The sequence below is a fragment of the Paenibacillus sp. TSA_86.1 genome (assembly GCF_052691815.1).
Genome location: NZ_JBQZGE010000020.1, coordinates 1 through 57,671, shown reverse-complemented (window position 1 = coordinate 57,671; position 57,671 = coordinate 1). Strand labels below are relative to the sequence as shown.

42 protein-coding genes (1 of these 42 running past the window's edge) are annotated in these 57,671 nt (G+C 48.5%); 34 read left to right on the top strand and 8 right to left on the bottom strand.

The features are described from left to right. The 13 genes from ACUTVW_RS24775 to ACUTVW_RS24715 form a co-directional block, all read left to right on the top strand. On the top strand, positions 1-460 hold the 3' portion of the coding sequence (locus ACUTVW_RS24775; protein WP_445648227.1) for a M56 family metallopeptidase. 401 nt of this gene lie to the left of the window's left edge; 460 of the gene's 861 nt are visible here — the last part of the coding sequence; the start codon falls outside the window, past its left edge; its stop codon occupies positions 458-460. A 78-nt stretch (positions 461-538) separates the two neighbouring features. Then, positions 539-961: a DoxX family protein gene (locus ACUTVW_RS24770; protein ID WP_445648243.1), complete on the top strand. Its 423-nt coding sequence runs from the start codon at positions 539-541 to the stop codon at positions 959-961. A gap of 322 nt (positions 962-1,283) precedes the next feature. Next, on the top strand, positions 1,284-1,985 hold the full coding sequence (locus ACUTVW_RS24765; RefSeq protein WP_445648226.1) for a pirin family protein: 702 nt from the start codon (positions 1,284-1,286) through the stop codon (positions 1,983-1,985). Positions 1,986-2,034: 49 nt separating this feature from the next. Further along, a complete protein-coding gene (locus tag ACUTVW_RS24760) occupies positions 2,035-2,373 on the top strand; it encodes a hypothetical protein (protein ID WP_445648225.1) in 339 nt (112 codons plus the stop codon). A 180-nt stretch (positions 2,374-2,553) separates the two neighbouring features. Beyond that, positions 2,554-4,152 (top strand): spore germination protein, encoded by a 1,599-nt coding sequence (locus tag ACUTVW_RS24755; RefSeq protein WP_445648224.1) that lies wholly within the window; start codon positions 2,554-2,556, stop codon positions 4,150-4,152. Positions 4,153-4,156: 4 nt separating this feature from the next. Beyond that, complete coding sequence (locus ACUTVW_RS24750) at positions 4,157-5,356, top strand: Ger(x)C family spore germination protein (protein WP_445648223.1); 1,200 nt, start codon at positions 4,157-4,159, stop codon at positions 5,354-5,356. Beyond that, on the top strand, positions 5,349-5,570 hold the full coding sequence (locus ACUTVW_RS24745) for a hypothetical protein (protein WP_445648222.1): 222 nt from the start codon (positions 5,349-5,351) through the stop codon (positions 5,568-5,570). The genes ACUTVW_RS24750 and ACUTVW_RS24745 overlap by 8 nt, the downstream gene beginning before the upstream one ends. A gap of 55 nt (positions 5,571-5,625) precedes the next feature. Further along, entirely contained in the window at positions 5,626-6,894 is a 1,269-nt protein-coding gene (locus ACUTVW_RS24740) for a GerAB/ArcD/ProY family transporter (RefSeq protein WP_445648221.1), read from the top strand. Between the two features lie 131 nt (positions 6,895-7,025). Next, positions 7,026-7,859, top strand: a complete 834-nt coding sequence (locus ACUTVW_RS24735) for a uroporphyrinogen-III synthase (protein ID WP_445648220.1) — start codon at positions 7,026-7,028, stop codon at positions 7,857-7,859. A 516-nt stretch (positions 7,860-8,375) separates the two neighbouring features. Beyond that, entirely contained in the window at positions 8,376-9,014 is a 639-nt protein-coding gene (locus tag ACUTVW_RS24730; RefSeq protein WP_445648219.1) for a ThuA domain-containing protein, read from the top strand. Positions 9,015-9,087: 73 nt separating this feature from the next. Further along, complete coding sequence (locus tag ACUTVW_RS24725) at positions 9,088-9,471, top strand: phasin family protein (RefSeq protein WP_445648218.1); 384 nt, start codon at positions 9,088-9,090, stop codon at positions 9,469-9,471. Next, the gene (locus ACUTVW_RS24720; protein ID WP_445648217.1) at positions 9,472-11,142 is read left to right on the top strand and encodes an ABC1 kinase family protein; all 1,671 of its coding nucleotides are present in this window, start codon (positions 9,472-9,474) and stop codon (positions 11,140-11,142) included. Between the two features lie 745 nt (positions 11,143-11,887). Continuing rightward, a complete protein-coding gene (locus tag ACUTVW_RS24715) occupies positions 11,888-13,351 on the top strand; it encodes a SulP family inorganic anion transporter (protein WP_445648216.1) in 1,464 nt (487 codons plus the stop codon). A 458-nt stretch (positions 13,352-13,809) separates the two neighbouring features. Here the strand turns inward: ACUTVW_RS24715 and ACUTVW_RS24710 are convergent, their stop codons facing one another. Next, the gene (locus ACUTVW_RS24710) at positions 13,810-14,196 is read right to left on the bottom strand and encodes a hypothetical protein (RefSeq protein ID WP_445648215.1); all 387 of its coding nucleotides are present in this window, start codon (positions 14,194-14,196) and stop codon (positions 13,810-13,812) included. 763 nt (positions 14,197-14,959) lie between these two features. Here ACUTVW_RS24710 and ACUTVW_RS24705 point away from each other — a divergent pair. Then, positions 14,960-16,507: a DEAD/DEAH box helicase gene (locus ACUTVW_RS24705; protein ID WP_445648214.1), complete on the top strand. Its 1,548-nt coding sequence runs from the start codon at positions 14,960-14,962 to the stop codon at positions 16,505-16,507. A 933-nt stretch (positions 16,508-17,440) separates the two neighbouring features. On the opposite strand, the gene ACUTVW_RS24700 is transcribed toward ACUTVW_RS24705, so the two are convergent. Together ACUTVW_RS24700 and ACUTVW_RS24695 are read right to left on the bottom strand one after the other, a co-directional pair. Beyond that, a complete protein-coding gene (locus tag ACUTVW_RS24700; RefSeq protein WP_445648213.1) occupies positions 17,441-18,373 on the bottom strand; it encodes a hypothetical protein in 933 nt (310 codons plus the stop codon). Beyond that, entirely contained in the window at positions 18,370-18,519 is a 150-nt protein-coding gene (locus ACUTVW_RS24695) for a hypothetical protein (RefSeq protein WP_445648212.1), read from the bottom strand. The genes ACUTVW_RS24700 and ACUTVW_RS24695 overlap by 4 nt, the downstream gene beginning before the upstream one ends. Positions 18,520-18,783: 264 nt before the next feature. Between ACUTVW_RS24695 and ACUTVW_RS24690 the strand changes: the two genes are divergently transcribed. From ACUTVW_RS24690 to ACUTVW_RS24645, 10 genes are all read left to right on the top strand, one after another. Further along, positions 18,784-20,577, top strand: coding sequence for a vWA domain-containing protein (locus tag ACUTVW_RS24690; RefSeq protein ID WP_445648211.1), 1,794 nt, complete (start codon positions 18,784-18,786; stop codon positions 20,575-20,577). Positions 20,578-20,899: 322 nt separating this feature from the next. Beyond that, positions 20,900-24,289 carry a tubulin-like doman-containing protein gene (locus ACUTVW_RS24685; protein ID WP_445648210.1) on the top strand — a complete coding sequence of 1,130 codons (3,390 nt, stop codon included), beginning with the start codon at positions 20,900-20,902 and terminating at the stop codon, positions 24,287-24,289. A gap of 13 nt (positions 24,290-24,302) precedes the next feature. After that, positions 24,303-26,795 carry a transcription initiation factor TFIID gene (locus ACUTVW_RS24680; RefSeq protein ID WP_445648209.1) on the top strand — a complete coding sequence of 831 codons (2,493 nt, stop codon included), beginning with the start codon at positions 24,303-24,305 and terminating at the stop codon, positions 26,793-26,795. 209 nt (positions 26,796-27,004) lie between these two features. After that, entirely contained in the window at positions 27,005-28,288 is a 1,284-nt protein-coding gene (locus ACUTVW_RS24675; protein WP_445648208.1) for a vWA domain-containing protein, read from the top strand. Between the two features lie 21 nt (positions 28,289-28,309). Beyond that, entirely contained in the window at positions 28,310-29,002 is a 693-nt protein-coding gene (locus ACUTVW_RS24670; RefSeq protein ID WP_445648207.1) for a beta-mannanase, read from the top strand. Positions 29,003-29,055: 53 nt separating this feature from the next. After that, the gene (locus ACUTVW_RS24665; protein WP_445648206.1) at positions 29,056-30,315 is read left to right on the top strand and encodes a TRAFAC clade GTPase domain-containing protein; all 1,260 of its coding nucleotides are present in this window, start codon (positions 29,056-29,058) and stop codon (positions 30,313-30,315) included. After that, the gene (locus tag ACUTVW_RS24660) at positions 30,312-33,572 is read left to right on the top strand and encodes a GAP1-N2 domain-containing protein (RefSeq protein ID WP_445648205.1); all 3,261 of its coding nucleotides are present in this window, start codon (positions 30,312-30,314) and stop codon (positions 33,570-33,572) included. Before ACUTVW_RS24665 ends, ACUTVW_RS24660 begins: the two co-directional genes overlap by 4 nt. A gap of 495 nt (positions 33,573-34,067) precedes the next feature. After that, positions 34,068-34,952 (top strand): ABC transporter ATP-binding protein, encoded by an 885-nt coding sequence (locus ACUTVW_RS24655; protein ID WP_445648204.1) that lies wholly within the window; start codon positions 34,068-34,070, stop codon positions 34,950-34,952. Positions 34,953-35,053: 101 nt separating this feature from the next. Next, positions 35,054-35,872: a (2Fe-2S)-binding protein gene (locus ACUTVW_RS24650; RefSeq protein ID WP_445648203.1), complete on the top strand. Its 819-nt coding sequence runs from the start codon at positions 35,054-35,056 to the stop codon at positions 35,870-35,872. Between the two features lie 65 nt (positions 35,873-35,937). Next, on the top strand, positions 35,938-36,417 hold the full coding sequence (locus ACUTVW_RS24645) for a glutathione peroxidase (RefSeq protein ID WP_445648202.1): 480 nt from the start codon (positions 35,938-35,940) through the stop codon (positions 36,415-36,417). 142 nt (positions 36,418-36,559) lie between these two features. Here the strand turns inward: ACUTVW_RS24645 and pelA are convergent, their stop codons facing one another. Further along, positions 36,560-37,759: a pectate lyase gene (gene pelA, locus ACUTVW_RS24640; RefSeq protein ID WP_445648201.1), complete on the bottom strand. Its 1,200-nt coding sequence runs from the start codon at positions 37,757-37,759 to the stop codon at positions 36,560-36,562. Between the two features lie 255 nt (positions 37,760-38,014). Here pelA and ACUTVW_RS24635 point away from each other — a divergent pair, with 255 nt between their 5' ends. From ACUTVW_RS24635 to ACUTVW_RS24605, 7 genes are all read left to right on the top strand, one after another. After that, positions 38,015-38,146 (top strand): hypothetical protein, encoded by a 132-nt coding sequence (locus ACUTVW_RS24635; protein ID WP_445648200.1) that lies wholly within the window; start codon positions 38,015-38,017, stop codon positions 38,144-38,146. A gap of 133 nt (positions 38,147-38,279) precedes the next feature. Further along, the gene (locus ACUTVW_RS24630) at positions 38,280-39,641 is read left to right on the top strand and encodes an FAD-dependent oxidoreductase (RefSeq protein ID WP_445648199.1); all 1,362 of its coding nucleotides are present in this window, start codon (positions 38,280-38,282) and stop codon (positions 39,639-39,641) included. Between the two features lie 359 nt (positions 39,642-40,000). Further along, positions 40,001-40,867 carry a formate/nitrite transporter family protein gene (locus ACUTVW_RS24625; RefSeq protein WP_445648198.1) on the top strand — a complete coding sequence of 289 codons (867 nt, stop codon included), beginning with the start codon at positions 40,001-40,003 and terminating at the stop codon, positions 40,865-40,867. Positions 40,868-41,353: 486 nt separating this feature from the next. Further along, the gene (locus ACUTVW_RS24620) at positions 41,354-43,417 is read left to right on the top strand and encodes a molybdopterin-containing oxidoreductase family protein (RefSeq protein WP_445648197.1); all 2,064 of its coding nucleotides are present in this window, start codon (positions 41,354-41,356) and stop codon (positions 43,415-43,417) included. Between the two features lie 608 nt (positions 43,418-44,025). Beyond that, the gene (locus ACUTVW_RS24615) at positions 44,026-44,940 is read left to right on the top strand and encodes a class I SAM-dependent methyltransferase (protein WP_445648196.1); all 915 of its coding nucleotides are present in this window, start codon (positions 44,026-44,028) and stop codon (positions 44,938-44,940) included. 667 nt (positions 44,941-45,607) lie between these two features. Then, positions 45,608-46,597 carry a LacI family DNA-binding transcriptional regulator gene (locus ACUTVW_RS24610; RefSeq protein ID WP_445648195.1) on the top strand — a complete coding sequence of 330 codons (990 nt, stop codon included), beginning with the start codon at positions 45,608-45,610 and terminating at the stop codon, positions 46,595-46,597. A 301-nt stretch (positions 46,598-46,898) separates the two neighbouring features. Further along, positions 46,899-50,294, top strand: a complete 3,396-nt coding sequence (locus ACUTVW_RS24605; protein ID WP_445648194.1) for a GH36-type glycosyl hydrolase domain-containing protein — start codon at positions 46,899-46,901, stop codon at positions 50,292-50,294. A 100-nt stretch (positions 50,295-50,394) separates the two neighbouring features. Here the strand turns inward: ACUTVW_RS24605 and ACUTVW_RS24600 are convergent, their stop codons facing one another. Next, on the bottom strand, positions 50,395-51,468 hold the full coding sequence (locus ACUTVW_RS24600; RefSeq protein WP_445648193.1) for a methyltransferase domain-containing protein: 1,074 nt from the start codon (positions 51,466-51,468) through the stop codon (positions 50,395-50,397). 240 nt (positions 51,469-51,708) lie between these two features. Here ACUTVW_RS24600 and ACUTVW_RS24595 point away from each other — a divergent pair, with 240 nt between their 5' ends. After that, a complete protein-coding gene (locus ACUTVW_RS24595) occupies positions 51,709-52,206 on the top strand; it encodes a GNAT family N-acetyltransferase (protein ID WP_445648192.1) in 498 nt (165 codons plus the stop codon). A gap of 60 nt (positions 52,207-52,266) precedes the next feature. Continuing rightward, positions 52,267-53,055: an SDR family oxidoreductase gene (locus tag ACUTVW_RS24590; protein ID WP_445648191.1), complete on the top strand. Its 789-nt coding sequence runs from the start codon at positions 52,267-52,269 to the stop codon at positions 53,053-53,055. A gap of 155 nt (positions 53,056-53,210) precedes the next feature. Here ACUTVW_RS24590 and ACUTVW_RS24585 read toward each other — a convergent pair whose 3' ends face one another. The 3 genes from ACUTVW_RS24585 to ACUTVW_RS24575 all read right to left on the bottom strand — a co-directional run bounded on the left by ACUTVW_RS24585 (position 53,211) and on the right by ACUTVW_RS24575 (position 55,322). After that, complete coding sequence (locus tag ACUTVW_RS24585; RefSeq protein WP_445648190.1) at positions 53,211-54,188, bottom strand: hypothetical protein; 978 nt, start codon at positions 54,186-54,188, stop codon at positions 53,211-53,213. A gap of 293 nt (positions 54,189-54,481) precedes the next feature. Next, on the bottom strand, positions 54,482-55,030 hold the full coding sequence (locus ACUTVW_RS24580) for a GNAT family N-acetyltransferase (protein ID WP_445648189.1): 549 nt from the start codon (positions 55,028-55,030) through the stop codon (positions 54,482-54,484). Between the two features lie 34 nt (positions 55,031-55,064). Next, on the bottom strand, positions 55,065-55,322 hold the full coding sequence (locus ACUTVW_RS24575; protein WP_445648188.1) for a DUF2164 domain-containing protein: 258 nt from the start codon (positions 55,320-55,322) through the stop codon (positions 55,065-55,067). A 275-nt stretch (positions 55,323-55,597) separates the two neighbouring features. Here ACUTVW_RS24575 and ACUTVW_RS24570 point away from each other — a divergent pair, with 275 nt between their 5' ends. Continuing rightward, positions 55,598-57,370 carry a glutamine--tRNA ligase/YqeY domain fusion protein gene (locus ACUTVW_RS24570; RefSeq protein ID WP_445648187.1) on the top strand — a complete coding sequence of 591 codons (1,773 nt, stop codon included), beginning with the start codon at positions 55,598-55,600 and terminating at the stop codon, positions 57,368-57,370. Positions 57,371-57,671 lie beyond the last annotated feature (301 nt).

Genomic DNA, 57,671 nt, shown 5'->3' with positions numbered 1-57,671 from the left:
TGTGCTTTCCACGGGACTGCTGAGTATGCTGGATCACGATGAAGAGAAGGCTGTCGTATATCATGAGGTTCACCATCTGTGGCATCGTGATCCGCTGAAAACGACGTTGCTTTCGGTGTTCGCTGCCATGATGCCGTATATTCCTGTATTGAAACATACGTCGCAACAATATCGTATCGTGAGAGAGATTTTAGCGGATAATGAAGCGATTGAACGTACGGGTAACGCAGCAGGCATTGGCAGTGCGCTCTTGAAACTTCTCCGGGCATGTTCACCATCTGGAGAGGGAAGAACAATGACAATTCAGTCCTCATTTGCGGATACGTCGGTGAATGTGCGGATTTCCCGCCTTCTGGATCCAGAACGGGATGTTACGCTGCGTTTACCGCGTTATGCGATCCTGATCTCGACGATGGTGTTTCTACTGCTGTCCATTCTGTTTGTCTGGTCGATAGGATAGAGGGCAACCATGAACTCAAACTCAAATTCGGATTCAAATTCATAAGAAAAAAATATGAACGAAATGGGGAGATAAATGATGAATAACAAAACCATTGAAATTGGAATTTTTTTCTCAAGGATTATGATTGGTCTCATTTTTTTATTGCATGGCTGGAGTAAATTTGAGGGTGGAATCAGCGGTACAGTTGGTTTCTTCGAGAGCATCGGGATTCCCGGTTTTATGGCATCGGTTGTTGCTGTCATTGAACTGGCAGGTGGGGCAGCCATGATCTTGGGTCTGGGTACACGTGTGTTTGCCTTGTTGTTCGTCGCCGTTATGGTGGGTGCACTTTTCACAGCGAAGGCGGGTCAGCCGTTTTTGATGGGAACAGAGTTCGACTACATGTTGATGGCAGGATCATTGACTCTCCTCCTGACAGGCAGCCGCTTTCTGGCGCTGGATTATCTGTTTAACCGGCAAGGAGCTACACGTCAGAACAGCCAGAATGCGAGTGCTTGATCTGCATCACAGGATAATACGGTATACTCGGAAGATAAATTAAAAGCGTACTATAAACGAATCACAGGAAAGTGTAACAGAGAAGCGCTAGAGCGAAGGCATATGCCTGCGTCCAAGCTCTTTACTTGCCAGTCCGACGAGGTAATGATGGTTGCCGGATCGGACGGACGAGTAAGGAGCTTTTTGTTTTGGAGAAAGGATCTCACTTTTTTGGTTTGGACGTAACACCTTTACATTTGATATAATGAGAATAAGTATGCTACTAAGAAAAAATAAGAAGTGTTCATCACGTACAATAATAGATTTGAGGAGGTTGCGCGATATGATTAAAGTCATTCCATCCGAAGCGCGTTCCAGCTTTGACCGGGGCTGGCTACGCGGGAGTCACAGCTTTTCCTTTGGAGAATATCAGGATCCGGACAACACGGCTTTCGGGCCGATGAGGGTAGCTAATGATGATGTCATCGCACCAGGTCGCGGTTTTGGTGCACATCCACACAGTGATATGGAGATTGTATCCATTGTCTTGAATGGCAAACTGAGACATGAAGACAGTCTGGGCAATGTTGCCGTAACAGGTCTCGGCAGCATTCAACGTATGTCGGCAGGAAGCGGCGTTATTCATACAGAACATAATGCCTCAGATACCGAGGAGGTAAGACTTCTCCAGCTGTGGTTTATGCCACATACGAAAGGGCTGCAACCATCCTACGAAACCACTTCGTATGATACAGCTGCCTTGGAAGGCGCTCTTGTACCTGTAGCGTCATCCGAGGGTGGACCGCGGATAGCCACGGTTCATCAGGATATGACGATTTATCTTGGACGGTTGTCCAAGGGTAAAACGCTTGAGTTTGAACAGGGCGAAGGTCGCCGGATGTACCTTTTTTCTATTGAGGGCAAGCTTGGCCTGCAAAACGAACACATACTCCAGACAGGAGATACCGCACGTGTGGAGCAGACATCTTCCATGAAGCTGGAAGGACATGAAGATACCTTTTATATGTTGATTGATTTGCCTTAATCAAGATGGACTCAACTTCCACTCCAAGATCAAAGGAGGAACGATACGTATGGCGCAACAGGAATGGTTTATGGTAAAACACGGGGTGACCGGGCGTGGGCTGGCGAACAGCAAGACGGATGCTGAGTTGTCCTATCGCTTTCAGCAGGAAGGAACGGGATACCTGTTCACCGTAACGGGGCTCGATGAGCAGACTGCCTTGAAGATTATCGAATTGAGACAGGAATTAAATGTATTTCGATTCGTACAGCGTAAAGATCGGCCTCTGACGAAGAACTGGTATTATGTTGACGGGGACCGCGTTAAATATGACAATGAACGGCACACACTCACCATCTATGCCAAGTCGGAAATTCAATATATACCGGATGATTATTTTGCTGACTGAATAACAGGGGATAACCGCATGATCTGTGCGCACGTCCCATCATTGTGTAAGTTTCTTTTCCCAATTCCAATGGTTAAGTCTTCCTTCGCGGAAGGCTTATTTTTTTGTGAAAAAACCACATAATTCCCTCTCTTCTGGCACAAGCTACCTTGTATAAAAACAAGAATGGAGGGGCGGCATATGGCAAGTAAATCATCATCAGGCAGTGATAAGTCCAAGATTTCAACCCCAGCCTCTGACAGCAACACATATGTACCCTTGGGACTGCCGTCCCCGCCTATTCTGAAACAACCGATCAGTACAATGCATACCAATCAAATTCAGGCGTTAAAAGAAATTTTCTCGGACTGCTCGGATGTCGTGTTCCGCAATGTCATGATTACACCGGAAATACAGGGACTTCTTGTATACGTCGAGGGCATCGTGAATTCTGCAGACGTGCAGGAGCATATGCTTCGTCCGCTTATTCGTGGACTCGTCCAGCAACGAACGGATGAGCCGGATGTACCGATTGATGATACACGGATTGAGCTAACACAAGTGAAGCGAGTTCAGACATGGGCGGCTGCGGCGGAGGGCGTGCTTGCCTCATCGGCATTACTCGTTATGGACGGAGAACGTGAAGCGTGGCTGTTTAATGTCAAAGGTGGAGTAAGAAGGGGCGTAGAGGAACCGCAGACGGAGTCTGTCATTCGTGGCCCGAGAGAGGGGTTCACCGAGACTCTACGCATGAATACAGCTTTGTTGCGTTTCAAACTAAAGACTCCTGCACTCAAAATGGTGAGTATGACACTGGGGACGGACACCAAAACCGATGTGGTGTTGGTCTATCTTGAAGGGGTTGCTGATCCTCAATTAATTCAGGATGCCAAGAAACGTCTGGAGAAGATTGAAATCGACGGCATTCTGGAGAGTGGTTATATCGAGGAACTTATTGAGGACCATCCCTATTCTCCATTTCCACAGATGCATTACTCGGAGCGTCCAGATACAGTCGCAGCAAATCTGCTGGAAGGTCGATTTTCCATTATGGTGGATGGCACACCGTTTGCGTTGATTGCACCCGTGACCATGTGGCAGATGTTACAGGCCAGTGAGGATTATTATGAACGCTTCTTCATTAGTAATCTAGTTCGATGGATTCGCTTTTTGTTTGTAGCTATTGCCTTGTTTCTACCAGCACTATATATCGCGATTACGACCTTTCATCAGGACATGCTTCCAACCACACTGATTCTTAGCATTGCCGGTGCCAGGGAAGCCATTCCTTTCCCGGCACTCATTGAAGCGCTCATCATGGAACTATCCTTCGAAGCTTTGCGAGAGGCGGGGGTCAGGTTACCCAAAACGGTGGGGCAAGCCGTCAGTATCCTCGGTGCCCTTGTTATTGGTCAAGCTGCTGTGCAGGCAGGTATTGTATCTGCGCCAATGGTTATTATCGTATCCATGACGGGTATTGCATCCTTCACCATCCCGAGATTTAACTTTGCCATTACCGTTCGATTACTGCGATTTCCGATCATGCTTCTGGCAGGCATGCTGGGGTTATATGGCATCGTGATTGGTCTGGTGCTCATCTCCGTGCACCTTACACAGATGACCTCATTTGGTGTGCCGTATCTGTCCGGCTTGAGTCCATACCATAAAAGGGATACCAAAGATATTCTGGTTCGGGTGCCTTGGTGGAAAATGATCAATCGCCCTTCGACGGTTCACCAGGATCGTCAGCGTATGACCAGAGATATTAATGGTTCACCGGAAGCAGAGGAAGGATGGTGACTCCATGCAGTTTCTAATCAAATACAGGACTGTCATTGCACTGGTTCTCTGTACTTCCCTGCTTACGGGCTGCTGGGACCGCGAAGAGATCAATGATGTTGCCTTCGTAATTGGTATTGCTGTCGATAAAGAGGGTGAAAATTACCGATCCAGTCTGCAGATTGCTCTTCCAGGGCAGTCAGGTTCAGCGGGAAGTGAAGGAGGGGGCGGGGGAACAAGTGGTGATAAGTCATGGTTTCTGCTCTCCAACACGGCTCGAACGTTGCGCGGTACAACGCTTGAAGGTCAGAAGTCACTATCTCGTAAGATTTATTATGCACACCGACGAACCATTCTTATTGGAGAAGAACTTGCCAGGGAGGGCGTCGCCTCCATGCTGGATTTACTTACACGGTTTCCGCTCAATCGGCTCTCTGCCATGCCTGTGGTCACTCGGGGGGAGGCGTATAAAGTGATTGATACAGATGCTCCCATTGAGAAGTTTCCTTCCGAGATGGTACGTGAATTATGTTTCCTGAACATGCGAAACCCGCGTTCACTCAAAACGTTTATTGACTCCATTCTAAGCGAGGGAATTGATCCATTTCTGCCCATTGCTTCAGTTTCGGATAGCGTACCCAAAGATTGGAAGGATTCCATGACCAATATCAAACTGGATGGTCTGGCTATTTTCAAAAAAGACAAACTGGTTGGCATGATGGATAAGGCTCCGGCAGATGCTCTAATTCTTGCGATGGGTGAAGCAAATGCACCTGAAGTGATGATTAAAGCCCCGCGAGGCAAAGGGGATTTATTCATCAAACTGAATGAGAATAATGCTTCCCTTCATCCTCGTATAGAGAATGGCAAGGTGACAGTAACCATTGAACTTTACGCCAAAGGTGTAGTTGTAGACAACGAATCATACTATGGGGATCGGCAGGAAGAAGAGATCCTTAAAATAAATGAAGCCATCCATCAGAAGATCAAAGAGGATATTGAGGAAGGGGTACACCTGGTACAGAATAAATTCAAAGCGGACATTCTTGGCATAGGTCGATCTATTCATCAGCATCTGCCTAAGGAATGGAAGAAGATTAAGGATCGCTGGGATGTCCTCTACCCGGAGGTGAAGGTAACTGTGGATCCCCATGTCATTGTTGAGAATGTCGGCATTGTCAATAAACCAATCGGGGTTGTAGAGGAGGATATCTTACATGATTAAACCACTGTTGTTCACCTATCTGGCTATGGTTATTGGGGTGCTTGTCATGGATTTTCGCCATCTGAAACAGGCTGCGCCTATCAATCGCTGGTTGTCTTACGGCCTAATTGGAATTGGGATTGCCAGCTGGTTGTATGTAACGACGTTGAACAAAACGATTTATATAACCGTATGGATGAGTCATGTGATTCAACGACTGCTGCCATTACCCTGATGAAGTGAGATATGAGGGGGAGTAAGCAATACAGTGCAGGAAAGGAGGGGGCAAAATGATTCAGAAAGTAACCCACCGACAAATGGTTTTAATCATTATGTTGCTTAGTCTAACGGGCACGTTGCTTCAACCTCATGCTCAAGCCATCTTTTATGCGGAACAGCATGCTTATCTTAGCTATGTACCTGTCGTTCTGATTATGTTTGCATCCATGTACATGTTAAGCCGTGTCCAGCGGCGTTTCCCGGACAAGGATCTGTTTGAGTCCATGGTGGATCGCTTCCCTTTCCTCGGAAGGGTAGCCGGGTTTATGTACATAGCCTTTTTTTTCTTTGTATTTGCCAGAGATATCCGGCTGACCGGGGACTATGTAAGTATTACCTTGCTGGAAACAACACCCATATCCATTATTGCGTTCTCTCTGCTTGTCATGGCTGTGTTTATCGTTCGTGGTGGTCTGGGTTCCCTGATTGGGATGGTAGAGCTGTATGTGGCTCTTTTTCTGGTTAACTCCTTCATCGTTCCGTTTATGCTAATTCAACAGGTCAATCTCGATAATCTGAAACCCTATTTCGACATTGACCTTGCGGGAGTCGGTAAGGGAAGCTGGTATATCTTTTCGTTTTACGGAGAGATGATTGCATTACCGTTTGTGGTGAGAGGCAAAGATTTCAGGGTGAAGTCGGTTCTTTCAGGCACCATTGTGACGGCTTTAATGCTGATGCTGATTGTTATAGAGACGATCGTCTCCATTGGTGTACCCATTGCCTCAAGACTGGTATATCCATCGTATGAGCTGGCAAGGCAGCTACAGATCAGTGACTTCCTGGATCGGTTTGATCTGGCACTTGCGGCAGCAACCTTGCCATGTACGATTACGAAGATCGCATTCGACCTGTATTTGGTGTGCTGGGGATTGAAGCGCATGATACCCAAAGTGTCGGGTAAAGTGTTGACTGGTCCGATTGCGCTACTGGGTTTTGTAGGTGGATTCTGGTTTTTCCGCAATGCGGTTCAACTGAACCGGTTTACCCTTGAATGGACGTGGATCGCGATTGTTTTTGAGGTGTTATTCCCCATAGTGCTGTTCCTGTTCCTTCGTCCGCGCAAAAAGGAAAAACAGCATGCCCCGAATTCAGGCTCGGGTGAGCTGGCATCCAGAGGCAAACCAGAGGAAGAGGAACAGAAGCAGGAGCAGGCATCTAATGAATCAGGTCACTCTGAAGGGAACTCAGAAGAGAAGTCTTGTGAAAAGTCAGCGGATAAGTCTAAAGACAATAAAGGCAAAACATCACATGGTAGCGGCAATCTGCAGCCTTCCTGAACCAACCCATAAAAAATCGTTATAGATAGATAGCCTGGAAAGAGAGCAGGCATGTTTCCCTCCGCAGTAGTACCCTGTATACTGTAGTCAGACTGATGAACATTCGGCTGAACCAATGGGAGGGAACATGAATGGCTCAACATTTGGCAGGGGTACGCGTAGCCTTGACTGGACCGCGGAAGTCCAAAGAGATGTCTTTATTGGTGGAGAAAATGGGTGGAATCCCTCTTGTGCGTCCTGCACAAGGCACAGTATTTCTGGATGACCGTAACATTCGAGATGGACTGGTATCCTGGATTTCCAATCCGCCGGATTGGGCTGTTTTTACGACAGGCATGGGGCTGGACGCCTTATTCGACATGGCTGAGGATATGGATATGGCGGGACAGTTTCGAAGTGTATTATCCGAAGCGGGTATCGCAGCCCGAGGCTATAAAACAGTGAATGCACTCAAGAAGCTGAAGTTGATCCCTCTGGTACGAGATGATGATGGCAGTACAGATGGATTGATTCGTGAATTTGGCTCGCATGATCTGGCAGGCAAAAAGGTGATGTTACAGCTGCATGGAGAAACGGCTCCCAAGCTGGTTCGCTGGTTAGAAGAACAAGGATCTGTTGTACGACAGGTGTTGCCATATCGTCACGTACCGCCGGAAGAAGCAGAGCTGGAGCGGCTCCTGAATGAGATCACCCAGCATCAGCTGGATGCTGTAGCTTTTACAAGCGGGCCGCAGGTTCGATTTTTGACGGAATATGCAGCTTCCCAAAGCAAGCTGGAGCAGATGCTGACAGCCTTCAAGGAAGGGGTAGTCCCCGCTTCGGTCGGTAAGGTCACGGCGAATGCCATGCGTGAAGAAGGAATTGAAGCGCTGGTTGTGCCAGAGGACGAGAAGATGGGCGCGCTCATCGTTGAACTGGGTCGTTATTTTGCGGCCAATCCGGTAGGTGTCCGAGAAGAATCATAGAGCAACATTGGCAAGGCATGTTCGGAGAGTGGTTGTATTTTGGGATAAAATAGATTTCATATGAACGAATATGTGCAGTTCTGGTCCAGTTGATGGATCAGAACTTATTTCATTTTTATCCAGACTTAGGCACTGCAATAGCAATACAGCAAAGGATAGTGACGATTTTTGTTGCTTTGTGAAATCAGCTGGCGGTCATTCCTTCGACAATGAGCGGAAGGGCTCGAATTCGGTTGGATTGTCCTGAGACTTTGGTCGTGAAGTTGGGTATTGGACTGTACAATTAAAGGTTTTTAGTGAAGAATGTGGAATGTGTTAGACGGAGCATTTGGCGAGCAAGGAGACTGGGAAATAAATGTCGTATAGGGATGGTTGGATATGCCAAACCATAATGCGGCTATACTAGGAAGTAAAGCTTCATGGGTAGTCGATGATACAAAGTATGGTTAATTTATAGGATACGGAGCGTGCAAACGAATTTAACTCAACAGGATCACAAGAAAGGAGATGATTAGGATGGATCATCGCAAAAAAGCATTATTAATTGGAGATTATACTCATCCGGATTGGCATCCGCTGCAGGGGGTGGATGGCGAAATCAGCCGGATTTTTCAAGATACCATTACTGTTCAATGCAGCGAAAATCGCAATATGCTGCTTCATGAAAATATTTCCGGGTTTGATGTATGTATCTCATACATGGACGATTGGAGAGGTAAAGTCTCCCCACAGCAGACAGCAGGTTTGTTGTCTTATGTAAGTAACGGGGGTGGGCTGGTCATCTTACATAATGGCATCTCGCTTCAGAACCGAAATGAGATCAAACAGATGATCGGAGCCAAGTTTCTTCATCATCCGCCTTATGCGCCGCTGGAATTCACGGTGACGGAAGAGAGTCATCCCGTGACGGAGGGGATTACCGATTTTACAATGGAAGAAGAGCCCTATGAGTTCGAGTTCGGTTCATTTACCGAGACCAAAATTCTACTGCAGTACCGGTCCAAAGACGGACTGAAACCGGCGGCATGGGCACATAAATATGGACTGGGGCGAGTTGTATATTTGATGCCTGGGCATTCTGTTCCATCCTTTGCGAATGAAACGTATCGTCGATTGGTTTTGCAGGCAGGCAAATGGGCAGCACGGTACGTGTAATGTAGCTCTCCTTTTTGCATTTTCAGATTGACGAGGTGTAATATAGAGACAACCAAAGAGGAGGATGAATAAGATGAGCGATTTGTTCAAAAAGGCGTTCTCGTTAGGTCTGGGTCTTACGGTGGTCAGCAAAGAAAAGATTGAGAAAACCGTGGATGATTTGGTGAAACGTGGGGAGCTTGCGCCCGGGGAATCCAAAGCGTTGATTGAACGATTGATGGAGCGCGGCGATGAAGAACAGGGTCAGCTCAAACGTATCATTCAGGAGCAGGTCAAACGTGTGCTGCAGGAAGTTGGCGTGGCCTCTGAGAGTGATGTGGCTGCTCTGGAGCAACGTGTTGCGGTTCTGGAAAAAAAGCTGGCTGAGCTGAATCAGACACCACAGCTTCAACTCGATGAATCCCCGGCTCCGGTTGTTGAAGACGCTCCTCCTCTCAAAGGAAACGAGATCGAATAGATGGCTGTGCGAATTAAACATGTCGGCAGATACCGAGAGATTGCCATGGCGCTGGTGCGTCATGGCTTCGGTTATATGGTCGAGGAGCTGGGATTATTCCAGCTGCTGGCCTTGCCCAGACGGTGGATGTCGCGTGAAGCGCAGCCGACCAAAACGCTCAGTGAACGGATCAGGCTGGTGCTGCAGGAGCTGGGGCCGGCTTTTGTGAAGCTGGGGCAACTTGCAAGCACAAGGGCAGATCTTTTGCCTGAATCGGTCATTCGGGAACTGGTGAAACTGCAGGATCAGGTTCCACCCTTTTCGTCTGAGACGGCACGGGGTATTTTGGAACAGGAATTGGATATACCGCTGGAGGAGATCTTTTCCCGGTTCGAGGATACCCCGGTGGCTGCGGCCAGCATTGGTCAGGTGCATCTGGGCAAACTTCAGAGCGGAGAGGCGGTAGCGATCAAAATCCAGCGACCTGGCATATCCCGGATTGTGCAACGTGATCTGGACATTCTGCGTGAACTGACCGCCATGGCGGAGAAACGTTGGGACTGGGTGAAACAATACCAGATTCCGCAGATGGTGGAAGAGTATGCTCAGGCTCTGATGGCGGAACTGGATTATACGATCGAAGGCCGCAATACGGAAAAGATCGCACAGCAGTATCAACAGGACGACAAAGTGAAGATTCCGGTGATCTACTGGGATCAGACCTCATCGCGTGTGTTGACCATGGAGTATATCGAGGGCATCAAGCTGAACAATCGGGATGAACTGGTGAAACGTGGTCATGATCTGAATAATATTGCAGAGCGTCTGGTGGATGCATTGCTGAACCAGATTTTCATGCAAGGTTTCTTCCATGCCGACCCGCATCCAGGCAATCTCATGGTGCTTAAGGACGGGCGTCTCGCCTTCATCGACTTCGGTATGGTTGGCAGTCTGAGCGATGAGATGAGGCAGCAGCTGGCGTCACTTATTATCGGACTCATGCGGAAGGATACGGACAGTATGATTCGGGCGATTGAGAAGCTGGGCATGATGCCGGATGACATGGATGTGCGCGGACTGCATGTAGACTTGGACAAGCTTCGAACCAAGTATTACGATATTCCGTTCTCCAAAATCAGCGTGGGTCAGGCCATGAACGATCTGTTCGGCGTCGCGCAGAGGCATCGGGTTGTGATGCCAGCGGATATTCTGCTGATGGGCAAATCGCTGCTGACGATGGAGGGGGTCATCGAACATCTCGACCCTACCTTAAGTATCGTGGATATGGCGGAGCCGTTTGGACGGAAGCTGCTGAAGGAACGTTTTAGCGCGGGACGTATCAAAAATCGGTTGTTTCGCAGTGCGGCAGACATGGCGGAAAGTGTCATTGGGTTGCCAGGGCAGCTGCGGCAGTTATCCTCCATCATCAGTAAAGGCAAGTTGCGGCTGGAGATCAGCGTTCCCGAACTCGAGTCACTCATGCGTAGGCTGGATCAGATCAGTAACCGTTTATCGTTCAGCATCGTGCTGCTCGCCTTCTGTATCATCATGGTTGGACTTATTATCGGTTCTTCGATTAGTCACCAATCCACGATGCTGTGGGATATTCCGGTGATTGAGATTGGTTTTCTTGTGGCAATCCTGATGGTTGCGTTTCTGTTGTACTCGATATTTAAATCGGGCAGGTTTTAAGCCGGAAGTTTAAGATTTTATAATAATGAGGTTAGCAAACTAACGCTAAAAATTGATTACTTGGAAATAGGAATCACTCACCATACAATGGGAATGCCAAAGATAAGCCGCAAGACCTTTTATGAAAGGTCTTTGCGGTTTTTTTAATGAGTGGAGATAAACCGAGTTAAATCTAGAAGGATGAAGATAATAGGAGGTAAGCCCCGGTTTTTACGACATTACAGAGTTCGTACATATGTAAGTCTGTAACTATAATAATAGGTCAGTAGATTAACGGCCCCGGTTTTTCTGAGAGAGGAAAACTAACAACAGGCATTGCTTCGTCAATTCATCGAATGAAGTGGAGATTAGATGATGGACGAGATGCCGTAAGCAAGAAAGACAACTGCATAGGTAACGGAAATGGTCAGTACATGCTGGAACGGTAATGACATGATGATTGTGAAACGGTGTTTGCGGCTGGATCAAGGAAGCAGACCATCATGCACTTATGGACAAATTAGACTAGAACTAGACAGGTTAAGGGAACGGTATGCTTTTAGGCATTTCTATGAGCAGATGAAGAGTCAGGCGCACAATCATTTATTTCTACGAAGACTCATCCGTTATTTTGTGTTGTTTGTGGATTCCCCGTTGTCGCTGTTCTATGGGTTCGATGGTGATAAATCAGACTTGTACGGCTTCCGTTACTCTTCAGCAGGATCTTTAATTTGATGGACACATCTAGGAGGCAAAGCAAGAACATATGAATACGTTAAAACAACAGTGGTTTGGCAACATTCGCGGAGACGTGCTCGCGGGCATTACAGTAGCGCTGGCACTCATTCCGGAAGCCATTGCCTTCTCCATTATCGCCGGTGTTGATCCGATGGTCGGATTGTACGCGTCGATTACGATAGCGATCATTATTTCGATTGCGGGCGGCAGACCGGGCATGATCTCGGCAGCAACAGGAGCTATGGCGGTATTGATGGTTGGGCTTGTAAAGGATTACGGCGTGGAGTATCTTTTTGCGGCGACCATTTTGACTGGTGTTATTCAGTTTATTTTAGGCATATTTAAAGTGGGGCGATTTATTACGTTTGTGCCACATTCGGTGTTAACCGGATTCGTTAACGCACTGGCGATTCTGATCTTCATGGCGCAGCTCACCCATTTTACGGGAGCGAACTGGATCATGTATGCGATGGTGGCGGGGACGCTGGCAATCATCTATATTTTGCCACGTTTTTTCAAAGGGGCTCCGGCTCCGCTTGTAGCGATTATTATCATGACCATTATTACCGTGGTCTTTCATCTCGATGTGAAAACGGTAGGTCAGATGGGCAATCTGACGAGCACACTGCCGATGTTCCATTTGCCGAATATTGCGTGGACATGGGATACACTGATGATTCTGCTGCCTTATTCATTCACAATGGCGCTGGTCGGTTTGCTGGAATCCTTATTGACCGCGACGATTGTGGATGAGATGACCGAAACCAAAAGTAGCAAAAATCGCGAGGTGCGTGGTCAAGGCATTGCAAACTTCGTGAATGGTTTATTTGGCGGCATGGGCGGTTGTGCGATGATCGGACAGTCGGTGATTAATGTGAAGTCAGGCGGACGCGGAAGGCTGTCGACGTTTACGGCAGGGGCGTTCCTTGCTATTTTGCTGTTATTGCTCAGCGGTGTGGTGAAACAAGTTCCGATGGGGGCACTGGTAGGCGTTATGTTTATGGTGTGTATCGGTACGTTTGACTGGAGTTCTGTTAAAAATATAGCCCGCGTACCACGCGCAGAAGCTTTCGTTATGGTGGTTACGGTAGCGATCGTTGTCTACACGCATGACCTGTCGCTTGGGGTGATGGTTGGTGTCGTGCTCAGCGTGCTGCATTTTGGCTGGAAACAGACCAAAATTCGTGTACAGGCTAGCGAAGAGCAAGGACAGAAAGTGTATCGTGTGCACGGACCGTTCTTCTTCGGTTCTTCGTCCCATTTTGTAGATGAATTCGATGTGGAAGCAGATCCACAGGACATTACGATTGACTTTGGCGGCTCGCATATCTGGGACAACACGGCGGTTGTGGCGATTGGCAAAGTGAAATTCAAATATGCGAAGCTTGGTAAAACCGTGCATCTGCGTGGGTTGAACGAAGAAAGCTCCCGCCTACTGGAGCGCAGCGGATTCAAGGTTCCAGGTGCGGGTACTGGGGGACACGGAGCGTAGAGTAGCTGCTTAGGGGGATTGTTTTTCTATATGTAGTAGGGTTAAGTTGTAATGTAGGCGACTGAGTTTAAGCGATAGTTAGGTAACGGTAAGCCTTGAAACGGCTACGGTTGATAGGTAATGCTAGAAAGTATTGATGCGTAGCGGTCTCCTTGTGGTTTATGCGAGGGGAGCCGCTTTTTTTGTAGTCGTGAGCGCTAACGATCATGAGGAGCCTTATTTAGGCCTATTTGGGCCATTTGCATTTCTAACGATCACCAGAGACGCTATTTAGCTGATTTTACTCCTTTTTTTGGGGATTTCTGTGATTTTCAAGGAAATAAGCTTCCTGGTGATCGTTAGAATTCTGACAGTGCGTATTTCGAGCCAATAAGGTTTGTGGGGATCGTTAGAATTTATTGTTATGTTTATTGGTGGTCTTTAGTTGTTTGTTTTAGTTAGTAATCTTGTTATGTTAGCTAGTCTTCAAGGTTGGCAATACCGCCATTCAAATCGTATAAGATGTAAAAATGATTCCATTGGCGAATGGTCACAATCGCTTGCCTGTCCTCTTTTACGAAAAAATAACCCGAGCCTTCTTGTTGTTGGTATTTCCAACCTTCACGCTCCATCCTTGACTTTAAACGCTCCTGCGGATCGTTCTGGTCTTTGGTAAGGTAACGTTCCCTGCCTGGCGAAGGGGTTTCCATCTGAATAACGGAGTGACCACTACGCTCCAAATGTATGATTTGTCTAACGTTGCTGTAACCAACGTTGTTCAAGACAGATAGCAAAGTTATGATGATCAGCACGAGAATGCCAATCAGCCCCCAAATCATCATTCTTCGTATTCCTTTTACTTTCATCGCATGTTTCCCTCCTGTTCATCCAATCCTGGATCACGTAGCGTACATATTAGAATAGACGCCACCAGATTGAGGTTGGTTACCTACACAGCTAATTTAAAGGCTAACTTATAAGATATGTAACAAACTAATTTACAAAATATGAAAAAAATTTATAAAATCGAATAAAAAAGAATGTAAACAATGATAATCTTCTCATGTTTATCTTTCTATGAGTACATTTCTGAAATGTGTGGTAGGGATGTCAGGTTCGCACAGTGACTTATAAAATGTCTGATTTTTACGATACGTTTATGCTACAAGTTGGCGCGGTAGTTCGGTTTCGCTTTTGTTTTGCTGGATGAACGTGTAAACTACAGGGTATGGAGAAGAAGAGCAACGGAATGATTGCTTTTTAAAAATTCATTTCATAATCAGAGTTGAATTCAGGAAAACTAGTGTGGAGTTACGTGTGTGTGTGTTGCATGTACAGGTTGTGATCAGATTAGAGAATCAAGTGCAGACGTGATTGAAGCCGTGATGACTCAGCGCAGTATGATTCGAAATGCAAGCTCATATGCAGAACTTGGGGAATGCACACAGAATCCAATTCAGGTTCAGATGCAGAACTCAGGCACACGGACACCAATAGCAGGCTCGTATGTAGACTCAGACATGGCTATAGACTCAATGAAGTTCAGACGGAGATGCCTATGCATTTTCCAAAGGGCTAGGGTCTTCTATGAAATGGACTTATCTAAATGAATATACAGAGGTGTAACGATTGACAAATTTTGAACAACTAGGAATTCGTCCGGAGTGGTGCGAGGTACTGAAACATCAGGGAATCACGGTGGCGACTCCGGTACAGGAGCGTTCAATACCCGTACTGCTGGGTGGACGTGATATCATTGCCGAGGCACAGACGGGCACAGGGAAAACGCTAGCTTTTTTGCTGCCGATTATTCAGAAAATTAACGTATCTGACCTCTCTCCGCAGGCACTGATTATCGCGCCTACTCGTGAGCTGGCTTTGCAGATTACAGAAGAAGCGAAGAAACTGACCGCTAACGATGACAAGCTGCATGTGCTTGCTGTGTATGGTGGACAGGATGTCGAAAAGCAGCTGCGCAAGCTGCAAAATGGAACGCAGATCGTTGTAGGTACGCCAGGTCGTCTGCTGGATCACCTGCGCCGTGGTACATTGAAGCTCGATAATGTGAAAAAACTGGTGCTCGATGAAGCTGACCAAATGCTGCATATGGGCTTCCTGGATGATGTGGAGACGATTTTGCGCGAACTGCCGCACAAACGTCAAACAATGCTGTTTTCGGCAACGATGCCTAAAGGCATTCGTGTACTGGCGAAGAATTACATGAAAGATCCGGAGGATGTCAAAGTATCCTCCAAGTCGATGATTCCGATTCACCAGATTCGCCAGCAGGTATTGGAATGCACGGATCGTGGCAAGTTTGATGCGCTGCGTGGCATGATTGATACGTACCGCCCGTATTTGGCGATCATTTTCTGCCGGACGAAGCGCCGGGCTTCCAAGCTGAACGAAGATCTGATTGAAGCCGGGTATGAAAGTGACGAGCTTCACGGGGACTTGTCCCAAGCGAAGCGGGAGAAGGTCATGAAGGCATTCCGTGATGCGAAGTTGCAAATCCTTGTGGCTACGGATGTTGCTGCACGTGGTCTGGACGTTGAAGGGGTAACCCATGTATTCAACTACGATATGCCACATGATGCAGAAAGTTATATTCACCGGATCGGTCGTACAGGACGAGCAGGCGGAACGGGTCTTGCCGTAACGTTTGCAACTCAGCACGACAGACCGGAGCTTGCTCGAATCGAGGAAGGTACGAATCAGAAGCTGAACCGTATTCAGTGGACGAGTGAGGGTCCAGTCGCTTCCACGGGAGCTACTCGCCGTGTAATTAATAGCGAGGGAAATGATGAGCGTGGCGGCCGTACTGCCGGGACAGGCAGTGCCCGTCGCGGCTCAGGTCGTAACGACCGCCGAGAAGGTGGCGGTCGTGGATCTCGCGGCGGCACATCTGGAGGCCGCAGCGGTGGCCGTAGTGGCGGCCGTAGCGGCGATGAGCGCAGCGCGAGTCGTGGTTCGGCGCGCAGCAGCGACAGCAGTCGCGGTGCAGCAAGCCAGGGCCGCGGCAGCAGTAGCCGCGGCACGAGCCAAGGCAGCGGCTGGGCAGGCCGCAGCGCAGACAAGCGCACCGCTGGGCGCGGTGGCGCTGGTTCGGGCCGCTCGGACTCCGCAGGACGCGGTCCGAGCAGGGGCGACCGCCGCGATTCTCGTCGCGGACGGTAACACACTGGCGCAAGCGGCGATGCAGCCGCATCTTGCGCTAGAAGCATCATAGCCATGCGACCGGAGTAGCGGATGCCGCATGGCACACACCGAGAGGGTTCGGGTACGTCATCGTACCGAACACTCGAACCAAGGGTCGCGACGGAAACACGTCGCGACCCTTTTTTACAACCAACGGTACAGCCCTTATTTTACATGTATTTATCTACACGATGAACCTCACTCCAGCTCTCACTCGTTGTACAGTCACCACGCTATGATGGCTACACTCCTGCTAGCTTTGATGTGATATCACTTTGAGTTAGCTCATTTGTTATCTCAATGTTGTCCCATAAGTGCCGTCGACTGCCGTGCGATACTTCGTCTTCTATCACACTACATATTAGTTAGCTTTTAACCTCACCAAACTACCACTTTATCTCATCCCCGAGCGCTAACGATCACGAGAAGCCTTATTCGTGCTTTTTTGAAGAGTAAAGAATTCTAACGATCAGGAGAGACGCTATTTGAAGAAAAAGTCATTAATAAAGGGTGAATTGTGGTGATTTCAGCGAAATAAGGCTCCTGGAGATCGTTAGAATTGTTAGAGTGTTAATTTGGTCGAAATAAGCTCCACTGTGATCGTTAGATTCCGCATAGTATGAACCCATATGACAAAACACCTCATCCTAGACCTAAGGACGGGGTGTTTTCGGTTTAAAACTTATATGATTAAAAGATAGCACGCTATTTTGCTTACTAGATCACAACAATGCAGGGAAGCCTGGTGTACCGTTCGTCTATAGTTAGGGAGCTAATTTGCATTATTTCACTTATAGATTGTACAGCATGTACACAAGCAACGCAGCTGGTTCCAGCGCCTGTGCGCTGATGTTAATACAAACGGACAGGTCTTTCTCTCACTGACCTACGACTATCGTTGCCAATGCACGGTTATCCATGAACATCAGCGTACTGATCCCGGTACTTTTCGTTGTATACCCGGCCGACGGACTCCGCGAGTCCACCGCGTGCTTTGGTTGGATAACGCTCGATCGTGTGATAGAGCCGCATGAACCGGTCTTTGGGCATGAAACGTGCATAGCGGGTGATCAGACTGGGAAACAGTTCAATATATTTGCTTTTGCGTACGGCAGCGGCGGCCACGGCGGTCAGAATTTGAATACCATTATGCAGCTGTAAAATGTGAACCTCATACGTCGCGATATACCGAATCGCGTCTTCACGAACCAACTCCGGCTTCAGCCGGGCAACTTCGCCAATATACTCGGCGAGCAGCCGCTCGAAGTTATGGAGCAGGAGCGGTTTCAGCTGCAGATCCATATCACTGCGCAGCACGAAGGATTGCAGTAATGCGACCTGCTGCAAGCGAATCCGGTCGTTGTAGATCAGAGAGCCGATCTCGCGCAGCATTTCATAGGCAAGAGCTTCGTCTTCTTTTCGCGCTTCCGCAACGAGGGCCCAGTTTCGGTTGATGCTCTGGCGGATCACCTCTTCATCCAGTCGCAGTAAGCGTCTCATCTCGCGTCGCTGTTCAACCTCGAATGAACGCTGCTGCATGAAGATCAGGCCACCGAGCAGCAATAGCGACACGCTAGCCGCGATCATGGACTGATCGAGCGTTTCACCGAAATAAGTAGCTGCTGCGCCGATCAATAGAACGAAGAACACATCACGCACCATCCGGCGTTTCACGCGTGAATTTGCTTTCTCTTGCACAGAGACAAGTGTGCCGCGTCCGCAGGAGGTGCAGTGGTCTTCCCAAAGGCATGTATATTGCCCGCAGCGCTTGCAAATATGCAACTTTTCATAGGCATATGTCGTTCGGTTAAATGGCCGTATGGAAACAACTTTTTTGGTACTCATGCTCCATCACGTCCGCCATTGAGAATATTGTACAGGGTGCGATCGGTGTCTTCGAGGGAGACGGGTTTGCGGCGATGAACCTGTAACGTGATCACCCTGATGATGACAAAAAGAAACAATATGGCGAGGCATACGTATGTAACCATAATTCCGTCCCTTTCTATGGCTTGAGGATCAAGCACTGTTATATTGCAGTTTGCTGGCAATAACTATATCATATTTCCATAGTTGGAATTATTGTTCCAACCCAAAGCCCTAAAATCGTCGATTTTTGTCAGACATTACAAAACTGTAACTCAGAATAGGGGTGCTTTTCAGATTTTATTAGCAGACTGTTAAGATTTCCTTAAGGCTTGACGCCTATAATAAACTATTCGCATTTTAATCTCAAACGTGAAGGAGTACAGCCCATGCTGCGGATACGCAAAAAACGCTGGCTCAGCGGAACCATGGTTCTGCTGGCATTACTAACCCTTCTGCTGCCTTCGGCACTGCTTCCCCAAGCGGAAGCCGCTCAGGCACAGACGAGTGGAATTGACGCGGTGCTTGTAGCCGATGTCAGCAACTCGATGAATACAAGTGATCGTGACAAGATCAGTAATGAAGCGATGAAAATGTTTATAGATATGCTGCCAACCACCGGTGATAAAGTAGGTATTGTCGCCTACACCGATCAGGTTGAGCGAGAGAAGGCTATGCTTGAGATTCAGTCTGACGCAGATAAAAGCAATCTGAAAGACTTTATCGACCAGCTTGGCAGAGGCCCGTACACCGATATTTCCGTTGGTGTTGCGGAGGCTATGAATATTTTGAACCACGGGGCTGACGCATCACACTCGCCCATGATTGTATTGCTGGCGGATGGCAATAACGATTTTAACAAAAGCAAAGGACGCACTCAGGCCGAGTCGGATGCGGATCTGGCAAAAGCCGTTAAGGATGCGCAAGCGAAAGGTATCCCAGTCTACACTATCGGACTTAACGCAGATGGCAAGCTGAACAAAAATGCACTTGCAGATCTTGCCAAACAAACGGGAGGCAAGTCGTTCATTACCGATACACCGGATGATCTGCCACAGATTCTAAGTGATATTTTCGCGGATCATGCCAAGCTGAATGTGGTGAAGCTGCCTTCGATAACCGGAAACGGCAGTTATCAGGAAGTTACCGTGAGTGTGCCGAATGACAGCGTACTGGAAGCCAATATTTCCATCATGTCGTCGAAGCCGGTACAAATCCAGTTAACTGATCCTTCAGGAAAAAACGTAAATCTGAATTCGAAAGAGGCCAAGCTGTCCACATCCAAAAGTTATTCACTCGTGAAGCTGCTGAAACCTCAGGAGGGCGACTGGAAACTTCGGGTAAAAGGGGCTCCCAAAGACAGCATTGATATCAACCTGCTGTTTAACTATGATCTTCAACTCGTTGCGGGCGCAATTAAGACCAAGTCCTATACGAAAGGCGACAAGATTGACCTGTCAGCGAGACTGGAAAATGGCGGTCAGCCGCTGCAGGATAATGACCTGTATGCAGATATGAAGGCCACCCTGATCGTGAATGACAAGGACACAGGCAAAAAAGAAGAACAGCCGCTGAAAAATACGGGCTCCGGTTTTGCCGGAATCTTTGAAGTGCCGGACAATCACAACTATGAGCTGGTCATTCGTGCGGAAGAAGATAGCTTTTACCGTGAAAGTGCACCGATCATTATCAATGCAGGAGGCTCAGGCGGAAATCAGGCACAGCCGACAACACCAGCGAGTGCCAATGAGAAACCGTTCCCTTGGATGCCTGTCATCCTGGGTGTGATCGCCCTGATCGTGGTGGCGGCGTGCGGCTGGTTCCTGATGGGCTGGCTGAAACGTAAAAATCGCGGCTTTGTCGGTCAGATCATCGTGGAGATTCGGGATGAGAACACCGGAGACAAATCTTATCCGCAATACAAAAAGCTGGCATCCTTCCGGGGCAAGTTCCACCTGCATCAATTGCTGCAGCTTGACCCTGAACTGAAGGAAACGGAGAAATATATTTTTACCCCTGGCAATGGAGACCGATTAATCATCCGCAATACCGCAGGAGGCACGCTGGAGAAATCCGGCCGTGCGGTGGATGCAAGCTCTGGCGTTGAACTGAAGAACGGTGATCGACTGAGCATCCCGCTGCAACAGGCGGATAAAACGATACTGATTGAGTATTTGGTGTAACGTGATTGTTCGGTTTATTGGTTTAAATTGATAATTTGTTTGAAATGCATGATTTGATTTAAAGGAATACCAATATAAGTTGGGCTAATTGTTTACACGTGAACGGAGAGGACAGAGAAAACCTGAAGAAGCGCAAGCGCTCGCCTGAAAGCTTTCTGAAAGAAAGCTACTACGGAAGCATACGCTATTCCCGGATTTTCACCTTTATGAAAAATTGAATCAAAAAATACGGGAATAACAGCGACCCTTCAGGTTACTCTGTCATCGGAGTGGCAAGTGTAATGAGTTGTAGCCCAACTGGTTTACTAAGGGAGGATATTGAATGAAACCGATTGTTAGAGAGCATATTCAGCAACTGGATGTATCACTGGGCGGAGGCATCGTCAGTGAGAAAATCAGGGTCGATACGATTGATAACCCGATTCTGATTATCGGTCTGGGCGGAACGGGGATTGACGCGCTGTTGCGTCTGAAATACCAGATCAACCGCCGCTTCAAGCTGCCGCAAGACCCGGTGTCCAAGAAAAAGATGGAGAAGCCGGACAACGTTGAATTTCTGGCGTTTGAGACAAACGAACAGGATCGTGCGAAGAAATATAGAGGCATCGGACTGGATCCGATCAACGAATTTGTACTTTTATCCAACGCCGAGATTGGCGGACTGTTGCAGAACCGCAGCGTGCTGGAGCCGTATATCACAGACTGGCTTTCCCCTGAACTGAGCATTACGGATGGCATGAACGGAGCCGCGGGTGTGCGTCAGGCTGGACGTTTGCTTCTGTTTACGAAGATCAATCAAGTGGTGCAGGCCATCGATAAAAAGATCAAAACCCTATCCGTTGGTACCAACAAAAAACTGATGGTATTCCTGCTCACCGGTCTGTCCGGTGGTACAGGCAGTGGCTGCTTCCTCGATATTTCCTATATCGTGCGCGGCATCATCGAGCGGGATCACGGCTCTGCCGGGATTGACCGCGTCAACACGCTCGGTTACCTATTCACGCCAGACGTGAACCTGTCCAATAAAAGCTTGAGCGAGCATACACGCGAATATATTCGCAAGAACGGATATGCAGCGCTCAAAGAGCTGGATTACTGGATGAACGTGGACAGCCGCGGCGAGCGGTTTACACAGAAGTACGGCAATATTTTGACCGTAAATTCGCCGCTTCCGCCGTTTAACCTGTGTCATCTGATCTCGGCAACGAACACGGAAGGCAAGTTACTGGAGAATGCTTATGATTACTGCATGAACGTTACCGCGGAGAATATCACCAACTTTATCTCCAGTGAAGAGAAACAGTCGGGTGAGGAATTTGCGATCCATGACTATATCAGCAATATTCGCACCAACATCGCGCAGATGAACAAAGTGTACCCGGCCAACTATGATTACAACATCATCGGTGCATCTTCCGCCGTACTTCCGATTGAAGAGATGACGACATATCTGGCTTACCGGATGTTTGACAAGATGAGTACCATGTTCTCGAAAGCACCCAATCAGGAAGATACCGAGAAGTTCGCACGTAAGCTGGGTATCGATCTCGAGAGTGTGGTTAAATCCTTCGAATCACGCGTACCCGAACCGCTTCCGGGTTACCAGAACAGTGAACGCCTATCCTACGGCAATGTGGTGAAATCCCAGGTCGTCAACATGGATACGGAGCTGGAACAGAACTTCCTGGCACGTGCCCGTGAGGAATATATCAAAGCGAAGAAACAGCTGCCGGGTGAGATTGCAGGTCAGTTTACCGAGCAGATCCGGCGTATGTTTTTGCACCCTGAACAGGGTCCTTTCTACGTCTCTCGTTTGATTTATACCGAAAAAGGATTCTGTGTACTGAAAATGATTCAGTCGTACATCGAAACGCTGCGCGAAAATGCGTTCCGCATTCCACGGGATATTGAAGCGGCTCAGGAGCAATCCGAAGAGAAACTCGGCGATGCCAAGAGCGCTTTTGTCTCCAAAGAGAAGAAAAAGAATGCTTATATTGAAGCGAAGATTCATGAATACTGGCTGCATGCCGATGTGGAACGTAACGACCAGATGATCGAGTTCTATGAAGACCTGTATGAACTGCTGAACCAAGAGAACAGCCGCATTTATAACGTATTTTCCGAGACGCTTAATGCGCTCAGCTCCATCTTTGCCAAGAACGGTGACCTGCTGACACGCGGCGAAGAGCAAACCGATCACAAAGGCAACAAAACATATTATTGGAACGTGGTAAGTGTACCGGATATCGTGAGCGTGGTGGATGGGCTGCTGGATAAACGCGATACGAATGACCTGATCCGCGACTTCTCGCGTGAGCTGCTGGAGAATTCGAGCCAGTGGGTGAAGGAAAACGAGATTGATATTGTCAGCTCGATCTCTGACTTCCTGAGCGAAAAGTTCGGTGACCTGATTACTCGCTCTATGGAAGATTTCCTGGTGATCAAATACGGAAAAGACGAGTCCGTTGAAAAGTTCGTGGAACGTTTCATCGCAGGCAAGCTGGATGACGAGGCTGTTCCGGTGTTTAATCTGAGCAACAGCACAGGCAGTTTGCATTTCCCGTCTTGGGGATTTGTATCGGTGCCAGCACAGGCTCCGGGAATTCTGAAAGGGATTCGGAACTACCAGAACAATGCCGTGGGCAAATCCCACTTTACCGTGAAAGAGAGCGAAGTGCGGAACCGGATTTTCTGGCTGAATACCCGCAACGGGGTACCGCTCTTTGTGTATACACCTCTCAAAGTGTATGAAGAGAGCTACGAACGCACGATTTTGGACAAAGAGGGTATTGGACGCCATCTGGTGCAAACGGAGAAAAACAACTGGACATACCTGCCGTCTCCGATTCCGGAAAAATCATGGGGAGATGTGTACGAGAACGTCCGCGTGAAGCAGTATAACGCAAGGGTTCGCAGTGAATTCGAGCAAGCGCTCGGCTATAAGATTGTTACTGCCAAATCGGAGGATGAAAATACAAGTAACCGCTATGCGATTGTCACAACGGAACCGTTTGACGTATCTGCCAAGCTGGCTGCTTACGACATGCGTCTTACATCGAACGCACCGAATCTGGGTGAAGTGAAACGGGCTGTCCTTGAACTGAAACGTCTGCAATCCGAAGGGTTGCCACGGGTGAATGTGAAGGATATTTTCGGAAGTATTAATGAAGATATGGCCAAAGAAAACCTGGTACGCTCTCCGCAGCTCATCGCGCGGGTACGTGAGGAACTGGCGAAGATGAATGCCATCACCGCCAAAGTGGCTGAACTTGAAGGCATCCTTGCTCAGTACCAAGACGAAGAGCAGTGGTATGACCGCTTTATCGAAGCACTCTATACCGATACGATTGTCAAAAAGGGTGCGCTCTATGTCTATGACCGTGATCCGGAGGAAGATGCATGGGAGCCGTTTGCCAACCTGATGAAGAGCCGCAATTTCGCTGAATACGAAGTGTTTGGCAACTTCCGTGGCCTGTCCGAGAAGGATCGTAGCACATTGCTGCGTAAAGCCTCCCGCCGCGATAATGATCTGACGGCTTCTGAGGATATTACACCACTGCTGAGCAAGCTGGATGATCTGGCAACATTGTTTATGGAATCGCGTGATCGTCTGGAGTACGAGCGGGTAGAACTCGCAAACGGAGAAGACATCTACCAGTTCTACAGAACGATGTCGTCGAAGCTGAACGATATTCGCAGAAGGCTGAAATAAGGTGGCTGATGGTATGAATGTACCAAGTAATATGCAGCAAAAAGAAAACGGGATGCAGCACGTACTTAAGCGTGAGCTTCAGAAGTACGCTGCCCGTTACGCTACAGAGCAGGAACGTCAGGGCAGCCAAGGGGATGGACGCAGTAGCATCCATTACCCGGCCCTGTTCCTTTTTGTCGGTGATCTGGTGAAACCAGCGGTGTCCGCTGTGCATGATATTAATCAGTTGAAGTGGGATAACGAAGACGGTGTGGTCTACGTGCACATTGGGACAGACGATGCATCTGTAAATATGGATAAATCAGATCAGGAGAAAGCAAGGTCAGGTTATGGGGCCGCATCATCACATGAAAATGCTCAGGTCACCTATCACCGTTTACCACTCTCCACCCGGCATGCACAGCGACCATCCAAAACGTTGCGCAAGGATGTACACCGTAGTTTCCACGAGTCGGCAGCAGCGCTTTTTGGATTAAATCGAATGATGCGGCAGGTAAGCAACCGTATTGCCGAATATGGACGTCTGTATTCATCCTTTGACCGAATTTACGTGACGGTCATTACCCGAGCGGATGATCCGCTGAATGTACTGCTGCCAGAGATCACTAAGCTGGCCGAGACGATTCTCGCGCAATCCTTCAAATCAGTACAGACCGATCTGCATGTGCTGGTTAGCGAGATGGAGCAGGTTGATTCCTTCGGATATGCCAGCGCCGCAGGACTTGCATTCCTGCGCGAGCTGGACTACATGCAATCGCTGGACTATAAGTTCAGCGGCAACCTGCTGGTGACGGAAGACGGAATTTCGATTCCCGTCAACCATCCCGTAGCACCTTTGTTCGATCTGGTCTACGTACTTTCGGATAAAAACGAACGTGGCACCGGTGTGCCTGGCGGCTGGATCGAAAATGCCGAGATCATCTGCCACATCTGTCTGCTGAAAAACCGGAAGCAGGAGGAAAGTCATGAAGACCGGGCTGCGATCGCCAGCACGGGTGCGAATAGTTACAATAATACGTCGTTTAAAAATAATATTCGCACTACCTCGGATCAGCATGGATACGCCAGTGCAGGTTTTGCCGAGGTGAGGCGGCCGAACAAACCGATTGCGCTGACGGTGTTGTATCACCTGTACCGTTATCTGCTCGCACGGATGCAGCAGGAGCCAGACTGGAGTATCAAGGACAAAATGTCCTTTTTCGGACTGGATGTTTCTTCGGTGGAACGCAAGGTGGAGGGTCTGCTGCCAAGCGAAGATTTGGTTAGCGGCATGAGCGGCATCATGACGCATAGTCGCAGCTTCGCTGAGCTTAAGCCGCTCTCCTTGCGGGAAGCAGAGCGAGCGCTTTATGGAGAAGGGGCAGAAGCCTACTTCCGTGAAAATGTGGTTCGTCCAGTGCAGGAGCGTGTGCGTGAACGCAGTTCCAGCGGGTCGCTTCGCCGTCAGGCTGAGCAGTCCCATATGGAGCACCCTGAGGTGGGGTACTTTCAATGGGTTGCCTGGAGTGATGGTGAGCCCGGTAGCGTGCGTGAGGCACTGCTTGCACTGATTCGTGACAAATCGACGCAGCTCGAATCCGCACGTGCGCTGTTGGAACAGCGTCAGCAGGAACGGGTAGAAGATCAACCGATCAAACGGGCGCTCTTCCGCGACAAGCAGAACGTACGCAATCTGATCGATTGTCTGCTGGAGCGTGTATACGAACCCAAAGTAGATTTGCTGCGGCTCGAAAATGAACTGCATCTGCTTCGGATTTACGATACGGAAATGGAAGAGCTGCATCGCTACAGCCGCCAGGTTACGGCCTCACTTGAAGCGTTGGAACGCACATTGCGCGGAGCAGCGGAAGATAGTATCGCTGCTGCCGATGAGTACATCGGTCAGAACGTGATGGAGTATTACGGCAGAGTGACGGAAGAACTGATCACCGACCTGGAGGCGAGACGGGGGCGGGATGTATGGTTCGAAGATCGCTACATGGGAGACATGAACCAGCTCGCTACCGAAGGCAGTGAGCGTTTGCTCGCACGTGTAATGGAAGTTTGCCGTGCCTTGCTGCTTTCCGCGGAACCACTGCGATTGCCATTCGAAGAGGAGTTGTTACAGCGAGCCAATGTGACAATTACGTATCGGGATCGGGATGTACTGACACGGGATGATCTATTCCGCAGACTGTATCGCACATTGGAAGATCAGGCGGTTGTCCGGATACGGGTGTTCGACTATACACAGGAGCACCGGTATGAAGAAAAGTACTTTTTTGGCGACCATCACAGTGCCTTCATGGACTACGCGGCACATGCCGAGGAAACCTCACGAATCTACAAGCTGGGTGTGGTGTATGAGGAACGTAGCAGCGGGGTGGAGAAGCTTAATCTGATGGGTGGTTTCCATCTGGAGGATCTTATGGTGTACCGTAACGGCAAGGTGTACTACGATTCGTACACGGAGAACGGTTATGAGCTTCATCCTGCGGATCTGGCGGAGAAACTGTCTCCCCTCTGATAAGTGGAAGAGGCAACAAAGAGATCACACCGCATTTTTGGAAGGTCATTCGGTCTGGAGAGTGTGGGGTAAACCATCTTAATTTCAACTTGTTTAGCTTGAGCCGAAGAGACCTTCCAATCCTGTGTATATCTTTTCAATTATAAATAAAGTACAGGGTATTAAGTCAGCCCGCTCTTGGCGGGTTTTGAGAAAGGATGCATGCAGACATGCAGCGAAAAATCAATCTTCTCCTGGTACTGTTCAGCCTGATTGGCGGAGCAGTGGGTTTTGCGGCAGGAGAAATCATGCTGCATCAGTGGCTTGGAGAGATGCCGCGCCTGCTGCTGATGGGGTTATACTTCGGTGTACTGGCGCTTAGTGTAGGACTGTTCTGCCTGCTGGCGGAGATGATCTCACCACGTCTGAATGGCGCTTCGTGGAAGCTCAGATATCTGGGTTTATCCTGGAAGCTGCTTGTTCCGGCAACGCTGGCACTACTGCTGGTTGTAGGGCTGGGATTGCAATTGCTTTATCAGATCAATCCGGGCGGGGCGAAACAGGTCAAAGACATCATATTGATGATCGACAACTCTGGCAGCATGAATGATACAGACCCGAATAACGGACGGTTTGAAGCTGCCAAGACCTTGATTAATCAGATGGAAAGTGACAAACAGGTCGCTGTGATTACGTTTAACGACCAGCCGCAATTGTTGCAGCCGTTTATTGCCGTAGACAGTGAAGCCGCCAAAAATGAAGTGAATAACAAAATCGACGGCATCGTGACGACGTCGGGCGGCACTAATTTCGACACGGTACTCCAGGAAGGCATGGAGCTGATCGAAGGCAAGCAGGACCCGAAACGGGGAACAGTCGTTATTTTGTTATCTGACGGATTCAGTGATGCTGATATCTCAGGCATTTTGCCAAAGTATGTACAGGAACAGGTGGCCATCCATACCGTTGGTTTGAGCCTCGTAGACCCTTCGGGTACGGATTTGCTCAAGAGCATTGCTCAGCAAACCGGCGGGATGTACTATGATGTGCCAGACGCAGGTGGGCTGAATGTCGCGTTCCAGCAGATTTACGATACGATTGATGAACGTACTTTGGTGACGGAGCGTACCGGTGCGATGGAGCACAGCATGTATTTGGCTATTTTCCGCGTCGTTGCCTTACTATTGCTTGGTGTGGCGCTTGGCGTATCTCTTGGACTTGTGTTTGATAACCGTCATCTTGCACTCAGCTTTGGTGTAGGCGGTGCAGTATCGGGTTTGCTGGCTGGGCTGTTACTGGAATGGGGGTTGAACGGTTCCAATGTAGGTGATGCTTTCGTTCGATTGGGAGCGATGCTGATCCTGTCGGGTGTACTCACCCTCTTCTCCTGGATTGTTCCGATCAAAGAGAACACACCACGTAGGAACAAAGGACGCCGGGATGCTGATCGTGGAACTTCATCTGCGGAAGGGTTCGGTCAGCGGCCAAGAGACACACGCAGCAAAGGATTCTAACATCGGGGAGGTCAATGGAATATGCGGTTTATAGGTGCAGATGCAGATCCTTCGGCTCCCCGGATTCGAAAGTTGACGCTCGCGGTGGACGAAGGTCGTTGCACACTTCGCTGGCTCTGGCCGGAACAGCTTGAAGCGGTATACGTGGAACGGCTGGAACTCAATCGGATGAATGCTGATCGTGTGGACGAAGGGCGTACAGGCGATGTTAATTACGGTGACCGTGGTGAAGGGTCGACACAGGGTAAGCTGAAGCTGTATACGCGTGAGGAATACAAGGCAAATAACGGGTATCCGGATAGAATCACCGGTTTTGGTGCAATCCAGTACACGGTGTATGCATGCCGGATGCAGGAAGACGGTCCTGTGCTGATTCGTCAGCAGGATGGAGATAATCAAGGGATTGCGAGTGCAGGCAAGGCGGATATCCGCTTTGCCATTCGTTACAAGAGCGGCTTTTTTCAGAAACGCAAGACGGTGTTTATTACCGTGACTGCCGAGGTACCTGTACCTAAAGAAGCCCTTTGTTATGTTCGCAAGCAGGGTGGCGTTCCACTGCATAAGGATGATGGTACCGTGTATCCGTTTGTGAGTGATTTTGCAGCAGGAAAAAATGAGATGCCACCTGTGGAAGTCGCCAAGGACGACTATGTAAGGTTGTTCTTCACAGATGGCCCCCTATATGGAGCCGCTTATCGGCTGATATCAGATTAAACAGATTTGACGACTGAAGTTGAATTTTTATTTACACGGGGAGGGGAGTGGCTATGAGTTTCTTTAGCCGGTTTTTGAAGAGACAGCAGCCGGAGGAACGACCGCTGTTTTACGACATTGTATGTCCGTATTGTTTTAGCAAGTTTTCACCGGAAGAGGTTGTGTTCCGTGCGGCGCACCATCGTGACGATGACGAGGACTATGCGCTCGGAGAAGATGCCAAGCTGAACAAATATCGGGAGCGCTTTGGGCTGGATACGGTATTTGATATGGAAGCTGTACTGGCTCCGCATGATGTGCCCGAGGAACATCGGATCTATTCGGATAACATCGTCATGGGACTGAATGATCGGTACGGTGTAATGACACGCCGCCGTTTGTGCCCGCATTGTCATAACGAGTTGCCTGTAACGGCTGGTAAGGCACCGAGCAATATCATTTCGATCATCGGGGCTTCCCAGGTCGGGAAATCCGTTTACATGACCTCGTTGATTCATACGTTGCAGCATTATACGGCAGATCATTTTGATGCCGCCTGTATGCCGCTCAACGCAGAGATCAGCCGCCGCTTCCGCGCGGATTATGAAGAGCCGCTGTTCGAGCGGGGCGATCTGCTGGATTCCACGCAGAAGGAAAAGTTGCAGGAGCCGTTTATTTTCCAATTTGTGTTCAAGGACGAGGATAAAGCGCCGCTGACCCTGGTGTTTTTTGACGTGGCGGGTGAAGGTATGGTGGAGCAGGATTATCTGGGCTTGCACGGACAGCATATCAAAAACTCGGCAGGCATTCTGTTTATGGTCGATCCGCTCCAGATTCGTTCGATTCGGGACAAAATTCGCATTAATCTCGGCAACGAGCCGGGTGAATGGACGCCGAAATACGATGAGCCGCGTGACGTGGTGCTGACCCTTTTCGGTGACTTTATCGCTTATCAGGACAAAGCCAAGACCAATATTCCAACCGCTGTTGTACTCACCAAAAGTGACATGCTACATTCCCTCAAGGACGAGGAGGGGGATTACATCAAATCCAATAGCAATGTGTTCCGCAATATGGTGCACCGCGACTCTTTCGACCTGACCGAGTTTGAGAATATTGACGGGGAGATTCGCCGTTTTATCGAGAAAGTGGATCGTCCCTTCAAAGGCACAATGGATGTGTACTTCAAGGACACCGCTTATTTCGCTGTATCTGCGCTGGGCAGCAATCCGGTGGATATGAAAATTCAGGGCGTGGTAAGTCCCATCCGTGTGGATGAGCCTTTCCTGTGGTTGTTGTACAAACTGAAGTACATTGAGGGGAGAGTGGGATGATGCGTTCTTCCAACACTCCGTCCATTGAACAACAGATGTATACAAGAGAGCGGCGCGGAGTATTCCGGACGACGGAGGGGTTTGATACGGTGGCTGCTTCACCGGGACTCGACCCTTCTTTTATCAAAAAAGTACTTCATCCTTACTGTGTCTATGACGCTCCTGCGGAGCTGACAGGCCGGAGTGAGAAGGACGAGAACAAGTTCCCGGCATCCATGCATCTGCTGCATCTGGAGAGCGGCGAGGCCATTCTGGGGCAAAATGTGTACCAGGCTGCAGACTTTACCGGGCTGCGCAGCGCCTTTTTCGCTCACAATTATGTCCTGTCTCCGGCAAGCTCGGAAGAGTATATGAAACGTAGCGAATGGCTGGATGCCACGTTCGCCACCTCGTATGATATCGAGCAGGGCACGGAGTTGCCTATGCTGACAGCGTTACCTGTAGCGTCGGGAGAGAGAGTAGGTCTTGGAACTGGTCTACATGGCGGCAGCTTCGCATCAGACGCTTCACCGAGTCAGATTCTAAGCGCGCTGAAGATGGACGAGACACTCTTCAAGCGTATGCTGTATGCCGTGATGCAGTCTGTAGCGGCCCGTCGCAAAGTATACATAGCGCTTGATGTGCCAGCGGAGGAAGTGACCGCAGGAGCGAAGGCGCTGTTACGTCTGCTGTACAAGGCATTGCCGTATGCGTTCCGGCGGCAGCTTGGTTTTATGACGTTTGCCAAAGAACCACAGGCCAAGAAGGGCATTCATGTGCAATTTGTGGAGCGGGGCACACTGCGTCCCAAGGATCGGAATACGGAGAAGGATTTCACCTTTGATCTTGTTTCTGGACGTGTCACCCATGTGGATGCTTCGGTGGCGAAGCTGCCTTATGCAGAATTTGCATGGTTTTTGATGCAGGATCCGTCAAGGTCTGCCGAGTTCTATGGATTTGCCGATGAGATGCTTGCGGGTATGGAGCCTGGACGGGAACTTTCCATTGAAGCTTACGGGGAGCTATCGGTATTTTATAGCCTTGAACAAGGCGTAGAAGATTTATATTTGAATCATAAAAGCGAAGTCTTGAGCGGCTTGCTGACGTATCTGAAGCCGGACGACGGATTGCAGCAGCGTTCACGTCTGAACGAACTGTTCCTGACCTTGCTTAGCCGGGAGCTGGATAGTGTACGGCGCGAAAATGTGCCCGAAGAAGCGGTGGCTTCCCGCATCGGCGAGTATTTCCGGGTGGCTGCACCTGTAGTGAAAGCCCGGATTGTGGATTATTTTATCTACGCTGTCAACAATGCGCGTGCGCAGAAACGGATGCGGGCTGTGCAGGAGCTATATGCCATTCTGGATCGGGATACTCAGCTGAATCAAGCGTTCTTCGACAAAGTACTGGGCAATGCGTCGTTGACCAAGCTGTTGTTTGAGCCGTATCTGGACAATCAGTTGAAACGTACCGAAACGGCAGCAGGTGTGATTGAGCTTATCCAGCGTTGGGTTACGGCTCACCCGTCTGCGATCGAATCTGTTTTTTTGCTGGAACGATCATGTACCGAGCTACGAGAAAGGTTGTGTTCTGCACCCGATCCGGTCCAATCTGCTAATGAAGCTCTTCAGAAGGTCAGCGTTCTGGATCGGATCACAGGGAATGTTGCGCTGGAACCGGAGATTACTGGATATATCGGGCAATCGGAGTTTGCTGCCCATTCAGGACAGCAGGATGCGACTACGCATTCTTCCGGCAAAACAACAGTACCAGCCCTTGGTGCACAACAGGCTGCATATCAGGAGGCTCTGACCAAGCTGGCTGACAAGCTTGCCTATGTCATCAATCTGTTTATGATTCAGGATCTGGATCTGGAACGAGTGAATCGGGAACAGCTCCTGCAGATCGATATTTTGCAGCATGAGAACGAGGTTCGGGACTGGGCGGCACGTCAGGGCTCTGATGTTGCTGCAAGAACCAATATGATGCTAGCTGCCAGAGCATGGCTTAGCGGTGATGCTCATGCGGAAGAAGGGATGGAATCCCTCACTCTTGCTGAGCGGGATGAGCTTCAGCGCTGGACCCGGCGCTGGCTCGTGGCAGAGCTGCGGAATCAGCCGGGAGCGGCAGCGTATGAGGCCCTGTCGCTGGCATTCTATCGCGGAGGAAGCGGCAGTAACCGCCTCGATTATTCGGGTCTGATTGAGTTTGTACGCAGTCATACAGGTAACCCCGCAGCAATCTACTCCTTTTTCGAATGGTCTGGCACGCAGCGGATGTTTGCTCGTGGTTCCAATGCACATAAAGGATACTCAGATGCTATCATTATGTATTTTAAATCTCATGATCGGGAAGCCTTCCGATCCAAGTCTGCTTTCAAGCCATATTATGCAAAAGCAGGGAAAGCGCTGAAACCGGTCTATGATCGTGCCAAAGCGGAACTTGCGTCTCCACTCATGCGCATGTTGACTGGACGGAAGAAAAAGCGTTGGCTGGGGTTGTTACTCTTGTTCCTGATTCTAGGTATTGCAGGTGGTACGTATGCTCTAATGAACAATTCATCTGAACCTCAAGCGCAGCCACCGATAGATCGGGAACCTGTTGCTTCGGTGGATCCCGAAGAGAAGCCAGCAGACTACATCGCCTACATGGTTGCTGCGAATAAGCAAGCAGGAACGGAGTCATCAGCTCAATTAGTCCTGCGCTTTCGGAGCGAGACGGGCGGAATTCCTTTTGAGAAGGGAAACCTCCAGCTGCATATGGATGACGGAAGCACCAAGGATATCGATGTAACAGGCCAATGGAATAGCCTCGATCGTGGTGAAGGCTCTGGGACAGATACAGATGCAGGTCAAGGATCGGCTGATTCAACGACTGGGGTAACAGACGAGACAACATCGCAGCAAGGTGATTCCTCGAAGGAACAGCCAGGCTCAGCTGCATCAGGTACATCTGATCATGAACAGGCAGATGCTTCAACGCGTGATGCGGATAAGCATGCTCCATCCGAAGTTGGCAATGCGTCAACTGGCATAACCAATGAATCACCGGCGCAAAGCCAAGATAAAACAGGTGAAAATTCAACCGATCAAGCTTCGCCAGAGGGCCAGAATAACACGGACACTCCAAAACCATTAACTCTGGCGGAAGCAGATCGCTTGTACCCTTATGGCATGCAGATCTCGATCCCGGACGATATCAACCCCGAGCATGTTGTGAGCATCCAACAGGGTGCAAAAGGTTCGGAGATCACGATTAACCTGATGCGGAAGCCAAGTTGAGATTGTGTATAAAGCGGAATCAGAATCGGAAATAGACAAGGAACTACAAAATGAGATTTGACGGATGATTCTGAAACGGAGGTTTCAGGGTCATCTTTTTTTGCGTAACCATTGTCGTTTCTAGTTGAAGTGTGCAAATAAATTATTATGTTCACAAATTAGACACAAATGAATTGATTCAAATTAAGGGAATTAGGCAAGCAGTGAAAAATGGCACGGAATCACTGAGAAATGATCTCATATAATAGGTGTCAGAACTGTCGTAGAGATGCTGGATTAGAGCAAAAAAAGCCTTATACCATCAAAATAATTGCGATTTTCAGTTGACAAGTGATAATGATTATCAGTATCTTTAGTGTAGCAGATTGAATTGTTTAGTTTAGAAGATCAAAGCGCCGGAAAATTCAGAAGTATCGAATCAGAATATAATTTCAATTTCGTTGTCGTTACGATAGCCGGAATACATACCGGGATTAATGAGAGAGGGATGATCGCATGTTTCGTCTGGAGACGTCCAAGCTGGATATCGCTTATGAGGAAAGACTGATAGTTGAGGATCTGAACATTCAGATTCCCCAAGGGAAAATTACCGCACTTGTGGGAGCCAACGGTTCGGGGAAATCAACGATCCTGAAAACGATGGCACGCATTATGTCACCGAAGTCAGGCAGCGTGTTACTTGACGGCAAGTCCATCCATAAGCAGTCCACGCGTGAAGTTGCCAAGCAGCTTGCGATACTGCCTCAGAATCCTACAGCACCGGAAGGGCTGACTGTTACAGAACTGGTTTCTTATGGCCGTTTTCCTTATCAAAAAGGGTTCGGTTCCATGCGTGCAGAAGATAAACGCATGATTGAGTGGGCGATTGAAGTGACCGGTATGGTAGAATTCCATGACCGTCCAATCGATCAGTTGTCCGGTGGGCAACGTCAGCGTGCCTGGATTGCCATGGCACTTGCACAGGAAACCGATATTTTGTTCCTGGACGAGCCGACAACCTTCCTCGATATGGCTCACCAGCTTGAAGTATTGCAATTGCTGGAGCATCTGAATGCAACAGCTAATCGGACCATTGTGATGGTTGTCCATGACTTGAACCATGCATCTCGGTATGCACAGCATATGATTGGGATCAAACAAGGCAAAGCCATTGCAGAAGGTTCACCCGTAGAAGTGATGACCTCGGACGTACTGCGTGAGGTATTCAACATTGAAGCAGATATTGTGATGGATCCACGTTCCAATGTACCGCTCTGCTTGCCATATGCGCTCGCTGGCGAACGTCCAAAACCGGTTGCCCCTGAAACCAAGGTAATCAACAGTGCCATGGTACATGCAGCAGGTCGCAAAGAACATCGCGTTCAGGCAATGGGTAGTTAAATTATACGAGCTGGATCACATATGTGATCCTGAATCATAGAAATGAAGCCGCTGTGCGCTATTAGCACGCGGCTCATTCGCATTCACGGGAGGTTTCACTAATGAGCGCGATCAATTATACCTGGCTTGAACAATATGCACGTATTTCGACGAATCCCGTTTCGAACTCTGTTTACGATGCACCTCTGGCTTCGTTAAGAGACGCGGATCAGGCAAGAGATATGCTAATAGCATACAACGAACATTTGCGTGCGGATAACTTGCAAACCGCAGCGGTGTATTTCATGCATTCTGTTCGTGGTTTGCTTCTGGGGATACATTATCTAAACGCGATGTGTGACAAGCTGCTGGATATTTCTCTGGACAATATCCGATTACAGCTCACTCTGCAGGAAGGATATCCCGCATTTCATTTTCAACTGTTGGATAGCACCGAACTTGCCCATCCTGCGCCGTCCGTCAAGGACGCAATGAACTCGGCAGCGGCTTCTACATCCGCACGAAAGGCTATGCTGACGGCTTATTACGGAGAACAGCTCCGGTCATTAATCGAAGGGGTGGCACTGGCTGGCGGGGCGAATACGGGTCAGATGTGGGCACAGCTTGCATCCATCCTGAGATGGTTCAAGACGCTGGCTGTCCAGATGGAGATTACAGATCCGGAGCGGGAAGCGGTTATTCAGGGGTATGAGCATGTGATAACGATGCCGCCGGAAGTTATGGGATTACGTAAAAATCTGTTGAGATTCAAGCCGGTAGAGATCGACAGCCCGTATCAACCTGGGGAGAAGATTTTAATGAAGTCCACATGTTGCCTGTATTATAGGGTGGATGGGGGTCAAGATTATTGTTATACCTGTCCCAAACTGAGCAAAGCCGAGCGGCAAGATCGATATGAAGCGATTGTGGCCTCCCGGTAAATTTGATGTAGATACGGGAACACGTTTATAATTGAGATATGACCATATTATAGGAGGAATCAGCAATGTCCGTATATTCGTACAAGGCAGTAACAACCGCGAATCAGGAAGTATCACTGGATATGTATCAAGGCAAGGTGCTCGTCATTGCAAACACAGCCAGTAAATGTGGACTGACTCCGCAATACGGTGACCTGCAGAAGCTCTACGACCGTTATCGTGATCAAGGCTTGGTCGTGCTGGGGTTCCCTTGTAACCAATTCGGTGGACAGGAGCCAGGAACAAGCGAGGAGGCGGAGTCCTTCTGCCAGATCAACTATGGTGTCAACTTCCCGGTCTTTGCAAAAGTGGATGTGAACGGGGAAGAAGCTCACCCCCTGTTTCAATATTTGAAAGAACAGCAGCCTGGATCAGGTGAGACCAGCGACATTCAATGGAACTTTACCAAGTTTCTTGTGAACCGCGAAGGTGAAGTAGTTGGCCGTATTGAACCGAAAGAATCACCAGAATCCATGAGTGCTGCGATCGAGCAATTGCTCGGTTAATATACGGTATAGGATGTAAATTTACGATGAGAAGCCTGCCCTTCTAACTAGAAGGGACAGGCTTCTTTGTATTGTTTAAGAAAGGATGTACATTTGTCCAAAAGGCTCCTTTCTCACGCAATCAGTAATCTAAGAATAGTGATTAAGATTTCGGCAGTGGTTTGCTAAGCTTGTAGTACCCTTGTTCGGAGGCAAGCTTCAACAGATTACGAGCGTAACTTCCTGCCCATGAATAACCATGTCTGCGTTCCTCACTGATATCGAGAATATTCATATATTTTTTGCCATCCCGGTCTGCATAGAAAGGAATATCTTCATCCACATTATAGAAACGGTACCAGATCACGCTACCCGCATCCGGCTCGAAATATACAGGGCCTCGTCGATTGTATTTGGTACCATCTTCGCGAACGGTGTCAAACCATTGCAAGGCGCTTTTGGCGGCACGTTCGATTTCAGGTGTCTGTGGTAGGGACATCAGGAAAGCCGTAACAGCAACAGACTCTGATCCCGATTTGGAAGCCAGCTCATAGGCTCTGCCAGGTAACGGTTCATAGGTCACAGGGTCATGCTGTGCTCCCCAGACGGTGGGAACTCCGTTATTGATGATCTGGGCTTTCAGCGTGTATGTAATGCCTTTGTCCAGTGCGGCCTTTAGTTTACTGCGTTCCTGGCTTGTCAGGATATCATGATCAAACCCGTGTTTGCGCTGGGTGATATCATCCAGAAGGATCATCGTCTGCACCATCGCATTATCATTGTACGTTACGGCATCCGAGTAATTACTGCGTTTAGGATAGACCTGAGGCCAGCCACCCGAAGGGTACTGTGATACGAGAATAAAATCAACGGCTTTGCGGACACTTTCCTTAAAGACGGGATTACCTGTTCTGGCATACATATCGGTAAGGAAGCGGATTTCCGAAGTCGTAGCATCATTATCGAAGGTGCCCAGCTCAACACCACTCGGGTCTTTCCACCCGGAACGCTCCGTTACACCGTCCCAAGGAGCTGCGTATTTTTTCTCCATGTCCTTGTAGAAGCCACCGTGTGGCATCTGCCAGGAAACGATATTCAGCGCATATGCCGTATCTTTGGCAAGATCCCCTGTGGCGAAGTTGCCGATATCCCTGAATTTTTGCAACAAAGAGGACACATCCACCCCGATCGAACTGGACTTGTAGCTTGGCAACACTTCGGTTTTAACGGTCACTGGCGCGGAGGAAATATCAGTAGTACCGGAAGCAGCGGCATATGGAACGGAGAATCCGGCGGTAATTAAGGCCATGGAAAGGGTAAGGGGAATGATGCGTAATGGGGCTAGCAATGTACGGTTATTCAAATGAATGCCTCCTAAAGCTATTATTTTGTTATAACTAATATGGAACACATGTAACAACTAATCCAATAAAAGGATTCTATATATTGTAAGAGCTTACTAATAAAGAAATCAACCTTAAATATAAAATGGGATCATTTTTATTACATCCTCGATCCATTATGATCGAATAGAAGAGAAGCCTTACACGGTCGTTGATACGGAAATTGAATGATTTGGAGAGCATAAGCATAATGCAACCGGGGGAAAATGAAATTAGTGAAAAACCGGATTGGGGTCAATCCCATCAACTTACGTATTGAAGTCATTGATAAACCGAGCGTGGAAGCTGAACTAGCGCTATTTTATGAGAAAATAAAGATTATTTTTGCAAAACCTATTGCAATGTGAAAAAGGTCACATTATAATGAGTGTATAAAGTGAAATAAATCACAAGGAAGTCATCGGACATATAGTGAATTATTTCACAACTATAATAACGTTTATTATTCATTATTTTATATACTCCAAGGAGGAACTACACATGAAAATCGCAGTTATCGGATGTACACACGCAGGAACGGCAGCTATCGTAAATACCGCTAAATTATACCCGGACGCCACCATTACGGTCTATGAACGCAATGACAACATTTCCTTCCTGTCTTGTGGCATTGCGCTCTACGTCGGTGGAGTGGTGAAAGATCCGGACGGTTTATTCTACTCTTCTCCAAATCAATTGGCAGATCTCGGTGTGGTAACCAAGATGCTGCATGAGGTTACAGCTGTTGATGCGAAAGGTCACACCTTGCGGGCTAAAAATCTGCAAACGGGGGAAGAATTTGAAGATACATTTGACAAACTGATCGTAACTACGGGTTCATGGCCAGTTGTACCAAAACTTGAAGGCATCGAGATGGACAACATCTTACTCTGCAAAAACTACAATCATTCCAACACCATCATCGAAAAAGCGAAGGATGCGAAACGCGTGACTGTAGTCGGCGCAGGTTACATCGGAGTTGAATTGGTGGAGGCATTCGAGATGAATGGCAAGGAAGTAACACTGATTGACAGCGTGGATCGTATTTTGAACAAGTATCTTGACTCCGAATTCACAGATGTTATCGAAGATACACTGACTGAAAAAGGCATCAAACTGGCGCTTGGTCAAACGGTGCAGAAGTTTGAGGGTGAGAATGGTAAAGTAACCAAAGTCATCACATCCAAAGGGGAGTTCGAGACGGACTTGGTCATCCTCTGTATCGGCTTCCGTCCGAATACGGAGCTGCTCAAAGGTCAAGTGGATATGCTGCCAAACGGTGCAATCATCGTGAATAAATATATGCAAACAAGCCAGGAAGATGTCTTTGCTGCAGGTGACAGCTGTGCGATCCATTACAACCCGACAGGCAAAGCGGCCTACATTCCGCTGGCAACCAACGCCGTGCGGATGGGTACGCTCGTAGCACGCAACCTGGTTCGTCCAACGACGCCTTACATGGGAACACAGGGCACATCGGGTATTAAAATTTATGAACAAAATATTGCAGGAACGGGTATGACCGAGATGTCTGCCAGGGAGGAAGGGCTGGTTGTAGAATCGGTTATTCTGGAAGACAGCTACCGTCCGGAATTTATGCCAACCGCTGAGAAACTGCTGCTTAAAGTGGTCTACGAACAAGCCACTCGCCGGATTGTTGGTGCGCAGGTGATGTCACAAGTGGATCTGACGCAGTCGATCAATACGATCTCGGTTTGTATCCAGAACAACATGACCGTGGATGAGCTGGCGTTTATCGACTTCTTCTTCCAACCACATTACAACAAACCGTGGAACTTCTTGAACACTGCAGGTCTGCAAGCCCTGCCTCCGGTAGAAGTTAAAGCTCCAGCACTGGTGTAGGTTGGTTGTGCTTGGGCAAGGCATCCACAATGAATGCGAATAGCAACTATAGAGAATTAGGGTGCATCAGAAAATAAAGGTAAAGGGAAGGCTGGCGATCATATCGTCAGTCTTCCTTTTTGTTGTCTCTGTTGTCTGTGCCGTCTGTCTATATCATCTTGTTTCTTCATTTTCGTACTTCAATCCTATTTCTAAGGGTCTCAAATTCTTTGGGGGGAGACAGTTGGGGAATTGGATCATATTCTCGAATTAGATTGTGATTATTTGCACAAAGTTTTCTGCGAGGTCGATATACAATGAATTCATGGATAGATTTGCTTAAAATACGGACGGATTGATGACAAAGGAGAGGATGATATATGGCGACTAAAACCCCTCAAGAGGTTGCACAATATACGGCAAAGGCCGGGTTGAAGAAAGCACAAAATCCGGTTTCCTCAGTACTGATTCTGGGGTTCTTGGCAGGTGCCTTCATTGCGCTTGGGTTTCTGTTGGATATTCGTGTAATTGCATCTGCACCAGCAGAGTGGGGAAGCATTGCCACATTTATCGGAGCGGCGGTGTTCCCGGTAGGTCTGATTCTGGTCTTGATTGGCGGAGGAGAACTATTGACGGGCAATATGATGGCTGTACCGCTCGCTGCAATCACACGTAAAATCTCTCCAGCCAGCATGCTGAAGAACTTGCTGCTCGTTACATTTGGCAATCTGCTCGGTGCCCTGTTCGTGGCCTTTTTCTTTGGTCATGTACTTGGGCTTACAGCCGAAGGTGTATACCTGACTAAAGTAGTTGATATGGCAGGGCACAAGTTACACGACAGCTTCCTGCAGGCTTTTATCTCAGGCATAGGTTGTAACTGGCTAGTGGCGCTGGCAGTCTGGCTGTCTTATGCAGCCGATACGATGAGCGGTAAAATTCTGGGTATTTGGTTTCCAACGATGGCGTTTGTGGCGATCGGGTTTCAGCACGTTGTGGCTAATATGTTTCTTATTCCGGCAGCGATCTTTGAGGGACACTACTCCTGGGGACAGTATGCCATGAATTTTATTCCGGTCTGGCTGGGGAATCTGACGGGCGGAGCAATGTTCGTAGCGGCTGCATACTGGATGGTATATCTGCGCAAGACCGAGCAAGCAGCCACAGTAGCCAAAAAGGAAACATTGGTTCCTGCTGTAACTGCTCCTATGGAAGCAGAGGGCAGAGCGATGTGGAGCAAACAGGCTTAACCTAGGGTAGAGTAGACACTTAGGAGCATCGTATTTGCAAGTATAAATAGTCAGAGTGTAGGAAGATAGTTACGGAGATTTACCAGAAATAATGAAGTGAGATGATGCATCTTATCGCTTCACGACAAGTTTGGTCGTGGCGAGAGGAGATAGGATCATCTTTTTTTTGCGCAAAATAAATTCGCCATGACAAGGTTCGGGGGAACGAAACCTGAGCATGGCGAATTTCGGGAGTGGTCCATGATATGGCATGAGGAGGAAGTGGGGAAACACCAGCCTAATGCCTTGTTCTTAATTTACCCCTGGTTTCAGAGAATGAATCAAAGGGATAAAACTTTTTTTGAATAAACAAGAATAATAGATTTGCACAGAAATAGGCTACCCGACATTCACGAAAATTTAGCCGATTTACCCTGTTCTCTTTACGTTTTAGTCCCGAACGGGATATGATATAGGGATAGCCATTGAAAGAGGGGGAGCCAAACGATGATCGATCAGGAGAATGGTGTATTTCCAGCGGTATGCCCGCTCGATTGTCCAGACACATGTGGTCTGCTATTACATAAAGAACAAGGTAAAATTGTTAAGGTAACCGGTAATCCGGATCACCCCATTACGAAGGGTGCGATCTGTAATAAAGTTCGAAATATGACGGAGCGGGTGTATCATCCCGAGCGTCTTCAATATCCGATAAAACGAGTCGGTGCCAAAGGTGAAGGCAAGTTCGAGCGGATCAGCTGGGACGAAGCGCTTCAGGAAATTACGGGAAAGTTCAAAGACTTGTCTGCAACGTATGGACCTGAGAGCATACTCCCGTATAGTTTTTACGGTAATATGGGTGTGCTGGGTGTAGACGGTATGGATCGGCGTTTCTTTAATGCGCTGGGGGCAAGTATGCTGGAGCAGACGATTTGTAATGCTGCGGGCAACACCGGCTGGAAATATACGATGGGAGCTAATCACGGCACGTTGCCTGAAGATACAGAGCATGCGGATCTGATTGTGGTCTGGGGCGGGAACATCGTCAGCACGAATATGCATCAGGTCGTACTGGCGGAGAAGGCCCGCAAGAACGGTGCCAAGATTGTGGTTATTGACGTTCACCGCAACCGGACGGCGCAATGGGCAGATTGGTTTATTCCGCTCTACCCGGGTACAGACAGTGCGCTGGCACTGGGGTTGATGCATGTGCTGTTTGAACAAGGACTAACGAATGAAGCGTTTATGCAAAAGTATACCGTAGGACACGAAGCGCTGCGCGAGCATGTGCGTAAGTACAACCCGGAGCGCGTAGCACGGATTACGGGCGTGACGGAAGAAACGATTGTGGAGCTGGCGCAGCTCTACGGAGGCGCCAAGGCTGCTCATATTCACATTGGGAATGGTTTACAGCATCATGACAATGGGGGCATGAACGTACGCAGCATTGCCTGCTTGCCTGCGATTACGGGGCAATGGCTGAAGCGCGGCGGCGGTGCGGTTCGTACGAACAGTTACGCGAGCACCAACAGTGATGCGCTGGAGCGGCCTGATCTAAGGCAAGAGGCTGAGCCGCGAGTCGTGAATATGAACCGGATTGGCGAAGCATTGCTGGAAGCGGAGCAGCCGATCCGGGCCATGTTAGTTTACTGCAGCAATCCACTGGTGGTTGCACCGGATACGGAACGAGTGGAGCGAGGTTTTGCAAGGGAAGATCTGTTTACGGTCGTACATGACCTGTTCATGACGGATACGGCGAAATATGCAGATATTGTGCTGCCAGCGACGTCTTCTTTTGAAGCAACGGACCTGTATCTGTCCTACTGGCATCAGTATGTCCAGCTCCAGGAGCCGGTTATCGCGCCAATCGGCGAAAGCAAAAGCAATGTGGAACTGTTCTCGCTGCTGGGGCAAGCGATGGGTTATGATGCGGATATCTTCGGTGAAACACCGGAGCAGATGATTGAGAATGCACTTCAAGACACAGAAAATCCGTATATGAACGGGATTACGCTGGACGGTCTGAAGCAGCATCGTTTTGTGAAGCTGGACATGTCGGCACATGAGTCCTTCCTGGAACATCTGCCTACGCCATCCGGTAAAATTGAATTATATTCCGAGCAGATGGAGCAAAAGGGGCTACCGCCATTGCCGACATACGCTGCGTTAGTTGAGGGTTTTGATGGAGAGAATCCGGCTGGACCTAATGACGCGTATCCGCTAATGTATGTTTCTCCGCCAAACCATAATTTCTTGAACTCCAGCTTCGGCAATTCAGCTAAACATCAACGGTTGGAGAAGATGCCGCTATTGCAGATTCATCCAGAGGATGCGGCTCGCCGCGAAGTACGGGATGGCGATGCGGTTGTAGTATGGAATGAACGTGGACGCATTGAATTGACCGCTAAAGTGACGGATGCCATGCTCCCGGGAACGGTCATCAGCCAAGGGCTGTGGTGGGACGGCGATGGTAAAAAGCAACGCTCCAACTCGCTGACATCTAATCGATTGTCGGATATGGGGAATGGCGCAACCTTTTTCTCGGCCACGGTTGAAGTGAAGCGACAATAAGGGTGATTGCAGTTAATAAGACGCATTTCTCTGTAGTAATGTAGTAGTCCAAAATTACAAAGGAATGATAATATGAGACAATTATCAGAGTATGAGTCGGCGAAGCGGGATATTGTCATGTCTAGCATATATTATAGGTGTTCTTATACTATTTTATATGGCTCTGGAGGCCTCTTTTATTATTGCTATTGTTGTTTGTGTACCTTTGGAAATTGCGTTTGTAATAAGATTGATGTATGAAGTGAAGAAAATAAAAAAAATCAGTCAACGCGATGCTTCTTAGATTAATTCCGATGAAAGGCTTTCGCCGTAGGGAGTCATGCTACGTGTGCGGGAGCCTTTTGTCTGGAAACAGGCTAGTGGATGTCGGGTAGTCAGGTGTAAAGAGTAATGGACGAATGGACTGCAACAGGAACCGCTACGATTGCTCTGTTTAGATTCGTGCTTCATGGAGCGAAAAAGCATTGAATATGTCAAACCAATCTCAAATAAATATTGACAAAATAAATTTAATATGCTATAATTTACATATGTAGAGTTTCTGTATATAATGGGGTTCCCTGGCCAGGGGAACCTTATTTCTGTTTATGTGGGAGGAAATTACTACGATGAGCCAAAATAAGCCCAGCATCACATCCCTGATTTCAGCTTTTGCCCGAGCCTATCATGTTGAGCATGATGAACCGCTTATTATTAATGATTTTTTAGCGACAAAGCTGATCACCTCACAAGAATGTGCAGATATTGGAGCAAGTATGATTCAAGGTATAGATTTCTTTCACTCGGACGCAGATCGTCAGTTCGGCGGAGACCGGGATCAGATTTTAAAATGGATCGTTCAAGTCCAGCTCTCACCCATAACATTGGCTCGTTCTGCCTATAGTGAGCAGGTGATGCTACAAGAAGTTGCATTGGGAGTGAAACAAGTGGTTATCCTTGGTGCGGGCATGGATACGTATGCGCTCAGACACCCGGAACTGGAGTATACACTAGATATTGTTGAGGTGGATCTTCCGCTCGCCCAACAGTTGAAGAAAGAGCGTTTGCAACAGGCAGAGCTTTTGATTCCGAGTAATCTTCATTTTGTTCCTATGGATTTTACCCGAGAGATTATTAACACTGATTTTACGAGCACAGTATTGAGGAATGTGAAAACCGTATTTACATTACTCGGGGTTTCGTATTATCTGTCCAAAGAAGATTTTTTTAGCTTGATCCATCAAGCCTTTACAACGCTCCCTGCTGGAAGTTCTATCGTATTTGATTACGCAGATGAGTATCTTTATGAGGAGAAAGGCAAGTTTAATCGGGTTGAAAATATGGTTAAGATGGCCGCGATGGGTGGCGAACCGATGAAATCCTGTTTCACCTATGCGGAACTGGAGCAGTTGCTTGAACAAGCAGGGCTTCTGATCTATGAGCATCTTTCACCTGAAGATATACAGGAGCGTTATTTCAGTCAACGAACGGATGACTTGTCAGCCTTTGAAACCATTCATTTTATTCATGCGGTGAAAAAGTAACCTTAATTCCTCAATAGCCTTGACCATTTGCTACACGATCTGACTTGCTTTGTATAGAGAGATGCCTTTATCTTGATCTTTATGCTTATGTTTAGTGAGCGTTAGGTTAGGACTTTCTTATAAAGCAAGTCATCTTCCAACACGTGAAGTGCGCTTGCTGTCCAAAAAGAATATGAGAACGTATTGAATATGTCGTTTATTTCTGCGAAAATTAGATAAAATAGTTGAAATCGCTATCACCAGCGACTATAATGATAATGTCGAAACGTTTCAATCTAGCCTGTATAGCTGATTGGTTAATGTTCTTGTTGAACAAGGATGTAGAAATTCATTATTAATGAACGGCTCATAACGACCGTTTTGTCTTTGCAGAAGCAGAGAGACAGGAAGGTTGAGCAATGATTATTTTTTTAAAAACAGCTCGAAACGTTTCGATCTATAAAATAAGGTAATGCTGAGAAGTAAGCAAAGAATCACGATAACGGTACAACCAAAGCATAACGAGAGTTAACCCGAACATCACTAACAAGTGCATCACCAAGAATAGTAACTATACAAGAAACAGAGAATTGGACTCAAGTGGTAGTAGTTGTTATTCTAATACATTCTATCTGCTATAGATTAATGAACGTAACGGATGAGTTAAGTAAGAAGGGGCGAGCAAGGAATGGCAACGATCAAGGATGTGGCAAAGCTGGCAGGTGTGGCGCTCTCCACTGCTTCCTATGCATTGAACGGGGACAGCAAGGTGAGTGCCAAGACCAAAGCCAAGGTGCTTGAGGCAGCACGGGAATTGAATTACCGTAAAAACGGCTTTGCCATGGATCTGAAACGGAGCCGGACCAATACCATCGCGCTAATCTTGACGGACTTGTCGGGACCTTATTACTCCGAGCTGATTCGTAGTGTGCAGGATGTGGCGCTGGCGAACGGGTATGACCTGATTGCGTGTAGCTCGATGGGTGGAGGAGATTCAACGGCCGTACGTTTTTTGCGTGAAAAAAGAGTGGATGGAGCCGTTGTTCTGGCTCATAACATCCATGATGAAATCCTGATCGAGTCTGCGGGAGCGCGATTCCCGATCATTGTTATGGATCGGCAGCTATCTGGTGATCACCTCGTTAACGTGCTGGTGGATGGTGAGCAAGGGGGATATTTGGCAACCCGCCGTCTCATCAGAGGCGGTCATGTGGATATTGCTTATATCAGCGGGCCATCCAACTCCTATGATAATGCACTACGTTACCAGGGATATCTCCGGGCGATGCGAGAAGCGGGGCTTGCAGAAAAGTCCAAGTGGCGCCTGAACGGCAATTTTGTACGCGAAGGAGGCTTCAGTGCAACCAAGATGATGATTATGCAGGGCGAGCTTCCGACAGCGGTGTTTTACGGAAATGACGAGATGGCGATAGGTGGACTGAAAGCATTTGAAGAGAGCGGTATTTCGGTACCGGGTGATATTTCAGTTATCGGATTTGATGATATCCAGCTGTCTGAATATATTCAACCACCGCTGACTACGATTCGTCAGCCCAAGCATGAGGCCGGATCACTGGCTGGACATCTGCTGTTCCAGATGTTGAATGGAGAGAGTGTTAATCCATCTTATACGTTGACGATTGATCTGGTGGAGCGCGGTTCTGTGGGTTCTCCTTAAGGTAGAGAGTAGGACATAAGGTTACCGGGTTAGCATCATGGTATGTAATACAGGCGGCAACTGGGGCAGTAGGTGCAAAAGGTGGGCAAGTATTCATCACAGCAAGACTTGGCTAAGATGGATACATAACGATGAGAAGTGTGATCTGTAACTGAACACAATGTGTTACTTGTATTACAGTATGAGGGTTATCGTTGGAACGGGTCAGAAACGACCGGTTCAAAGGGAGCCCTATTCTTTTTCAAAAATATCGAAACGTTTCGATTTTAAGCGGTAAACTAATTTAAGGAGTGATAGAGAGATGGCAACAACTATGAATGAAACGATTCGTCTTGCAGCAGGAGAAGTCACATTTACTTTTTTGAACAGTGGAGACTTGTACCAGGCCACTTCCGGTTCAACAATGCTGAATCAATTACTTAGCAACCCGATTGATGGGTCTTTGAATAATCTGTACCTGCGTGTACATGAGGATGGGGTAATCACTTCGTTCCCGCTCCTCGGCGTGCATTCTGGCAGCCAAGTATCCACAAGTAAATCACATGCAGACCGTCAGCTGATCTGGACAGGCAGCGTTCAACCGAACAATGAAGCGCAGGCGATCCAGTATAAAGTTGTATTTACGCTTGCACCGCAAGGAATCTGGTTCTGGGATGTGAAGATTACAGGACAACAGCAGCGTGTCGATGTGGTCTATGGACAAGATGTGGGACTTGCTGATCCGGGCGCAGTACGTAGTAATGAAGCATATTTGTCTCAATATATTGACCATACGGTATTTGAAGATGATGCAAAAGGTTATGTGGTATGCTCACGTCAAAACCAGCCGCAGGGCGGCGTTTTCCCTTACATGCAACAAGGTGCTCTCACCAAAGCAGTGGGCTACTCCACGGATGGATTCCAGTTCTTCGGACTGTCTTACAAAGAAACCAATCAACCTGAAAGTCTGAGTCGTCCGTCACTGGCAAACGAGACTTACCAGTATGAATTCGCTTATACTGCACTGCAATCCGAGCTGTTGGAACTGAACGGTGAAACAGAGGTTGTTTTCTATGGATTGGCGAAGCCTAACCATGCATCGGGCATCACTGCGTTGGAGTTTGGGGATGAAGTTGAAGCGGCATGGAACGAAGTGCAGGCTCTGAACGCAGAGCTAGGTGATGTGCTTGAGCAGGTGAAACTCTCCTCGGCTTTGGGTGAGCCACTGGCTGCACTCGATCTGACACAGGAAGAAATTAACGACCTGTACCCTGACCGTCATCAGGAAGAACGTAGTGGGAATCAACTGTTGTCCTTCTTTACGGAATCTTACGAACATATCGTATTGAAAGCCAAAGAACTGCTGGTAGAACGTCCACATGGACACATTCTGATGAGTGGCGGCAATGTAGAACTTGGTGCACAGGTTATTACAACTACATCGTACATGTACGGAATGTTCAACTCACAGCTCGTCATTGGCAACACGAATTTTAATAAAATGATGAGCAATGCCCGTAATGCCTTGAACGTGCCGAAGACGGCGGGACAACGCATCTATGTGGAGATGGATGGACAATATCGCCTGCTAACGATGCCGTCTTTGTTCGAGATTGGTTTTAACTACGCCCGTTGGATTTACAAAATGGAGTCCGATACACTCATCGTGACAAACTATACAACGACGCATGCCACAGAAGTGCGCATGAATGTGCGCTCGACAAGTGGCAAGGCTTATCGTTACCTGGTGACGAACCAGATTACGATGAACGTGAATGAGTACGAATATCCACTGCACATGACACAGGATGGCGATACACTGATATTCAAAGCAGATTCGGAGTCCCTCAGTGCAGGAACGTATCCAGAGCTTGAGTACCGCATGACGGTTGAAGGTGCTGCTGTTCAGGCTGGAGACGAAACGTTGCTTGCCAGCGGTGTTCGCAGCGGCTCTGCTTCGCTCGTAACGCTCAGTTTGGAAGCAAGTGCGGAATGGACGCTGAAGGTTCAGGGTGTGCTGGAAGGTCAGGCAACTGCCGGTGCTGATACAGCAACTTCTACTCTTTCTTTTGAAGAAGAAGTGCAGGCATACCGTGAGTTCTTTGCAGGTGTCATGAATGGTTTCCGTCTGTCCCGTGGTGAGAGCCAGGATGCGGAAGATTTGTTCAAAGTCAATGCGCTTGCTTGGTGGTACACCCACAATATGCTGGTTCACTACTCTGTGCCTCACGGTCTGGAGCAATACGGCGGCGCGGCTTGGGGTACACGTGATGTGTGCCAAGGTCCGGTGGAGTACTTTATGGCAACGCAAAAATATGAGCAAGTTCGCGATATTATCAAAATGGTGTACACACACCAGTACGAAGATGATGGCAACTGGCCGCAATGGTTCATGTTTGATAAATACTTTGAGATTCAACAGGAAGAGAGCCATGGCGATATCATCGTATGGCCGCTGAAAGTGCTGGCAGACTACCTGACGGCAACTCGTGATTATGCGATTCTGGACGAGAAAGTGCCTTATACCGTCAAACACAGCTTCGGGTTCACTGAAGAGACAGCCACGGTACTGGATCACGCGAAAAAAGAGATCGATTACATCCGTGCGCACTTCCTGCACGATACGTTCCTGTCCTCCTATGGAGATGGCGACTGGGACGATACCCTCCAGCCAGCCAATGCACAGCTCAAGCAATACATGGTGAGCAGCTGGACGGTGGCCTTGACGTATCAATCCGTGAATGTTCTGTCACAGGCATTGAAGTCGAAAGACGAAGCTTTTGCGCAGGAGCTTGCAGCACTGGCAGAGGGGATCCGCGAGGACTTCAACCGTTATATGTTGGGCACAGATGTGATTCCGGGCTTTGTGTACATGGAAGAGGCGGATCAGGCGAAACTGATGCTGCACCCGACAGACACCGAGACAGGCATTCAATACCGCCTGCTGCCAATGACTCGCAGCATGATCGGTGAGTTGCTGAATGCAGAACAGGCCGAGGCACATTATGCGCTCATTCGTGAGCAGTTCCTCTGCCCGGATGGTGTACGTCTGATGAACCGTCCTGCACAATATGCGGGCGGCGTGAGTACACACTTCAAACGTGCAGAGCAAGCGTCCAACTTCGGACGTGAGATCGGTTTGCAATACGTGCATGCCCATATCCGTTACGTGGAAGCGATGGCGAAGCTCGGTAAGACCGATCAGGTGTGGAATGGTCTGGCGATGATCAACCCTGTGGGGATCCGCGAAGTTGTGCCTAACGCAGAGATTCGCCAAGCGAATGCGTACTTCAGTAGTTCGGACGGCAAGTTTAACACTCGTTACGAGGCGCAGGAACATTTTGACCAGCTTCGCAAAGGGACGGTAGAGGTGAAAGGCGGATGGAGAATCTACTCCAGCGGTCCTGGAATCTACATGAACCAGTTGATCTCGAATGCACTGGGTATTCGCCAGGAAGGCGGCAACCTGGTGATCGACCCGGTACTGCCGGCTGAGTTGGACGGCATGCAATTTGAATTCGAATATGCAGGCACGCCGGTGACATTTATCTACCATCTGAATGAGAAAGCTGTCAGCCGTGTAACGGTCAATGGAAAAGACGTGGCTGGTGAGCGTACAGCGAACCGTTATCGTCAAGGCGGGGTATGCATCTCGCTGGATACGTTCAAACAAGCAAGCGGCGCAGCAGAGCGCACGATTGTTGATGTTTATATGTAAGCTGGCAATTATGTAAATAATCAAGGCCAACCTTCATTCAGAGGGTTGGCTCTTTGGTTTACCTCACGTGTTATGCTGCATATGCAAACCCAATTACCGCTTAAGGCCGTGGCACCGCAAGCACCGTGTGTAACAGCTCATTATGCCGTATATGCTTGGTCTCGTAGCCCAGGTAACCCAGCCAGTTGCACAATTCGCCTAGCAATGGGAAATGGCGCTCTCGTAATGCTCGTTGTTGTTCCGCATCTCCAGTTGTGGCAGCATACCTACTATAAGCGTCGCGATGGGCGGAATCCGTAAACATCAAGTCAGTGAGACAGATTCTGCTCGTGCCGCTGGCTTTGAGCACACGCTGTATTTCTTCCAAAGCGAGCTGCTGCTGTTCCGGGCCCAGATGATGAAAGGCAAAACTGGATACGACAAAGTCAAAGGAGTGATCAGCAAAAGGAAGCGCCAGGAAATTACCGAGCTTCACATGCATTTGCGGATATTTCCGTCGGCACGTTCGCAGCATTTCCCGTGACTGATCCATTCCGGTCATGACTGCACTCTGGTTCAGCATTCTGCCAGCCAGATTGCCTGTTCCAGTCCCGATGTCCAAGCCAGCTTCCCCGGATACTGGAGAGATCCACTGTACAGTCTGTTCCAAGGCTTCATCATAATTGTGGTACAGGCTGAAAGGCTTGTCTTCTTTTGTTTTTCCGGCCTGAACCCGCTGATCATGGATGGCTGCTTGCTGATCATAATTCCAGCGGTCATGCCAGTTCTGTCTTGCCTCCCGCAGACGACGTGCACTACCAGCCAGCTCGTGTAGATGACTGACATCCAGCGACCCGTCCTGACGGTTCAAGTCCATCATACGCTGAGTCGTATCCATCATCCGTTTCAACTCTACCCATTGGGCATACATTACCGCTTGCTGCAGCTCCAGATATTCCTCCAATCCCTGCTGGTTGCCTTGATCTATCTCAGCGAGGGCATGGGTAATGTCCTGCAGGGACATGCCAATCTCGCGCAACGCTGCAATCGTCTGCAGACGCCAAATATCATTTTCCGTATAGGTGCGGTATCCGTTGCTGGACTGTTTGGCAGGCTGGATTAACCCTTTTTCCTCATAAAAACGAATAGCTCTTGCCGATATTCCCAGCCGGGATGAGGCTTCTTTGATATTCACTCTGATATACCTCCTTACCTTATTGAACCGTATCTATAATGGTTACCATGGATTCAGTATAAAGTATGACGTTACGTCAAGGTGAAGTCGATTTTCATTATTTGGTCAAACGAAGGCGGAATTTTAGTCCACCTGGCGGCTATGCTACAATAGATAGCAGAATAAGGCTCATGAAAAAGATCGTAAAATGAGGCAAAACTACAAAATATTTAATGACGATATATGAAAGGTTGAATCGGCATGCTTACCAGTCATACGTATCAAATTCGTGCTTCCGAGATGAAGGATGCAAACCAGCTGATGGAGCTTGATCTGCTGGTCTGGAACGCCTCCACTTCGCCAGCTCCGATGCAATGGCGATCCAGACAGCAGTATTTGCAATATTGCCCGCCAGGCAGTCAGCTAATCGCGGTACAAGAGGATCGGGTATGCGGATACGTAGGCTTCCATCCTCCCACAGGAATGCCGGTAAACCGCCATGTATACGAGATACATATTGCAGTTCACCCTGAATTTCGCCGCTCGGGTGTAGCGACAGCTTTAATGAAAGCAATGAAGCAGTACGCGCTGGAGCAAGGCATTCGCAAGCTCAGGCTGCGTGTGTTATCAAGTAATCCGGGAGCGGTTGCTTTCTATGAGCAATGTGGGTTTGTAACGGAGGGGAGGCTTGTGTCCGAGTTTCGAATCGGTGGCAGCGATGTGGACGATATTTTGATGGCTTATTTTATTCATGCATAGGCTGTTTAAACAGTTTGCTGATGGAATAGGCAAATGAACTTCGCAGAGGAGGAATAAACAATGGATATGGGACTTCGCGGTAAAAAAGCACTGGTGCTGGCCTCCAGCCGCGGCCTGGGCAAAGCGGTGGCGGCACAGCTGGTACTGGAAGGTGCCGATGTGATGTTGGCAAGCCGGAGCGAGGACAAGCTCGCTATCGTCAAGGAAGAGTTACTTGCACTTGGTGGCGGTGGACGCGTGGAATATGTCGCAACGGATGTAACTCGTAAGGAGGACATCGCGGCACTTATTCAGGCAACAGCAGAGCAGTTTGGGCAGATCGACATTCTGGTCAATAATTCCGGCGGTCCGCCTTCGGGTACGTTCGAGTCACTGACAGACGAAGACTGGGAGCATGCATTTGAGCTAAACATGCTTAGTTATGTCCGGCTGATTCGAGGTGTACTTCCGTATATGAAGACAAACGGAGGGCATATCGTCAACATTGCTTCGACTTCGGTCAAACAGCCTATTCCCGGCCTGATTCTGTCGAATACGTTCCGTACGGGTGTGTTTGGCCTCGCCAAGACGCTCTCTCAGGAGCTTGCGCCTTACGGCATTCTGATTAACACCGTATCCCCTGGACGCATCGCAACAGATCGGATTCGTGAGCTGGATACGGCGCGAGCAGAACAGAACGGGGTCAGTGAAGATGAAATCGCGGAGCAGTTCCGCAGAGAGATTCCGATGGGGCGTTACGGCCAGCCAGAGGAATTTGCCAAAGCCGTTGTATTCCTGTTATCCGGGGCCAACACCTACATTACCGGAACGTCATTAATAGTGGATGGTGGCATGGTGCGTGCGCTCTAAAAGACTGTTATGTACCTGATCATCATTAAAGCCCCTCCTTCACCGCTGCTGAAAGCGTGAGAAGGAGGGGCTTGGCATGGAAACATTCTGTAGGGGTGAAGAACCCCCGACGCATTTATAACGTTTCATCAAGCGCTAAATGATTGGATGGTTCATTACGCAGGGTTTTCACCAAGATCGGATGTGCTCGTACTTGCCTTATCAGTCGTACCTGTCTTACCCGTTGTATCTGTCTTCTCGTTCTCCGGCAAAGGTTTTACCGAGGCGCCCGAATCATCTTTCAAACGAGGGCCGTGGTGATGCTTCGGTTCAACCGATGGACGAGTCCCATTGACAAGGTCTGTGATACGCCCGGTTAGGTCAGCAACTCGCTCATTATATTGAGCCTGTGTGATCTTACCCTCTTTTAATTCTTGCTGCAGATCCGATGTTCTGTCGGTTGCAAGCTTCTGAATAATGGTTTGCACGTTTACCTTCTGAGCAGATGCAATCTCGGCAAGGGTATTGCCTTTTTGTAGTGACGAAGATAGTTCGTTCGTTGTCAGTCCAAGTAGAGACGCGAGCTTGTCCAAGTTGCGATCCACTTCAGGGCCAAACCCCCGTCCAGGCAAACCAACTCCAGGCGCAGGGAGTTCAGGTTTCTTCGCGCGTAATGCGGATGGTTTTTCTTTTACAAGTTCGGTTACATGCTCCGTATGAGCGGTTAGACGCTCATTATACTGAGTTTGTGTAATCTTGGAGTCAGTAAGTTGCTGTTGCAGTTCCTTCTTCTCCATGGCTACAAGTTTATCAATGAGCGTCTGTGTCTCCACTTTTTTTGAGGCAGCAATTTCAGCAAGGGACTGGTCTGCTTTTAGAGCTGCTTTTAATTCATCTTTGGTTATGCCCAGCACCGACAGGACTTCTTCGGCATGAGGGCCGAACCAAGGCCCAAGTCCTCGTTCTGCTTCGCCAGGTGGTTTCAATATATGGGATCCCATCGGGGCAGTGCGTTTATTTTGGAGTGCATCGGATGCTTTCGCCGCAGGGTCTGCATGAACCGCAGTTGTTGCCAGCAAGCCCCCGCCAAGTGCAAACGTTAAAGCTAAAGCGCTGGTTACTTGTACTGCTTTTGATGTTGTGGTTTTCTTCATCCGTGATCATCCTTCTTCCTTGAATAGAGTTAGTGGTTATATAGCCACAACGCTATCTTAGGCACAGAGCATGAAGCAGAGATTAGTTCAACCTTAACGGGAAGTAAAAAATGGTGTTATAACCACAATAACCCCTCATCTGTGGCAAGTGTGAATGTCACAGATAAGGGGTAAGCGGTCTTACGTGATACGATCTTACGCGATAAGGTATGATGTATTTCAGTGTGCTTTGAATGTAATTCATTTATGAAAATAGGATACAAGTCCGTTTTATGTCCATTATGTAAGGCTGATTATCGCAAAAGTTCCCATTCATGCTGCAGCATGCCGTATACCGCATGATTGACGTACCCTTTAGGCAACTTCTCCGCCTGACGGATGACACCTTCAAGCACAAAGCCCAGACGTTCCGGGATGGCACGGCTGCGTTTGTTGTTGGTGGCACAGCGAATCTCGACCCGGTTCAGATCCAGCGTTACCAGAGCGTAATCGACCAGGACACGGCAGGCGCTAGTCATCAGGCCTTGTCCTTCGAAACCTTTGCCAAGCCAGTATCCAATGCTCACCGAGCGGCTCGACCAGTTGATTTCGTGGAAACCGATGATGCCTGCAAGGTCTCCTTTTAACCATATGCCTGCAGTGAAGCCACCATTCTCTGCAGCTTGTTTTAACGCGTTGGTAATAAAGCTCGATGTATGTTCAATCTCGGTCACCTGATCCACCCATGGCAGCCAATGTCTCAGTTGATCCCGGGAACGATCCGTCAGGTCAAACAGCGGTTTGGTGTGTTCCATCAAAAGTGGGCGAAGCTCCGTATATTCATCCAATGAATAGGTAAACATGATTGCAACCTTCTTTCTTTATATAATAGGTAGATTAGCGGGGAGGCAGGGGTAGTTTGCGCTCCAATGAGAACAGATCTTCTTCCATAGAGGCCATGCGCTGGTTCACCGTTGTGCGTGCGTCACGGAGTGCCTGATTATATATGTAGGGAGCAAGCTGTGTCATAAACAGATCGAGGACGCCCCATGCCGCCAGATCACCCAATTCTTCGCCGCGCTCCTCTTCAAAATACGACTGGATCGTGCGAATGGCTTCGTCCTGCTGTTCTTTGGTCAGTTTTAGCGTGTTCACTTGGGAAACCCTCCCTTAAATTTAGTTTTACTATCATGCTACATGATTCGTGCGAACTCGTCAAAATGGTATTGGGCCTAACTTGTGCGAAGGCAGTTATATGTCTAATCCCGATTTTTGGTGTTGTTATTTATTGAACTCCTCTCTCGTTAAAGGTATATTTAAATGAAACGCGTACGAAACTTTCCATGAAAGCGGATATTTTCAGGAAATGACTTCGTATTTAAGGAATTTAAGCCGGAATTGCTGCAATTCTTGCAAGCTCCAATCCATTCATGAAAGGTTTGATACTCGTGGACAATCGATTCACAACCCCACCTAACTTTATTAAAAATATCATTACCGAAGACCTCCGGTCGGGCAAAGTCCAGGAAGTTATTACCCGCTTTCCTCCGGAACCGAACGGTTATCTGCATATTGGTCATGCGAAGGCGATCTGGATCAACTTTACGCTGGGCGGCGAGTTCGGCGGCAAGACAAACCTGCGCTTTGATGACACGAACCCTGTGAAGGAAGACGTGGAGTACGTGAACTCCATCCAGGAAGACGTGAAATGGCTCGGATACGAGTGGAACGAGAAACGTTTTGCCTCGGATTATTTCGACGAGATGTACAACCGTGCGGTCTTGCTTATTCAAAAAGGTAAAGCCTACGTCGACGATCAAAGCGCCGACGAAATCCGTCAAATGCGCGGAACGCTGACTGAGCCGGGCAAGAATAGCCCGTACCGCGAACGTTCGGTGGAAGAGAATCTCGATCTGTTCACACGGATGCGTGCAGGCGAATTCAAGAACGGAGAGAGGGTGCTGCGTGCCAAGATTGATATGGCTTCGCCTAACATCAACCTGCGTGATCCGGTCATCTACCGTATCTCTCATGCACACCACCATAACACGGGCGACAAATGGTGCATCTACCCGATGTATGCATTCGCACACCCGCTGGAAGATGCCATTGAAGGCGTCACTCACTCCCTGTGTTCCCTGGAGTTTGAGGATCAACGTCCATTCTATGATTGGGTCATCGCGGAATGTGAGATGGAGGGTCAGCCGCGTCAGTATGAATTCGGCCGTCTGAACCTGTCCCAGATGGTTACGAGCAAACGTAAGTTGAAGCTTCTTGTGGACGAAGGCCATGTCGATGGCTGGGATGATCCGCGGATGCCAACGATCTCAGGTCTTCGCCGCCGGGGGTACACACCGGAAGCCATTCGTGATTTTGTTTACGAAACAGGCATTTCCAAAAACTATGGCGTGATTGATCTGCAAACGCTGGAGCACTTTGTTCGCGAGGATCTGAAACTGAAAGCTCCGCGCACGATGGCTGTGCTGCACCCGCTCAAAGTAGTCATCACCAACTATCCTGAGGGACAAGTCGAGTGGCTGGAGGCCGAAAATAACGTAGAGAACCCGGAGATGGGCAATCGCCAAATTCCGTTCTCCCGTGAAATTTACATTGAACAAGACGACTTTATGGAGAATCCGCCGAACAAATACTTCCGTTTGTTCCCTGGCAATGAAGTTCGTCTGAAACATGCTTATTTCATTAAATGTAACGATGTGATCAAGGATGCGGATGGAAACGTCGTTGAGATCCATTGCACGTACGATGTGGAAACGAAGAGTGGCAGCGGCTTTACAGGACGTAAAGTCAAAGGCACGATTCACTGGGTAGAAGCGACACAAGCGGTACCTGCGGAATTCCGTCTGTACGAGCCGTTGATTTCGGCTGATGCACCGGAAGCGGAAGCTGAGGTAGAAGTGGAAGCTGCTGTAGCAGGAGCTGAGATGGAGGCAGATGTGACTGGTGCTGAAGTAGAGACCGTGGAGCAACCGGAAAAAACGTTCCTGGATCAGTTGAATCCGAACTCCCTCGAGATCGTTCACGGTTACGTGGAGCAAGAGATGAAAGAGGCACAACCACAGGACAAGTTCCAATTTTTCCGTCACGGTTACTTCAGTGTTGATCCGAAGCACTCCGAGCCAGGCCGTCCGGTATTCAACCGGGTTGTATCGCTGAAAAGCTCGTTCCAATTGCCTAAGGCATAAGGTAGATACACGAGGATACGAGATGAGATAAATGTACAAGAGCATGAGACAACGCTGGTGGGTAAACAAACGTCCAGCGTCAGCCTAACGTTAATTCACTCGCCGAATGCCTGATGGATTTGGTTAGAGCACATAAGTTTCGGGACGAGTAAGCTGCATAAACATTCGAAAGGCGTTCCTTCATCATTAAGATGACGGGACGCCCTTTTTTTTATTTTTCGGTATAGAGCAGCCGTCTGCCATCACATTAACACGTCGCCGACCCATCCATTTCATATGCGAGATATTCTAACGGTCACAG

Bases quoted from the DNA above. Each gene is read 5' to 3' on its own strand.
- ACUTVW_RS24655 (WP_445648204.1), top strand. From the start codon at position 34,068: ATGTTTCGTCTGGAGACGTCCAAGCTGGATATCGCTTATGAGGAAAGA.
- ACUTVW_RS24680 (WP_445648209.1), top strand. From the start codon at position 24,303: ATGAATGTACCAAGTAATATGCAGCAAAAAGAAAACGGGATGCAGCAC.
- ACUTVW_RS24605 (WP_445648194.1), top strand. From the start codon at position 46,899: ATGGCAACAACTATGAATGAAACGATTCGTCTTGCAGCAGGAGAAGTC.
- ACUTVW_RS24615 (WP_445648196.1), top strand. From the start codon at position 44,026: ATGAGCCAAAATAAGCCCAGCATCACATCCCTGATTTCAGCTTTTGCC.
- ACUTVW_RS24570 (WP_445648187.1), top strand. From the start codon at position 55,598: ATGAAAGGTTTGATACTCGTGGACAATCGATTCACAACCCCACCTAAC.
- ACUTVW_RS24670 (WP_445648207.1), top strand. From the start codon at position 28,310: ATGCGGTTTATAGGTGCAGATGCAGATCCTTCGGCTCCCCGGATTCGA.
- ACUTVW_RS24690 (WP_445648211.1), top strand. From the start codon at position 18,784: ATGCTGCGGATACGCAAAAAACGCTGGCTCAGCGGAACCATGGTTCTG.
- ACUTVW_RS24735 (WP_445648220.1), top strand. From the start codon at position 7,026: ATGGCTCAACATTTGGCAGGGGTACGCGTAGCCTTGACTGGACCGCGG.
- ACUTVW_RS24765 (WP_445648226.1), top strand. From the start codon at position 1,284: ATGATTAAAGTCATTCCATCCGAAGCGCGTTCCAGCTTTGACCGGGGC.
- ACUTVW_RS24755 (WP_445648224.1), top strand. From the start codon at position 2,554: ATGGCAAGTAAATCATCATCAGGCAGTGATAAGTCCAAGATTTCAACC.
- ACUTVW_RS24730 (WP_445648219.1), top strand. From the start codon at position 8,376: ATGGATCATCGCAAAAAAGCATTATTAATTGGAGATTATACTCATCCG.
- ACUTVW_RS24725 (WP_445648218.1), top strand. From the start codon at position 9,088: ATGAGCGATTTGTTCAAAAAGGCGTTCTCGTTAGGTCTGGGTCTTACG.
- ACUTVW_RS24740 (WP_445648221.1), top strand. From the start codon at position 5,626: ATGATTCAGAAAGTAACCCACCGACAAATGGTTTTAATCATTATGTTG.
- ACUTVW_RS24665 (WP_445648206.1), top strand. From the start codon at position 29,056: ATGAGTTTCTTTAGCCGGTTTTTGAAGAGACAGCAGCCGGAGGAACGA.
- ACUTVW_RS24760 (WP_445648225.1), top strand. From the start codon at position 2,035: ATGGCGCAACAGGAATGGTTTATGGTAAAACACGGGGTGACCGGGCGT.
- ACUTVW_RS24625 (WP_445648198.1), top strand. From the start codon at position 40,001: ATGGCGACTAAAACCCCTCAAGAGGTTGCACAATATACGGCAAAGGCC.
- ACUTVW_RS24630 (WP_445648199.1), top strand. From the start codon at position 38,280: ATGAAAATCGCAGTTATCGGATGTACACACGCAGGAACGGCAGCTATC.
- ACUTVW_RS24750 (WP_445648223.1), top strand. From the start codon at position 4,157: ATGCAGTTTCTAATCAAATACAGGACTGTCATTGCACTGGTTCTCTGT.
- ACUTVW_RS24695 (WP_445648212.1), bottom strand. From the start codon at position 18,519: ATGGTTACATACGTATGCCTCGCCATATTGTTTCTTTTTGTCATCATC.
- ACUTVW_RS24650 (WP_445648203.1), top strand. From the start codon at position 35,054: ATGAGCGCGATCAATTATACCTGGCTTGAACAATATGCACGTATTTCG.
- ACUTVW_RS24580 (WP_445648189.1), bottom strand. From the start codon at position 55,030: ATGTTTACCTATTCATTGGATGAATATACGGAGCTTCGCCCACTTTTG.
- ACUTVW_RS24590 (WP_445648191.1), top strand. From the start codon at position 52,267: ATGGATATGGGACTTCGCGGTAAAAAAGCACTGGTGCTGGCCTCCAGC.
- ACUTVW_RS24585 (WP_445648190.1), bottom strand. From the start codon at position 54,188: ATGAAGAAAACCACAACATCAAAAGCAGTACAAGTAACCAGCGCTTTA.
- ACUTVW_RS24675 (WP_445648208.1), top strand. From the start codon at position 27,005: ATGCAGCGAAAAATCAATCTTCTCCTGGTACTGTTCAGCCTGATTGGC.
- ACUTVW_RS24595 (WP_445648192.1), top strand. From the start codon at position 51,709: ATGCTTACCAGTCATACGTATCAAATTCGTGCTTCCGAGATGAAGGAT.
- ACUTVW_RS24720 (WP_445648217.1), top strand. From the start codon at position 9,472: ATGGCTGTGCGAATTAAACATGTCGGCAGATACCGAGAGATTGCCATG.
- ACUTVW_RS24645 (WP_445648202.1), top strand. From the start codon at position 35,938: ATGTCCGTATATTCGTACAAGGCAGTAACAACCGCGAATCAGGAAGTA.
- ACUTVW_RS24770 (WP_445648243.1), top strand. From the start codon at position 539: ATGAATAACAAAACCATTGAAATTGGAATTTTTTTCTCAAGGATTATG.
- ACUTVW_RS24660 (WP_445648205.1), top strand. From the start codon at position 30,312: ATGATGCGTTCTTCCAACACTCCGTCCATTGAACAACAGATGTATACA.
- ACUTVW_RS24745 (WP_445648222.1), top strand. From the start codon at position 5,349: ATGATTAAACCACTGTTGTTCACCTATCTGGCTATGGTTATTGGGGTG.
- ACUTVW_RS24715 (WP_445648216.1), top strand. From the start codon at position 11,888: ATGAATACGTTAAAACAACAGTGGTTTGGCAACATTCGCGGAGACGTG.
- ACUTVW_RS24700 (WP_445648213.1), bottom strand. From the start codon at position 18,373: ATGAGTACCAAAAAAGTTGTTTCCATACGGCCATTTAACCGAACGACA.
- ACUTVW_RS24685 (WP_445648210.1), top strand. From the start codon at position 20,900: ATGAAACCGATTGTTAGAGAGCATATTCAGCAACTGGATGTATCACTG.
- ACUTVW_RS24620 (WP_445648197.1), top strand. From the start codon at position 41,354: ATGATCGATCAGGAGAATGGTGTATTTCCAGCGGTATGCCCGCTCGAT.
- ACUTVW_RS24610 (WP_445648195.1), top strand. From the start codon at position 45,608: ATGGCAACGATCAAGGATGTGGCAAAGCTGGCAGGTGTGGCGCTCTCC.
- ACUTVW_RS24710 (WP_445648215.1), bottom strand. From the start codon at position 14,196: ATGAAAGTAAAAGGAATACGAAGAATGATGATTTGGGGGCTGATTGGC.